52 protein-coding genes (1 of these 52 only partly in view) are annotated in these 55,677 nt (G+C 68.5%); 18 read left to right on the top strand and 34 right to left on the bottom strand.

The window, feature by feature from the left end:
* Positions 1 to 661, bottom strand: the 5' portion of a protein-coding gene (locus D3H34_RS21965; RefSeq protein ID WP_119556366.1) for a LysR family transcriptional regulator. It extends 248 nt beyond the left edge of the window; only the first 661 of its 909 coding nucleotides appear in the window; its start codon is at positions 659 to 661; its stop codon lies beyond the left edge, outside the window.
* An 89-nt stretch (positions 662 to 750) separates the two neighbouring features.
* On the opposite strand from D3H34_RS21965, the gene D3H34_RS21960 reads away from it, so the two are divergent.
* Together D3H34_RS21960 and D3H34_RS21955 are read left to right on the top strand one after the other, a co-directional pair.
* Complete coding sequence (locus D3H34_RS21960; protein WP_119556365.1) at positions 751 to 1,305, top strand: VOC family protein; 555 nt, start codon at positions 751 to 753, stop codon at positions 1,303 to 1,305.
* Positions 1,298 to 2,419: an alpha/beta hydrolase family protein gene (locus D3H34_RS21955; protein ID WP_119556364.1), complete on the top strand. Its 1,122-nt coding sequence runs from the start codon at positions 1,298 to 1,300 to the stop codon at positions 2,417 to 2,419. The genes D3H34_RS21960 and D3H34_RS21955 overlap by 8 nt, the downstream gene beginning before the upstream one ends.
* A gap of 49 nt (positions 2,420 to 2,468) precedes the next feature.
* On the opposite strand, the gene D3H34_RS21950 is transcribed toward D3H34_RS21955, so the two are convergent.
* From D3H34_RS21950 to def, 5 genes are read right to left on the bottom strand one after another with little or no spacing between them, the layout of a single operon-like run.
* Positions 2,469 to 2,807 carry an AzlD domain-containing protein gene (locus D3H34_RS21950; RefSeq protein WP_119556363.1) on the bottom strand — a complete coding sequence of 113 codons (339 nt, stop codon included), beginning with the start codon at positions 2,805 to 2,807 and terminating at the stop codon, positions 2,469 to 2,471.
* The gene (locus tag D3H34_RS21945) at positions 2,804 to 3,544 is read right to left on the bottom strand and encodes an AzlC family ABC transporter permease (RefSeq protein WP_119556362.1); all 741 of its coding nucleotides are present in this window, start codon (positions 3,542 to 3,544) and stop codon (positions 2,804 to 2,806) included. Before D3H34_RS21945 ends, D3H34_RS21950 begins: the two co-directional genes overlap by 4 nt.
* Positions 3,544 to 4,500, bottom strand: coding sequence for a methionyl-tRNA formyltransferase (gene fmt, locus D3H34_RS21940; protein WP_119556361.1), 957 nt, complete (start codon positions 4,498 to 4,500; stop codon positions 3,544 to 3,546). The genes D3H34_RS21945 and fmt overlap by 1 nt, the downstream gene beginning before the upstream one ends.
* Positions 4,497 to 4,994: a hypothetical protein gene (locus D3H34_RS21935; RefSeq protein WP_119556360.1), complete on the bottom strand. Its 498-nt coding sequence runs from the start codon at positions 4,992 to 4,994 to the stop codon at positions 4,497 to 4,499. Before D3H34_RS21935 ends, fmt begins: the two co-directional genes overlap by 4 nt.
* Entirely contained in the window at positions 4,991 to 5,512 is a 522-nt protein-coding gene (def, locus tag D3H34_RS21930; RefSeq protein ID WP_119556359.1) for a peptide deformylase, read from the bottom strand. The genes D3H34_RS21935 and def overlap by 4 nt, the downstream gene beginning before the upstream one ends.
* 160 nt (positions 5,513 to 5,672) lie before the next feature.
* On the opposite strand from def, the gene D3H34_RS21925 reads away from it, so the two are divergent.
* Genes D3H34_RS21925 through D3H34_RS21915 form a run of 3 tightly spaced genes read left to right on the top strand, consistent with a single transcriptional unit; the run spans position 5,673 to position 8,665 of the window.
* Positions 5,673 to 6,896: a LysM peptidoglycan-binding domain-containing protein gene (locus tag D3H34_RS21925; RefSeq protein WP_119556358.1), complete on the top strand. Its 1,224-nt coding sequence runs from the start codon at positions 5,673 to 5,675 to the stop codon at positions 6,894 to 6,896.
* Positions 6,897 to 6,929: 33 nt separating this feature from the next.
* Positions 6,930 to 8,072, top strand: a complete 1,143-nt coding sequence (gene dprA / locus D3H34_RS21920) for a DNA-processing protein DprA (RefSeq protein WP_119556357.1) — start codon at positions 6,930 to 6,932, stop codon at positions 8,070 to 8,072.
* A gap of 59 nt (positions 8,073 to 8,131) precedes the next feature.
* Positions 8,132 to 8,665: a Smg family protein gene (locus tag D3H34_RS21915; RefSeq protein WP_119556356.1), complete on the top strand. Its 534-nt coding sequence runs from the start codon at positions 8,132 to 8,134 to the stop codon at positions 8,663 to 8,665.
* 144 nt (positions 8,666 to 8,809) lie between these two features.
* On the opposite strand, the gene D3H34_RS21910 is transcribed toward D3H34_RS21915, so the two are convergent.
* From D3H34_RS21910 to D3H34_RS21890, 5 genes are all read right to left on the bottom strand, one after another.
* On the bottom strand, positions 8,810 to 11,215 hold the full coding sequence (locus tag D3H34_RS21910; protein ID WP_119556355.1) for a DUF1631 family protein: 2,406 nt from the start codon (positions 11,213 to 11,215) through the stop codon (positions 8,810 to 8,812).
* A 168-nt stretch (positions 11,216 to 11,383) separates the two neighbouring features.
* Positions 11,384 to 12,346 carry a protein translocase subunit SecF gene (gene secF, locus D3H34_RS21905; protein ID WP_119556354.1) on the bottom strand — a complete coding sequence of 321 codons (963 nt, stop codon included), beginning with the start codon at positions 12,344 to 12,346 and terminating at the stop codon, positions 11,384 to 11,386.
* Positions 12,347 to 12,364: 18 nt separating this feature from the next.
* A complete protein-coding gene (gene secD / locus D3H34_RS21900; RefSeq protein ID WP_119556353.1) occupies positions 12,365 to 14,248 on the bottom strand; it encodes a protein translocase subunit SecD in 1,884 nt (627 codons plus the stop codon).
* 89 nt (positions 14,249 to 14,337) lie between these two features.
* Positions 14,338 to 14,673, bottom strand: a complete 336-nt coding sequence (yajC, locus tag D3H34_RS21895; RefSeq protein ID WP_119556352.1) for a preprotein translocase subunit YajC — start codon at positions 14,671 to 14,673, stop codon at positions 14,338 to 14,340.
* Positions 14,674 to 14,931: 258 nt separating this feature from the next.
* Positions 14,932 to 18,543: an indolepyruvate ferredoxin oxidoreductase family protein gene (locus tag D3H34_RS21890; protein ID WP_119556351.1), complete on the bottom strand. Its 3,612-nt coding sequence runs from the start codon at positions 18,541 to 18,543 to the stop codon at positions 14,932 to 14,934.
* Positions 18,544 to 18,721: 178 nt separating this feature from the next.
* Between D3H34_RS21890 and D3H34_RS21885 the strand changes: the two genes are divergently transcribed.
* The gene (locus D3H34_RS21885; protein ID WP_119556350.1) at positions 18,722 to 19,222 is read left to right on the top strand and encodes an Lrp/AsnC family transcriptional regulator; all 501 of its coding nucleotides are present in this window, start codon (positions 18,722 to 18,724) and stop codon (positions 19,220 to 19,222) included.
* Positions 19,223 to 19,234: 12 nt separating this feature from the next.
* Here the strand turns inward: D3H34_RS21885 and D3H34_RS21880 are convergent, their stop codons facing one another.
* The 5 genes from D3H34_RS21880 to D3H34_RS21860 form a co-directional block, all read right to left on the bottom strand.
* A complete protein-coding gene (locus D3H34_RS21880; protein ID WP_119556349.1) occupies positions 19,235 to 20,917 on the bottom strand; it encodes a M28 family metallopeptidase in 1,683 nt (560 codons plus the stop codon).
* Positions 20,918 to 21,118: 201 nt separating this feature from the next.
* The gene (locus D3H34_RS21875) at positions 21,119 to 21,478 is read right to left on the bottom strand and encodes a hypothetical protein (protein ID WP_119556348.1); all 360 of its coding nucleotides are present in this window, start codon (positions 21,476 to 21,478) and stop codon (positions 21,119 to 21,121) included.
* 95 nt (positions 21,479 to 21,573) lie between these two features.
* On the bottom strand, positions 21,574 to 21,957 hold the full coding sequence (locus D3H34_RS21870) for a roadblock/LC7 domain-containing protein (RefSeq protein ID WP_119556347.1): 384 nt from the start codon (positions 21,955 to 21,957) through the stop codon (positions 21,574 to 21,576).
* Complete coding sequence (locus tag D3H34_RS21865; protein WP_119556346.1) at positions 21,954 to 22,496, bottom strand: GTP-binding protein; 543 nt, start codon at positions 22,494 to 22,496, stop codon at positions 21,954 to 21,956. The genes D3H34_RS21870 and D3H34_RS21865 overlap by 4 nt, the downstream gene beginning before the upstream one ends.
* A gap of 10 nt (positions 22,497 to 22,506) precedes the next feature.
* On the bottom strand, positions 22,507 to 23,163 hold the full coding sequence (locus tag D3H34_RS21860; protein WP_119556345.1) for a hypothetical protein: 657 nt from the start codon (positions 23,161 to 23,163) through the stop codon (positions 22,507 to 22,509).
* A 282-nt stretch (positions 23,164 to 23,445) separates the two neighbouring features.
* On the opposite strand from D3H34_RS21860, the gene D3H34_RS21855 reads away from it, so the two are divergent.
* The 3 genes from D3H34_RS21855 to D3H34_RS21840 all read left to right on the top strand — a co-directional run bounded on the left by D3H34_RS21855 (position 23,446) and on the right by D3H34_RS21840 (position 26,843).
* The gene (locus D3H34_RS21855) at positions 23,446 to 24,204 is read left to right on the top strand and encodes a basic amino acid ABC transporter substrate-binding protein (protein ID WP_119556344.1); all 759 of its coding nucleotides are present in this window, start codon (positions 23,446 to 23,448) and stop codon (positions 24,202 to 24,204) included.
* Positions 24,205 to 24,291: 87 nt separating this feature from the next.
* Positions 24,292 to 25,062: an amino acid ABC transporter permease gene (locus D3H34_RS21850; RefSeq protein ID WP_119556343.1), complete on the top strand. Its 771-nt coding sequence runs from the start codon at positions 24,292 to 24,294 to the stop codon at positions 25,060 to 25,062.
* Between the two features lie 155 nt (positions 25,063 to 25,217).
* Positions 25,218 to 26,843: an MFS transporter gene (locus tag D3H34_RS21840; protein ID WP_119556342.1), complete on the top strand. Its 1,626-nt coding sequence runs from the start codon at positions 25,218 to 25,220 to the stop codon at positions 26,841 to 26,843.
* A gap of 9 nt (positions 26,844 to 26,852) precedes the next feature.
* Here the strand turns inward: D3H34_RS21840 and D3H34_RS21835 are convergent, their stop codons facing one another.
* From D3H34_RS21835 to D3H34_RS21810, 6 genes are read right to left on the bottom strand one after another with little or no spacing between them, the layout of a single operon-like run.
* The gene (locus tag D3H34_RS21835) at positions 26,853 to 27,173 is read right to left on the bottom strand and encodes a cytochrome C oxidase subunit IV family protein (RefSeq protein WP_119556341.1); all 321 of its coding nucleotides are present in this window, start codon (positions 27,171 to 27,173) and stop codon (positions 26,853 to 26,855) included.
* Between the two features lie 8 nt (positions 27,174 to 27,181).
* A complete protein-coding gene (locus tag D3H34_RS21830) occupies positions 27,182 to 27,874 on the bottom strand; it encodes a heme-copper oxidase subunit III family protein (RefSeq protein WP_119556340.1) in 693 nt (230 codons plus the stop codon).
* Between the two features lie 11 nt (positions 27,875 to 27,885).
* Complete coding sequence (locus D3H34_RS21825; RefSeq protein WP_119556339.1) at positions 27,886 to 28,521, bottom strand: cytochrome c oxidase subunit 3 family protein; 636 nt, start codon at positions 28,519 to 28,521, stop codon at positions 27,886 to 27,888.
* Positions 28,518 to 30,320, bottom strand: coding sequence for a cytochrome c oxidase subunit I (gene ctaD, locus D3H34_RS21820; protein ID WP_286186047.1), 1,803 nt, complete (start codon positions 30,318 to 30,320; stop codon positions 28,518 to 28,520). Before ctaD ends, D3H34_RS21825 begins: the two co-directional genes overlap by 4 nt.
* Positions 30,317 to 31,480 carry a cytochrome c oxidase subunit II gene (locus D3H34_RS21815; protein ID WP_119556338.1) on the bottom strand — a complete coding sequence of 388 codons (1,164 nt, stop codon included), beginning with the start codon at positions 31,478 to 31,480 and terminating at the stop codon, positions 30,317 to 30,319. Before D3H34_RS21815 ends, ctaD begins: the two co-directional genes overlap by 4 nt.
* A 57-nt stretch (positions 31,481 to 31,537) precedes the next feature.
* Positions 31,538 to 32,053, bottom strand: coding sequence for a DUF1269 domain-containing protein (locus D3H34_RS21810; protein WP_119556337.1), 516 nt, complete (start codon positions 32,051 to 32,053; stop codon positions 31,538 to 31,540).
* Positions 32,054 to 32,309: 256 nt separating this feature from the next.
* Here D3H34_RS21810 and D3H34_RS21805 point away from each other — a divergent pair, with 256 nt between their 5' ends.
* The 8 genes from D3H34_RS21805 to D3H34_RS21770 all read left to right on the top strand — a co-directional run bounded on the left by D3H34_RS21805 (position 32,310) and on the right by D3H34_RS21770 (position 39,959).
* A complete protein-coding gene (locus D3H34_RS21805; RefSeq protein WP_119556336.1) occupies positions 32,310 to 33,131 on the top strand; it encodes a creatininase family protein in 822 nt (273 codons plus the stop codon).
* Between the two features lie 26 nt (positions 33,132 to 33,157).
* Entirely contained in the window at positions 33,158 to 33,982 is an 825-nt protein-coding gene (locus D3H34_RS21800) for an ABC transporter ATP-binding protein (protein ID WP_119556335.1), read from the top strand.
* Positions 33,960 to 34,847, top strand: a complete 888-nt coding sequence (locus tag D3H34_RS21795; RefSeq protein ID WP_205736790.1) for an ABC transporter permease — start codon at positions 33,960 to 33,962, stop codon at positions 34,845 to 34,847. Before D3H34_RS21800 ends, D3H34_RS21795 begins: the two co-directional genes overlap by 23 nt.
* Positions 34,837 to 36,216, top strand: coding sequence for an FAD-binding oxidoreductase (locus tag D3H34_RS21790; protein ID WP_119556334.1), 1,380 nt, complete (start codon positions 34,837 to 34,839; stop codon positions 36,214 to 36,216). Before D3H34_RS21795 ends, D3H34_RS21790 begins: the two co-directional genes overlap by 11 nt.
* Before the next feature lie 56 nt (positions 36,217 to 36,272).
* The gene (locus tag D3H34_RS21785) at positions 36,273 to 37,301 is read left to right on the top strand and encodes an ABC transporter substrate-binding protein (RefSeq protein WP_119556333.1); all 1,029 of its coding nucleotides are present in this window, start codon (positions 36,273 to 36,275) and stop codon (positions 37,299 to 37,301) included.
* 408 nt (positions 37,302 to 37,709) lie between these two features.
* Positions 37,710 to 38,300, top strand: coding sequence for an NAD(P)H-dependent oxidoreductase (locus tag D3H34_RS21780; RefSeq protein WP_119556332.1), 591 nt, complete (start codon positions 37,710 to 37,712; stop codon positions 38,298 to 38,300).
* Positions 38,301 to 38,316: 16 nt separating this feature from the next.
* A complete protein-coding gene (locus D3H34_RS21775) occupies positions 38,317 to 39,285 on the top strand; it encodes a PDR/VanB family oxidoreductase (protein ID WP_119556331.1) in 969 nt (322 codons plus the stop codon).
* A gap of 8 nt (positions 39,286 to 39,293) precedes the next feature.
* Positions 39,294 to 39,959, top strand: a complete 666-nt coding sequence (locus D3H34_RS21770) for a TetR family transcriptional regulator C-terminal domain-containing protein (protein ID WP_119556383.1) — start codon at positions 39,294 to 39,296, stop codon at positions 39,957 to 39,959.
* Here the strand turns inward: D3H34_RS21770 and D3H34_RS21765 are convergent.
* The 10 genes from D3H34_RS21765 to mdeB all read right to left on the bottom strand — a co-directional run bounded on the left by D3H34_RS21765 (position 39,952) and on the right by mdeB (position 51,396).
* Positions 39,952 to 40,419, bottom strand: a complete 468-nt coding sequence (locus D3H34_RS21765) for a RidA family protein (RefSeq protein WP_119556330.1) — start codon at positions 40,417 to 40,419, stop codon at positions 39,952 to 39,954. The genes D3H34_RS21770 and D3H34_RS21765 overlap by 8 nt on opposite strands.
* Positions 40,416 to 41,627 carry an amidohydrolase family protein gene (locus tag D3H34_RS21760; protein ID WP_119556329.1) on the bottom strand — a complete coding sequence of 404 codons (1,212 nt, stop codon included), beginning with the start codon at positions 41,625 to 41,627 and terminating at the stop codon, positions 40,416 to 40,418. The genes D3H34_RS21765 and D3H34_RS21760 overlap by 4 nt, the downstream gene beginning before the upstream one ends.
* Complete coding sequence (gene otnI / locus D3H34_RS21755; RefSeq protein WP_119556328.1) at positions 41,624 to 42,442, bottom strand: 2-oxo-tetronate isomerase; 819 nt, start codon at positions 42,440 to 42,442, stop codon at positions 41,624 to 41,626. The genes D3H34_RS21760 and otnI overlap by 4 nt, the downstream gene beginning before the upstream one ends.
* Before the next feature lie 12 nt (positions 42,443 to 42,454).
* On the bottom strand, positions 42,455 to 43,120 hold the full coding sequence (locus D3H34_RS21750; RefSeq protein WP_119556327.1) for a class II aldolase/adducin family protein: 666 nt from the start codon (positions 43,118 to 43,120) through the stop codon (positions 42,455 to 42,457).
* Positions 43,117 to 44,388: a 3-oxo-tetronate kinase gene (gene otnK, locus D3H34_RS21745; RefSeq protein ID WP_119556326.1), complete on the bottom strand. Its 1,272-nt coding sequence runs from the start codon at positions 44,386 to 44,388 to the stop codon at positions 43,117 to 43,119. Before otnK ends, D3H34_RS21750 begins: the two co-directional genes overlap by 4 nt.
* Positions 44,389 to 44,391: 3 nt before the next feature.
* Positions 44,392 to 45,405 carry a D-erythronate dehydrogenase gene (gene denD, locus D3H34_RS21740; RefSeq protein ID WP_119556325.1) on the bottom strand — a complete coding sequence of 338 codons (1,014 nt, stop codon included), beginning with the start codon at positions 45,403 to 45,405 and terminating at the stop codon, positions 44,392 to 44,394.
* A 43-nt stretch (positions 45,406 to 45,448) separates the two neighbouring features.
* Positions 45,449 to 46,384 carry an L-threonate dehydrogenase gene (gene ltnD / locus D3H34_RS21735; protein ID WP_119556324.1) on the bottom strand — a complete coding sequence of 312 codons (936 nt, stop codon included), beginning with the start codon at positions 46,382 to 46,384 and terminating at the stop codon, positions 45,449 to 45,451.
* Positions 46,385 to 46,400: 16 nt separating this feature from the next.
* The gene (locus D3H34_RS21730; protein ID WP_119556323.1) at positions 46,401 to 47,729 is read right to left on the bottom strand and encodes an MFS transporter; all 1,329 of its coding nucleotides are present in this window, start codon (positions 47,727 to 47,729) and stop codon (positions 46,401 to 46,403) included.
* 157 nt (positions 47,730 to 47,886) lie between these two features.
* Entirely contained in the window at positions 47,887 to 48,663 is a 777-nt protein-coding gene (locus D3H34_RS21725; protein ID WP_119556322.1) for a FadR/GntR family transcriptional regulator, read from the bottom strand.
* 75 nt (positions 48,664 to 48,738) lie between these two features.
* Complete coding sequence (gene mdeB / locus D3H34_RS21720) at positions 48,739 to 51,396, bottom strand: alpha-ketoglutarate dehydrogenase (protein ID WP_119556321.1); 2,658 nt, start codon at positions 51,394 to 51,396, stop codon at positions 48,739 to 48,741.
* A 105-nt stretch (positions 51,397 to 51,501) separates the two neighbouring features.
* Between mdeB and D3H34_RS21715 the strand changes: the two genes are divergently transcribed.
* Positions 51,502 to 51,975 (top strand): Lrp/AsnC family transcriptional regulator, encoded by a 474-nt coding sequence (locus D3H34_RS21715; RefSeq protein ID WP_119556320.1) that lies wholly within the window; start codon positions 51,502 to 51,504, stop codon positions 51,973 to 51,975.
* A 122-nt stretch (positions 51,976 to 52,097) separates the two neighbouring features.
* Here D3H34_RS21715 and D3H34_RS21710 read toward each other — a convergent pair whose 3' ends face one another.
* Positions 52,098 to 54,326 carry a PhoX family protein gene (locus tag D3H34_RS21710; RefSeq protein WP_119556319.1) on the bottom strand — a complete coding sequence of 743 codons (2,229 nt, stop codon included), beginning with the start codon at positions 54,324 to 54,326 and terminating at the stop codon, positions 52,098 to 52,100.
* Between the two features lie 300 nt (positions 54,327 to 54,626).
* Positions 54,627 to 55,677, bottom strand: a 1,051-nt coding sequence (mltA, locus tag D3H34_RS21700) for a murein transglycosylase A (RefSeq protein WP_119556318.1), incomplete at its 5' end; no start/stop codon positions are given.

Here is a 55,677-nt window from a genome sequence, read left to right as displayed (position 1 = left end):
CCGGCCGCAGCAGGAACGCGCGCTCCTCGGGCCCCAGCTCGGGCAGCACGCGCTGACGGAAGTCGCGCGTGGGCGCGATGAAGGTGTAGGGCGCCAGCTCGTGCCAGCGCACCTTGCGGCGCTTGGCGAAGGCGTGGCCGGGCGGACAGATCAGCCAGTGGCGGTCGCGGAACAGTGTGCGGCGCTCGATGGCGGCGGCGTCCACCGCCATGTCCTGGCCCACGGCCAGCTCGACGTCGCCGGCCGCCACGCCGACCAGCAGGTGCTCTGGCAGGGTGTCGTCCAGGCGCACGTCCACGTCGGGATAGGCCTCGCGGTAGGCGGCGATCACGCGCGGCATCAGCGTGCAGGCCATGAGCTGCGGCGCTGCGAGCCGCAACAGCCCTTTCTTCTTGTCACGCAGATCGGTCACGCCGGCTACCGCGCTGGTGAGGTCGCCGAGCAGGCGATGCACCGACGGCAGGAATTCCCGCCCCGCCTCCGACAGCTGCACGCGGCGCGTGTTGCGGTCGAGCAGCTGCACGCCCATCTCGCGCTCGAGCTCGCGCACCAGCACGCTGAGCGCCGATTGCGTGAGGTGCAGCTGCCCGGCGGCGGTGGTGAAGCTGCCGGTTTCGGCCACGGCGGCGAACGCGCGCAGCTGGCGCAGGGTGAGGTTCATATATATGGTTATTTCATCAATCGATGAATTAATTTCGATTGCATCATAAGACGCGGCATTGCCCAATCGTGGCCTCACCGGAGACACCCATGCCGACGACCACCGCCCCCACGGCGCCCCCACCCATTCGCGGGTTGCACCACTTCGCCTGGCGCTGCCGCGACAGCGAGGAGACCCGTCACTTCTACGAAGACCTGCTGGGCCTGCCGCTGGTCCACGTCATCAAGAACGACCATGTGCCGAGCACGGGCGAGTACTGCCCCTACGTGCACATCTTTTTTCAGATGCGCGACGGCGCGTACATCGCCTTCTTCGACCTGGGCGACGACACCTCCGCCCTGCCCTCGCCCAACACGCCTTCGTGGGTGAACCACATCGCGCTGCGCGTCGATTCGGTGGCCGACCTGCGGGCCGCCAAGGCTCGGCTCGAGGCCGCGGGCGTCGAGGTACTGGGCGTGACCGACCACCACATCATCGAATCGATCTATTTCTTCGACCCCAACGGCATCCGCGTGGAACTGACCACGCCGACCGTGCCGCAAACCGAGATGGACGCGCATGCGCGCCATGCCCATGCCGACCTCGACGCGTGGACCGCGCGCAAGGCCGCGCTGCGTGCAACCGGGGGCACCTTGCATGTCTGAACTGCAACTCGCCGTCATCGACGTGAAGCCTGGCGCGGCCATGGACAGCCAGTCGGGCCTGCAGCTGCTGCGCCCGCGCATCTACGGCGCCTTCCGCGCGCCACCGGGGCCGAAGAAGATCGCGGCCATCGTGATGCACCCGACCAGCAACTTCATGGGCCACTACCTGATCGGCCCGCTGGCCGAGCGCGGCATCTGCTGCATGGGCCTGAACTCGCGCTTCGTGGGCAACGACACCGTGCTGCTGATGGAGCGCGCGATACAAGACCTCGGCGCCGGCGTGCAGTACCTGCGCGCGGCCGGCTACGAGAAGGTGTTCCTCGTCGGCAACTCGGGCGGCGCGGCACTTGCGGCCTTCTACCAGGCACAGGCTGAACAACTCACCGCCTCGCAGCTGCCCGACGGCGACCCCACGCACCTGCATCAGAGCGACCTGCCACCGGTCGACGGCCTCGCGCTGTGCGCCGCGCACCTGGGCCGCACGCGGCTGATGCGCGACTGGATCGACCCCTCGGTCACCGACGAACACGACCCGCTCTCGGTCGACCCCGAGCTCGACATGTACGACCCGCGCCACCGCGTGCCCTACGAGGCTGACTTTCTGAAGCGCTTCAGTGCGGCGCAGAAGGCGCGCATGGACCGCATCGAGCAGTGGTGCCTCGACCGACTCGCGCTGCTGCGCAGCACACCCGGCGCGCCGCGTGACCAGACCTTCGTGGTCTACCGCACGCATGCCGATCCGCGTTGCGTCGATCTCTCGCTCGATGCCAACGCGCGCCTGCCCGGCAGCGTGTGGGGCGATGCGCGACAGGTGAACTACTCGGCGAATGCGATGGGCCGCACCACCTCGCTGACCGCGTTCCTGTCGCAGTGGTCGTCGCGCTCGCAGGCCGACGGGCCGACCAACCTCGCGCGCACCACGGTGCCGAAGCTGCTGCTGACCTACACCGGCGACCAATCGACCTTCCCGAGCACGCGCGACACCTGGATGGCCGCGGGCGGCGCGCGCATCCGCAACGTCGACATCGTCGGCGGCAACCACTACCTGGCAGGTCAGCCCGAGCTGATCCCGAAGGCGGCGGACGCCATCGCCGAGTTCGCTCACGCGCTGTAGAGGAATTCGACGGGGCCTGCGCCTTCGCGCCCGCCCGATCGGCGGGCGGCTACCAGCCCAGGCCGAGGTGCAGGGGCAGGTAGACCGCCATGCCGGCCAGCATCGTGCCGAGCACACCGCGTCGCCAGAAATAGTAGGCGCCGCCGACCACGGCCGCGTACAGGCGCGCGTCGTGCAGCGTGGTGATCAGGTGGCCCTGCGTCATGACGATCTCGGGGGCGATCACGCCGGCCAGCGCGGCAGCAGGCGCATAGTGCAGCGCGCGGTGCGCCCACTCGGGCAGGCCCCAGGGCCGGTCGAGAATGAAGAAGAAGCAGCGCGTGAGCACGGTGACGGCCGCGAGGCCCGCGATCACACCCAAAGACCACCAGTCGGTGCCGCCGCTCACTTGTCGTCCTCCGCGTCGGGGTCGAGCCCGAATTGCTTTTCGAGCCAGAAGCACAGCAGCACCGCCACGCCGATGGCGACCACGATGTTGAGCTTGAGCGGCAGCGCGTAGGCCGCGACCGCCGTGGCGCCCGCGATGAGCGCGGCCAGCACGCGCAGCCGCGTCGTCGCCATCGAGCAGACGATGGCCACCAGGCTCAGCACGCCGGCGAAGCCCAGGCCCCAGGTCTGCGGGATGAGGTTGGCGAGCGCGATGCCCAGCAGGCTCATGCCCATCCATGCACACCAGGTCACGAAGTAGTTGCCGGTGAGGTAGGCCTCTTGCGACAGCTGTTCGGCGGGCGTCGTCGGTGGCTCGGCGTACTGCTTCGTGAAGAGCGCGTAGCTCAGGTCGGCCGTCAGGTAGCCGTGCAGCAGGCGGCGCCAGCGCGGCATGTGCATGAGGTAGGGCCGCAGGTGCAGGCTGAACACCACGAAGCGCAGGTTGACGCAGAAACCGGTCGCCAGGATCACCCAGGCCGGCGCGCCCGCGGCCAGCAGCGGAATGGCGGCGAGCTGCGAGCTGCCGGCGTAGACGAACAAGGTCATCGCCACGGCCTCGAGCACGCTCATGTCCGACTTGACCATGGCCACGCCGGTCATCAGCCCCCAGGCGCCGATGCCGAGCGCGGCCGAGGCCATGTCGCGCATGCCGGCGCGGAATTCAGGCTGGCGGCGCAGCGTGGGCGAGAGGAACATCAGCCGAAGACCTGGCCGGCCTTCAGGTCGAAGCCGCGCAGGAAATCGGCCGCGGGCAGGCGCTTGCCGCCCGGGCGTTGCAGTTCGGTGAGCACCACGGTCGCGTCCGACGCCGCCACGGCGACGCCGGTGGCGTCGGCCGAGACGACGGTGCCGGGCGCGGCGCCTGCAGGGCCGGGCGCCACGTGCGCGGCCCAGAGCTTGACGGTCTCGCCGCCGAGCGGGCTGTTGGCGCCGGGGAACGGATCGAAGGCCAGCACGCGGCGCACGATGGCGGCGGCCGGCTGCGTCCAGTCGATCAGCGCTTCGTGCTTCTCGACCTTGTGGGCGTAGGTGATGCCTTCGGTGGGCTGGGGCGTGCGCACGAGCTGACCGATCTGCGCCAGCGCCTCGACCACCATGCGGCCGCCGAGCGCGGCCAGCCGGTCGTGCAGGCGAGCGGTGTTGTCGCCGGGCGCGATGTCGACCGCTTCGCGCAGCAGCATGTCGCCGGTGTCCAGGCCCGCGTCCATCTGCATGATGGTGATGCCGGTCTGCGTGTCGCCGGCCTCGATGGCGCGGTGGATCGGCGCCGCGCCGCGCCAGCGCGGCAGCAGGCTGGCGTGGATGTTGAGACAACCGTGCACCGGCAGGTCGAGCACCCACTGCGGCAGGATCAGCCCGTAGGCCGCGACCACCATCACGTCAGGTTGCCATGCCAGCAGCGTGTCGCGCGCGGCCGTGGCCTCGTCGGGATACTTGCCGTCGAGCCGCAGGCTGCGCGGTTGCGCCACGGGCCAGCCGTTGGCAACGGCGCATTGCTTGACGGGCGAAGCCTGCAGCTTCATGCCGCGACCGGCGGGCCGGTCGGGCTGGCTCATCACGCCGACGATGTCATGGCCGGCGGCGGCAATGGCTTCCAGGGCGACGCGCGCGAACTCGGGCGTGCCCGCAAAAACAACTTTCAACACGCTCAATCCCGCAACCGTTCGAATTCGAGGTCATCCCCCGTGTGATACCGGCGAACCACGCCGGTGGGGTCGATATAGATATAGAGCATGCGGCGCTCGTTGATGGCCTTGTAGCGCCAGGTCCAGACGGTGCCGTCGAAGGAGCTGACGCGGCTGATTTCGTAGGGCTTGCCGTAGAAGGCCAGCACCTCGTTCTGGCGCCAGCGGTCGACCTGGATGTCGTGGCCGAAGCGCGCCTCAGTCAGCACCTGCGTCACCGAGACGACCTTGCCGGAGGCGTCGAGGTCGATATCGACCACCTCGAAGCCCGCCGGCATGCGCGAGTACTGCAGCCGCTCGCCGCCGCCGTTGAGCGGATAGCGGCCGGTGGGCGCGCCCAGGCGCTGCAGGGTTTCGGCGGCGGACGTGCCGGGCTGGATGCGCATGGGTTCGCTGACGCAACCTGCCAGGAACAGGAGCCCGGCGGCGGCCAGCGAGGACCACGCGGCCCGACGGCTCATGCCCGTGCTTCTCTCATGTCCTCGCGCTGCTGCTTGAGGAGCTTGCTCTTGATGCGGTTGCGCTTCAGCGGCGACAGGTACTCGACGAACACCTTGCCCATGAGGTGATCCAGCTCGTGCTGGATGCACACGGCCAGCAGGCCGTCGGCCTCGACGGTGTGGGTGTTGCCGTCGGCGTCGAGCGCCTGGACCTTCACCGAGGTCGAGCGCATCACGCCGTCGTAGATGCCGGGCACCGAGAGGCACCCTTCTTCGTTCAGCACCTTCTCGTCGCTGGCCCAGGTGATTTCCGGGTTGATGAGCACGATCGGCTCGTTGCGCTCTTCGGACACGTCGATCACCACCACCCGCTCGTGCACGTCGATCTGGGTCGCGGCCAGACCGATGCCGCTCGCGTCGTACATGGTTTCCAGCATGTCGGCGACCAGCGTCTTGATGCGCGCGTCCACGCCCTGCACCGGCTTGGCCACCGTGTGCAGGCGCTTGTCGGGGTAACTCAGAATGATTCGTTTGGCCATGAAATCGGGGGGAAGTTGTGGCTATTTTCGCCAATTCCGCGACGCGTCGCGGCGCATTGGCGCGAAAACGTTGCCCTTGCAAGGGCTTCGGGCGCAGAATTCGTAGCAAATTGTGAGATTCGTATGCGTCACGATACTTCGTGCGCTCACCCATCCAGACATGACACAGCCCAGCTCCACCGAACGCCAGCGCCCGACCTCTTTTGCCTTCTGGACCGTCGCCCTGGCAGTGGCCGGCAGTTGCGGCGCCACGGCGGCCTGGGCGCAGACGACCTACCCGGTCACGCCCCAGCAACGCGCCACCGCCCAGCAGACCGCCCAGGCCGGCGTGCCGCTGAGCGAGCTGTCGCCCAAGGCGCCCGACGAATACACGGTCAAGCCCGGTGACACGCTCTGGGCCATCTCGCGCCTGTACCTGCTGCGCCCCTGGCGCTGGCCGGAACTCTGGGGCATGAACATCAACGAGATCCAGGACCCGCACCGCATCTACCCGGGCCAGGTGCTGTACCTGGACAAGAGCGGCGGCCGCGCGCGCCTGACCACCCGCCGCGGCGCGGCCGGCGGCGACGGCGGCACCATCAAGCTGTCGCCGCGCACGCGCTTCGACTCGCTCGCGGGCATGGCCCTGCCCACGCTCAATCCGAGCCTCATCGAGCCCTTCCTCAGCGAACCCATCGTGGTCGACGCCAACACGCTCGACGCCGCACCGCGCATCGTGGCCGGCAACGACAGCCGCGTGCTGCTGTCGCGCGGCGACCGCGCCTATGCGCGCGGCAATGCCGAATCGCCGCTGGTCGAAAAGCCCGGCCCCGTACAGCACTACCGCATCTTCCGCAGCGCCACGCCGCTGAAGGACCCCGGTACCGGCGAGATCCTCGGCTACGAAGCGCAGTACCTGGGCAAGGCCCAGCTGCAGCGCGGCGAGTCGACCACCATCGAGACGACCGACAACAAGGACATCATCACCGTCGTGCCGGCCAGCATCGACATCATTGCGTCGCGCGAGGAAATGCGCGCCGGCGACCGCCTGCTGCCCGAACCGCCGCGCCAGCTGCTGAGCTACGCGCCGCGCGCGCCCTCCACCCAGGTGGACGGCCGCATCGTGTCGGTCTACGGCAACGCGGTGCAGTACGCCGCGCAGAACCAGGTCGTGGCCATCAACAAGGGCACGCGCGACGGCATCGACAACGGCCACGTGCTGGCGATCCTGAAGAACGGCGAGACCATCCTCGACCGCACCGGGGCACGCAAGGAAACGATCAAGCTGCCGAACGAACGCATCGGCCTGCTGATGGTGTTCCGCACCTTCGAGAAAGTCTCGTACGCGCTGGTGCTCGAAATCAACGACACTCCCCGCGCCGGCGACTTCCTCGTCAATCCCTGACACGCGCCTGAGGCTTCTTTTCCGCACACTCGTTTGGAACGCGCAGAACTCGCAGGCTGGCTGCGACTTTCACTGACACCCGGCATCGGTGACGGTGCCGCGCGCCGGCTGCTCGCCGCTTTCGGGCTGCCTGACGCCGTGTTCGCACAGCCCGAGGCCACGCTGCGCGAAGTCGTCAGCCCGGCCCAGGCGGCGTCGTTGAAGCAGCTGCCGAGCGGCCTGCAGGCGCAGGTCGACCTCACCTGGCAATGGCTGCACCCCGCGGACGACACCACCGGCGGCGCTGTCACGCGCCGCCTCGTGACGCTCGGCGACGCCGGCTACCCCAGCTCGCTGCTCGAGATGGCCGACCCGCCGCTGATGCTCTACGTGCTCGGCGCCGCCGCCTTCGACCTCACCCAACTCGGCCACAGCCTCGCCGTGGTCGGCAGCCGCAACCCGACGCCGCAGGGTGCCGGCCACGCGCGCGCCTTTGCGCGGGCGCTGGGCGAAGCGAAGCTGCCCGTGGTCTCGGGCCTGGCGCTCGGCATCGACGGCGCGGCCCACCTGGGCGCGCTCGACGCGGCCGGCGACGCTCCGGTGCTCGCGACGGTGGCCGTGGTCGGCACCGGCCTGGACCGCGTGTACCCGGCGCGGCATCGCGAGCTCGCGCACCGCATCACGCTGCAGGGGCTGATCGTCAGCGAACTGCCGCTGGGTACGCCGCCGCTCACGCAGAACTTCCCCAAGCGCAACCGCCTCATCGCGGGCCTGGCGCGCGGCACGCTGGTGGTCGAAGCTGCACTGCAGTCGGGCTCGCTGATCACGGCGCGGCTCACGTCGGAGCAAGGCAAGGAAGTGTTCGCGATCCCGGGCTCGATCCACTCGCCGCAATCGCGCGGCTGCCATGCGCTGATCCGGCAAGGCGCGAAGCTGGTCGAGTCGGTGAACGACATCCTTGAAGAACTGCCGCCGCTGGCTCCACCTGCACGCACACCGTCCAGCAGCACGCCTTCGTCGGCCCCGGAACATCCGCTGCTCGATGCCCTCGGCTTCGACCCCGTGAGCCTCGACGCACTGAGCGCGCGCACCGGCTGGAGCGCGGCCATGCTGCAGGCGAAGATGCTCGAGCTCGAACTCGACGGGCATGTCTCGCGGTTGCCAGGTGGCCTGTTTCAAAGAGCGGCCATCGGCTGACTCGCGAAGTACACGAAAGCCTGAGGACGCACGACAGATTCCTGGGCTATATTGAGTCCATGTTCGAAGTGCTCGTGTTTGTGTATGAAAACTACTGGCGCGGCGATGCCTGCCCCGAACCCGAACAGCTGGGCCGCAAGCTCAGTGCACACGGTTTCGAGGCGGAGGAAATTCGCGACGCCTTGCAGTGGCTCGACGGCCTGAGCCTCGCAACGCAGGGCCTGCAGCTCGAACGCCAGGCCGGTGAAGGCGACGACAGTCCCATCACTACCGCCCGCGTCACGCTGGGTGGCGCGCCCGAGGCGGCGCTGCCGCAGTCGAGCCAGTCGATGCGTGTGTATTCACCGTCGGAGCAGGAACACCTCGGCGCCGAGTGCCTCGGCTTCATCCGGTTTCTCGAACTGTCGAACGTGCTGCCCTGCGGCCTGCGCGAGATCGTCGTGGAGCGCTCGATGGCCGCACCGGGCGATCCGGTGGCGCTGGACGAACTCAAGATCATCGTGCTGATGGTGCACTGGCGCACCGGCATCGAGCCCGATGCGCTGGTGCTCGACGAGCTCTGCGAGAGCCGCGAAGGCCGAATAGCGCATTAGCTCGCCCCCAGGCGGACCAAGTTCTCCCCCAGGCTGCGCGCACTTCGTGTCGCTTCGCCAACCCCCTACCGGGGCAACACCAACGGCCTGGCAAAGCCAGTTCCGTGGTGTTCCACGAACAGACGGGGACAGTCGCGCGGCTGATCAGTTCAGCAGCCGCTCGGGATTCGCATCGAGCTTCGCCAGCGCCTCGCGCGTGGCGCGCGCGGTGAGCGTTTCTTCCTCGGCGGGCACCAGCAGGCCGGCCTGCAGGTACATCGCCAGCCGCCCAGCCTGGATGAGGAAGCTGCGGCCGTCGGCCGAGGCGAACAGGTGCAACTGCTTGCGGTCGCTGCGCCAGACGAACTGGACCTGGGTCACGCGGTCGTTGTGGTCCAGCATGAACCAGTTGCCCACCTGCAGCTCGTGGGTCCACGCGAGCATGTCCTCGGCCACCTTGACGCCGGAGGTGTCGGGAATGACCTCGATGGCGGTAGCGTCCACGCCGAGCAGCAGTTCGATGCTCTGCGCATCGAGCGGCAGGTCGGAGGCGCCGCCGTCGTCGCTCACGAAGTCTTCCAGGTGCGCCAGCCGCTCGGCCATGGCCTCGATCTTGGCCTGGGGAATGGCCTCGGTCTTCGACATGAAGGCGTCGGTGAGCGTGGCGCCGATGGTCTTGATGTGGCCTTCCTGCGGCTCGCCGACGATGCCCAGCAGGTCCATGCCCTGGCGCAGGCGCTGCAGCAGCTGTGGCAGGTCCTGGATGACGCGGGCGCGGTCGGCGCGATTGGGCTTGGCGCTCGCGGCCCAGACCAGCTCGGAGGCCGCGCGCTTGAGCATCACGGTGTGCTCGCCCTGCGCACCGTAGCGCAGCGCGGCGATGGCCAGCACCTCGGCCCAGACCTTGAACAGGAATTCACGGATCTCGTCGCGCACCGGCATGTCGTTGAGCATCTTGCGCAACTCGATGGTGTACTGGATCGCCATCGTCTCCTTCTGCTCGACCTGCTGCGCCACGCTCATCACGCGCTGCGTGGCGTCGCTCTGCGTGAGGTAGCGGCCGAGGAAGGCGACGAACTCGTCGAACACCAGCTTGAACACGCGCTGGCCGGTTTCCGGGTACTGCTCGATGACCTGCACCACGCGCTTGATCTCGTTCTCGAGCGCACTGCCGGTGATGGCGGCGGCGTCGAAGCCCATCACGCAGGAGCCCATGCGGTCGATCAGCATGCGCGCGGGGTGCTGCAAGGTGCCGAAGAACTCGGGCTCGGCGATGGCCACGCGCAACACCGGCATTTGCAGCCGCGCGAACCACACGCGGGCGGAGAACGGAATGCGCTCTTCCGCGAGGATGGCCTGGAACATCAGCGCCACGATCTCGACCGTGGCCTTGTCGGCCGTGGTGGGGGCGCGCTTCTTGAGTTCGGCGGTGCGGCGGCGCAGGTCGACCGCGGTCTGCTGGATCAGCGTGGCCTGTTCGCCGGCGCCGTCCATGTACTGCGTGGCCGCCATGCGGTAGGCCACCTCGGCATCGGCGATGGCGCCGGCAAAGGTTCTGGAAAACACGCGGGGGCCGGCAATGCCGCCGCCGGTACCGGTCGCGCCGCCACCGGGCTGCGAGGCGCCGGCATCGCCGCCGATGCGCGCGGCCACGAAGCGCTTGAGGCTCAGCAGCGCGGTCTGCGCGCGCTGCCGCGCGAAGGCGAGCGGCGAGCTGCCCATCATCGAGCTGGAAGCAGGCGCTCCCGACGGCACCGACGGCTGGAAGCCGGAGCCCGCTCGCTGCGGCTGCGGTGACTGTTGCGATGGGTGCTGGCCGTGCGGCATCGCGCCACCGGCCGGGCCGTGCCCGCCCTGGCCCATCGGCATGTTCGACGACACCGGCATGCCCATGGACGAGGTGCTGCTGCCGCCTGCATCGCCCGTGCGGCGCACGAAGCTCTTGAGGTCGATCTCCTGCATCACGCCCTGCGCGATCAGGAAGGCGTTGGCGCTTTCGTAGGCCTTCGCGACCACGTCCGCCAGGGCCTGCTGCACCGTGCCCTGCACGCGGCTCCAGGTTTCGCGGCTCAGGCCGGCTGCCAGCCACTGCTCCACCAGCAGCTTGGCCAGCGTCTCGGGTTTCAGCACGTCCCTGGCATCGAGTTCGTGCGTGCCTTCGAGGTGCTGGATGCGCAGGCGCAGGTCGCTGAGTTCGAAGCTGGCCTTGTCGTGGATGGTCTGTGCCAGGCGCGAGGCGAGGATGTTGCTCTCGACCACCTCGTCGCCGATGAGTTCCAGCCGCAGCGCTGCGGGACCCGACGAGGTAGTGCCCGTCGGGCTTGCGCCCAGCGCCTTGCGCCAGCCGGTCTGCGCGAGCGACACCCACTGCGAGGCATGACCCTGGAACGCGACGAGGTCGTCGCGGCTTTCCTGCATGGTGCGCGCGCTGCCGACGTCGGCAGCCACCGCGGTCAGGCGGTCGCGGATGGCGTGGGCGAGCGGAGCGATCGCGCCTTCCGTGGCCGCCACGAAACGCTCACGCGCCTCGCGTGCGAGCTGCAGGGAAGAGGCGGACCGCGCAGTGCTCATTGAAAGATGGAAAAGGCCTGGAGAAACGGTTCGTCGGCGACAGCCCCGAGCTTGCATCGGGATGCGTCACCGCACAAGTGCGGGTGACGCGGGGCTGGCGCCGGAGTATCCCTCAGAAGAAGGATGTGAATTCGCCGCCGCGCTCGCACGGGGGCGGATTCAACCGGCTCAGACCACGGCGCCGGCGTTCGGGTCGTCGCTGCCGGAGTCGCCGTCGCGCTTGACCGGCGGGCCCTTGATCAGGTCTTCACGCTTCACGCCCAGCCACATCGCGATCGCGGCGGCCACGAAGCACGACGAGTAGATGCCGAAGCAGATGCCGATGGTCAGCGCCAGCGCAAAGTAGTGCAGCGTGGGGCCGCCGAAGAAGAACATCGACAGCACCACGAGCTGCGTGGAGCCGTGGGTGATGATCGTGCGGCTGATGGTCGAGGTGATCGCGTTGTCGATCACCTCGGTGGTCGTCATCTTGCGGTAACGACGGAAGTTCTCGCGCACCCGGTCGAAGATCACGACCGACTCGTTCACCGAATAGCCCAGTACTGCGAGCACCGCCGCCAGCACCGCCAGCGAGAACTCCCACTGGAAGAAGGCGAAGAAGCCCAGGATGATCACCACGTCGTGCAGGTTGGCCAGCACGGTGGACAGCGCGAACTTCCATTCGAAGCGGAACGCCAGGTAGATCATGATGCCGATCACCACCATGGCCAGCGCCTTGATGCCGTTGGTGGTCAGCTCCTCGCCGACCTGCGGCCCGACGACCTCGATGCCGCGCTGCGTGGCCGACGGGTCGACCGACTTCAGTGCCTGCATGACCTGCGCGCTCTGCTGGTCGGAGCTCATGCCCTTCTGGGTGGGCAGGCGGATCTGCACGTCGCGCGAGGTGCCGTAGTTCTGCACCTGCACTTCGGGATAGCCGAGCTTGGTGATGGCCTCGCGCACCTTGCCGATGTCGGCCGATTGCTCGTAGGCCACTTCCATCACTGTGCCGCCGGTGAATTCCACCGACAGGTGCAACCCGCGGTGGAACAGGAAGAACAGCGCCAGCGCAAAGGTCGCGAAGGAAACGATGTTCAGCACCAGGGCATGGCGCATGAACGGGATGGTCTTGTGGATGCGGAAGAATTCCATGGCGATGGTCCTCGGCCGTTACTTGGTTTCGACCACGGCGCTGCCGTCGGTCTTCGGCCGCCAGACGGTGCCGATCGACACGGTCTTGAGCTTCTTCTTCTGGCCGTACCAGAAGTTCACGAGGCCGCGCGAGAAGAACACGGCGGAGAACATCGAGGTGACGATGCCGATGCAGTGCACCACCGCGAAGCCACGCACCGGGCCCGAGCCGAAGGCCAGCAACGCGATACCGGCGATGAGCGTGGTCACGTTGGAGTCCAGGATGGTGCCCCAGGCGCGGTCGTAGCCGGCGTGGATGGCGGCCTGCGGCGAAGCCCCGTTGCGCAGTTCCTCGCGCACGCGCTCGTTGATCAGCACGTTGGAGTCGATCGCCACGCCGATGGCCAGCGCCATGGCCGCGATGCCGGGCAGCGTGAGCGTGGCCTGCAGCATCGACAGGATGGCGACCAGCAGCATCAGGTTGACGGCCAGCGCGATCGACGAGAACAGGCCGAACAGCGCGTAGTAGGCACACATGAAGACCATGATGGCCAGGAAGCCGTACATCACGCTCTTGAAGCCCTTCTCGATGTTGTCGGCACCGAGCGTCGGGCCGATCGTGCGCTCCTGGATGATTTCCATGGGCGCGGCCAGCGAGCCGGCGCGCAGCAGCAGCGCGAGGTCGCTGGCCTCGGCCACCGTCATCGAGCCCGAGACCTGGAAGCGGTTGCCCAGCTCGCCGTTGATCGACGGGGCCGTGAGCACTTCGCCCTTGCCCTTCTCGAAGATCAGCATGGCCATGCGCTTCTTGTAGTTCTCGCGGCTGACGTCGCGCATGATGCGGCCGCCCTTGGCGTCCATGGTCAGGTCGACCTTGGGCTGGTTGCTCTGCTGGTCGAAGCCGGGCTGGGCGTCGGTGAGGTTCTCGCCGGTGACGAGCACCTGCTTCTTCACGATCACCGGACGGCCGCTGCGGTCGAGGAATTTCTCGGAGCCGAAGGGCACGGGCGCGCCGCTCAGTTCGGCCGCGCGGCCTTCGGAGCTTTCGTCCACCATGCGCATTTCGAGCGTGGCGGTGCGGCCCAGGATTTCCTTGGCCTTGGCCGTGTCCTGCACGCCGGGCAGCTGCACGACGATGCGGTCCAGGCCCTGCTGCTGGATCACCGGCTCGGCCACGCCGAGTTCGTTGATCCGGTTGTGCAGGGTCGTGATGTTCTGCTTGAGGGCGGCATCCTGCAGGCGGCGGGCCGCCTCGGGCTTGATGCTGGCGGTCAGGCGCCAGTTGGCGCCGTCGGGCGCGTCGGTGGTGCTGAGGTCGGGAAACTGGTCCACGATCAGGCGCTTGGCGGCGGTGAGCGAGGCCTCGTCGCGGAACGTCACCTCGACGGTCTGGCCGTTGCGGCTGACCTGGGTGCCGCGGATGTTCTTGTCGCGGAAGGTGGTGCGCAGGTCGCTGGCGAACGACTCGGCCTTCTTGTCGATGGCGCCCTTCATGTCGACCTGCAGCAGGAAGTCGACGCCCCCGCGCAAGTCCAGGCCCAGGTACATCGGGTACGCATGCAGCGCCGTGAGCCACTTCGGCGAACGGGACAGCAGGTTCAGCGCCACCGTGTAGGGCGGGTCGCTGGCGTCCGGCACCAGGGCGCGCTGGATGACGTCGCGCGCCTTGAGCTGGTCGTCGGTGGTGGTGAAGCGGGCGCGCAGCGAGCCGGCGTCCAGCGTCACCAGGTCGGGCGTCAGGTTGGCGGTCTTCAGCGCCTCCTCGACCCGGGTCTGGGTGGCGGCATCGACCTTGATGGTCGTCTTGGCCGCGGACACCTGCACCGCAGGTGCCTCACCGAAGAAATTGGGCAGGGCGTAGATGAGCCCCACGAGCATCACGATCACGATGATCGCGTACTTCCAGACCGGGTAACGGTTCATGAGAAGGCGCTTTTCACAAGCGTTTCAGAAATGGAACACGGCGTGACTTGGGGCCCTGCGCCGCGAAGCGCAAGGTTCAGCTCACGCTTTTATTGCTTGACGGCGCCCTTGGGCAGCACCTGGACCACCGCGCTGCGCTGGATCTTGATCTCGACGCCGTTGGCGATCTCCAGGCCGAGGTACTGGTCGTTCAGCGAGGTGATCTTGCCGAGCACGCCGCCGGCCGTGGCGACTTCGTCACCCTTGGCCAGGGCTTCGATCATGGCGCGGGCTTCCTTCTGGCGCTTCATTTGCGGGCGGATCATGACGAAATACAGCACCACGAACATCAGCACCAGCGGCAGCATGCTGCCGAGCGAGGACATCATGTCGCCACCACCGGCGGCTGCGGGCGCGGTTTGTGCGAAAGCAGAGGAAATGAACAAGAGAGTCTCCAGCAGAGGGAAGAGAGAAGAAAAAGACTTCAGATGCGCGGGCCGGGCCCGCGGTTCCGCGCCCACGAGGGAGGCGGGCCGCAAGTCAAAGGCTCGGCGGGGGAGGCCGCGCGCAGTCGGGCATTGTATTCGTCGCAGATGGCCGTTTCGCGCCCTTATCCGGCGCGCCTCGCAGGGCTTTCAGCTATCGTTTAAATAGCAAAGAGCGCCGCAAGGGCGCTCTTTGTCAGGGGAAACGGACCTGGCGGATCAGGCCGCCGCGCACTGCGCCTGGGGGTTGCGCCACTTGCCCAGCAACTCGTTCCAGCGGGTGCGGGCCGCCGCCAGGTTGCGCTCCTTCACGTGGCCGTAGCCGCGGATCTGCTCGGGCAGGCCGGCGATCTCCAGCGCCAGCGCGTGGTTGTCGGCGCGCAGGCCCTTGATCACTTCCTCGATGCTGGCGCGGTACTCGCCGATGAGGGCGCGCTCGGTCTTGCGCTCCTCGGTGCGGCCGAAGACGTCCAGCGCCGTGCCGCGCAGGCCCTTGAGCTTCGCCAGGAAGCGGAAGCCCGTGAGCATCCAGGGGCCGAACTTCTGCTTCTGCAGCTGGCCCTTGGCGTTCTTCTTGGCCAGCAGCGGCGGCGCCAGGTGGTAGTTGAGCTTGTAGTCGCCTTCGAACATGCCCTCGACGCGGTCGAGGAAGGTGCGGTCGGTGTGCAGGCGGGCGACTTCGTACTCGTCCTTGTAGGCCATCAGCTTGAACAGGTAACGCGCCACCGTCTCGCTCAGGGCCGTGCTCTTGCCGGCGGCGGCCTCGGCCTGCTGCACGCGGCCGACGAACTGCTTGTATTCCTCGGCGTAGGCGGCGTTCTGGTAGCCGGTCAGGAACTCGACGCGGCGCGCCACGAGGGCCTCGACCGTCTCGCGCTTCTTGAATTCGATGACCTGGCCCGGGCGCACGCGCTTTTGCAGCTCGTCGGGACGCACGGCTGCCTGGCGGCCCCACTCGAAGGCGGTCTTGTTGTTCTCGACCGCCACGGCGTTCAGCTCGATGGCGCGCATCAGCGACTCGTGCGCCAGCGGGATCCAGCCCTTCTGCCAGGCGTAGCCCAGGATCATCGGGTTGACGTAGATGGTGTCGCCCATCAGCGCAGTGGCGGCGGCATCGGCGTCGAAGGCGCCCAGGCCGTCGATGCCCACGGCGCGCGCGATCTCGGCGGCACAGGCGTCTTCGGGGTTCTGCCAGTTGGCGTTGCGCACGAAGGCGGCGGTGGGCGAGCTGTGGCTGTTGAGCGCCACGTGCGTGCGCCCTTCGCGCATGCGCGTCATGGTCTCGGCATTGATCGTCACCAGCGGATCGCAGGCCAGGATCAGGTCGGCCGCCGCGGTGCCCACGCGGGTGGTGCGGATGTCGTCCTGCGTGTCGCCGATGAGCACATGGCTCCAGGTGGCGCCGCCCTTCTGCGCCAGGCCCGCGGCGTCCTGCGTGACGATGCCCTTGGCTTCGATGTGCGCGGCCATGCCCAGCAGCTGGCCGATGGTGATCACGCCGGTGCCGCCGACGCCTGCCACCACCACGCCCCAGACCTTGCCGCCGTCCAGCGACGGAATCGCAGGCTCGTTCAGCAGGCCGAATTCGGCCGGCGTGGCTGCCTTGTTCTTGGCCTTCTTCTTGAGCTGGCCGCCCTCGACGCTGACGAAGCTCGGGCAGAAGCCCTTCAGGCAGCTCATGTCCTTGTTGCAGCTGCTCTGGTTGATGGTGCGCTTGCGGCCGAACTCGGTCTCCAGCGGCTCCACGGAGAGGCAGTTGCTCTGCACGCTGCAATCGCCGCAGCCTTCGCAGACCAGCTCGTTGATGACCACGCGCTTGGCCGGATCGACGGCCGTGCCGCGCTTGCGGCGGCGGCGCTTCTCGGTGGCGCAGGTCTGGTCGTAGATGATGGCCGTGGTGCCCGGGAGGGCGCGGAACTCGCGCTGGATCTCGTCCAGCAGGTCGCGGTGCTTCACCTGCACGTGGTCGCCGGGGATGTTCACGCCCTCGTACTTCTCGGGCTCGTCGGTGACGATCACGACCTTCTTCGCGCCTTCGGCATGCAGGCTCTCGGCGATCTGCAGCACCGAGTGGCCCTCGGGGCGCTCACCCACGGTCTGGCCGCCGGTCATGGCGACCGCGTCGTTGTAGAGGATCTTGTAGGTGATGTTCACGCCGGCCGCGATGCTCTGGCGGATGGCGAGCAGGCCGCTGTGGAAGTAGGTGCCGTCGCCCAGGTTCGCGAAGATGTGCTGGTCGGTCGTGAAAGGCTGCTGGCCCACCCACGGCACGCCCTCGCCGCCCATCTGCGTGAAGCCGATGGTGGAGCGGTCCATCCAGGTCGCCATGAAGTGGCAGCCGATGCCGCCCATCGCGCGCGAGCCCTCGGGCACGACGGTGCTGGTGTTGTGCGGGCAGCCCGAGCAGAACCAGGGCTGGCGGGTGGCGTCGGCCACGCTGGAGGAGGCCTGCTGCACCACCATCGAGCGCTCCTTGGCCTCGAGGATGGCGAGTTGCGCGTCGATGCGCGCGGCCATGTCGGCGCCGGCGGCGGCCAGCAGGCCGGTCTTCTTCAGGCGCCCGGCGATGGCCTTGGCGATGAGTGCGGGGTTCAGGTCGGCGTTGGCGCGCAGCAGCGTGTGGGCCGTGGGGTTGGGCATCGACCATTCGCCGCCCGAGTAGCCCTCGGCCGCGTGCACTTCGCCCTCGTCGAACTTGCCGACCACGTTGGGGCGCACGTCGGAGCGCCAGTTGTAGAGCTCTTCCTTGAGCTGGTACTCGATGACCTGGCGCTTTTCCTCGACCACCAGGATTTCCTGCAGGCCGGTGGCGAATTCGCGCGTGAGCTGCGCCTCCAGCGGCCACACCACGCCCACCTTGTGCAGGCGGATGCCGAGCTGGCGGCAGGCCGCGTCGTCCAGACCCAGGTCGATGAGGGCCTGGCGGGTGTCGTTGTAGGCCTTGCCGCTGGCCATGATGCCGAAGCGGTCGTTCGGGCCTTCGATCACGTTGTGGTTCAAGCGGTTGGCGCGGATGTAGGCCAGCGCGGCGTACCACTTGTAGTGCATGAGCCGGGCTTCCTGCTCCAGCGCATGGTCGGGCCAGCGGATGTGCAGGCCGCCGGGCGGCATCTCGAAATCGGTGGGAATGACGATGTCGACGCGCTCGGGGTCGATCATGGCCGTGGCGCTGGACTCGACGATCTCCTGGATCGTCTTCATGCCCGACCACACGCCCGAGAAACGGCTCAGCGCGAAGGCGTGAATGCCCAGGTCCAGGATTTCCTGCACGTTGGCCGGGAAGAACACCGGCGTGCCGCAGGCCTTGAAGATGTGGTCGCTCTGGTGCGCGGCCGTGGAGCTCTTGGAGATGTGGTCGTCGCCGGCCACCGCGATCACGCCGCCCCAGGCGGTGGTGCCCGCCATGTTGGCGTGCTTGAAGACGTCGGAGCAGCGGTCCACGCCCGGGCCCTTGCCGTACCAGATGCCGAAGACGCCGTCGAACTTGTTGGTGCCAGCAGGCGAGAAGCCCAGCTGCTGCGTGCCCCACAGCGCGGTGGCCGCCAGCTCTTCGTTCACGCCGGGCTGGAAGACGATGTTCTGTTCCTTGAGGAACTTGCTGGCCTTCCACAGCGCCTGGTCGTAGCCGCCGAGCGGGGAACCGCGGTAGCCGCTGATGAAGCCGGCGGTGTTCTTGCCGACCTGCTTGTCGCGCAGGCGCTGCAGCATCGGCAGCTTGACCAGGGCCTGCACGCCGCTCATGAATGCGCGGCCGTAATCGAGGGAGTATTTGTCGTCGAGCGTGACGGTTTCTAGCGCGCGGCGGATGTGCTCGGGCAGCGGGGCATTCATGTTCTCTGTCTCCGTTTTGGCAGGGCTTTGTGGGCCTGGCTGAGGGGTGTGGGTCTGTGCCCGGTAGGGCGCAAGCCCATGATCACGCAAAGTGTATGCCGGGGTCCGCGACAGGTGTTTGCGTTTTTTGCCTCGAAAAAGCAGCTTGCAGAAAGAATCTTGCTTAACATCCACCTCCATGGAAAGCATAGACAAGTTCGACCTCGCTATCCTGCAAGAACTGCAGACCGATGGCCGCCTCACGAATGCCGAGCTTGCGCAGCGCGTGGGCCTGTCGGCGGCGCCCTGCTGGCGGCGCGTGCGCGCGCTGGAAGAGGCGGGCTTCATCAAGGGCTACCGCGCCGAGATCGACCGCCACAAGATCGGGCTGGGCGTGCTCGCCTTCGTGCGCGTGGACACCGAGCGCGTCACCCACGAGGCCACGCGCAAGCTCGAAGACGCGATCCGCAAGATGCCCGAGGTGGTGGCCTGCCACTACATCAGCGGCACCGGCACCTTCGAGCTGCAGGTGGTGGCGCAGGACCTGAACGGTTTCTCGGCCTTCGCGCGGCAGAACCTCATGAACCTGCCGAACGTGAAAGACCTGCACACCAGCTTCTCGCTGGGCGAGGTGAAGGCCAGCAGCGCGCTGCCGCTGGCGCACCTGGGCGACGGCTCCGGCCGGCCGCGCGGGTCCTAGCCTCGGGACAGATCAGCGCCGCTCGGCCCGGCTCGCCTCGCGGACCGCGCGGAATTCCGACGACGGGCCCCATTCGGGCCAGCGCCGGCTGTTGGCCAGCGTCTCGCCCACGCGGTACAGCAGCGGCAGGTCGTGCGCCATGCCGGTGAAAGACCAGTCCGCGCGCCACTCGTCGGCCGGCTGGTGATAGCGCTCGGCGGTGTAAGCCTTGCTGGCGGCTTCGCCGGCCGCGAGGCCGCCGTTCACGAGGTCGTTGCCGGAGGCGAAGGACAGCGCGGGCACGCCGCGCTTGGCGAAGGAGAAATGGTCGGAGCGGAAGAAATAGCCGGCCTCGGGGTGCGGGTCGGGCGCGTAGGCCAGGCCGAAACCCCGGGCCTGCGCGACCAGCAGGTCCTGCAGCTGCGAGACCGCGCTGCCCGAGGTGCTGAAGTTGCGCGCCGGGCCCTCGGGGCTGAGCGCGTCCATGTTGAGGACGGCCACCGTCTTTCCGAGCGGGTACAGCGGTTTCGCGCCGTAGAACTCCGAGCCGAGCAGGCCGCGCTCTTCCGCCGTCACCGCGAGGAAGACGACCGAGCGCTCGGGCTTGCGGCGCGCGCTCGCGAAGGCACGGCCCATTTCGACCAGCGCGGCCAGGCCGGTGCCGTTGTCGACGGCGCCGTTGTAGATGCGGTCGCCCTTGGCGTCGGGCGCGCCCACGCCCAGGTGGTCCCAGTGGGCGCTGTAGATCACCGTCTCGTCGGGGCGTTTGCGGCCTTCGACACGGCCCACCACGTTCTTCGAGACGATCACCTGCCGGTCGATCGCGTATTCGGCCGACAGGCTCGCGTCCTTGAGCAGCTGCGGCTGGAACTCGCGCGTCTGCGCGAGCTTCTTCTGCGCCTCGAAGTCCAGGCCCGCGCGGCGCAGCAGGTCGACCGCCACGTCGCGCTGGATCCAGCCCTCCAGCTTCGGATGCACCGACGCGGGCTGTTCGCGTTCGATGTCGAGCATGGTCGCGGTGTTGGAGTTCTTCACCGTCGCCCAGCCGTAGGCGGCCGGCGCGGTCTCGTGAACGATCAGCACGCCCAGCGCCCCACGGCGCGCGGCCTCCTCGAACTTGTAGGTCCAGCGGCCGTAGTAGGTCATGGCCTTGCCGCCGAAGTCACCGCTTCCGGTTTCGAAGTCGGGGTCGTTCACCAGCACCACGGCGATCTTGCCCTTGAGGTCGACGCCCTTGTAGTCGTCCCAGCGCCGCTCGGGCGCGCTGACGCCGTAGCCCACGAAGACCAGCGGCGCCTGCTGGATCGACACCGCGGTCGAGCCGTCGAGCGCCGCGCGCACCGCGATCTGCTCGCCCTGCGCCAGCGCGTCGCGCTGCGTGCCCACCTGCAGCGTGATCTGCGGCGGGCCGCGGAACTCGGTCTTCACCAGCGGCACCGACTGCGTCCAGCCGCGCCGCCCGCCCTCCAGATCGCCGCCGGGCGCGAGGCCGGCGGCCTTGAACTGGGCGATGAGGTAGTCGACCGTCTTCGCTTCCCCCGGCGTGGCCGGGGCGCGGCCTTCGAAGTCGTCGCCGGAGACCGTCTTCACGATCTGCGAGAGGCGCTGCGGGTCGAAGCGCGGCGCCGGGGGATCGGCCGCGGCCAGTGCGACGGCGGCGCCCGACGCAAGGCCGATGCCGCAAAGAAGATAGGACGCAAGCCGCTGGATCGTCATGCAAGGCTCCTGGACCGCAAAGCCCCGGATGCTAGCCAACGGCCGCGCCCTTTCGCCCATGCCCTTCGCCCGGCGTCGAGAACCTTGGTTAGCCCCTCAACGCGCGACACGCCGGATGGAATGAAAAAGGCCGGCCCCCGCGAGGGAGCCGGCCCGGCGATCCGCCCGCAGGCGGTGTTCCTCTGACGGATGTCTATCGGATCAGAAGGCCATGTCCTTCTCAACGTCCTGCAGCTTGCGGCGAGCCAGCGCGAGGTTCGACTTGGCCTTGTCCAGCACGAAGTAGATGAACACGCCTTCCTTCTGCGCCATCGGGCGCAGCAGGTGGTACTGCTTGCCGAGGGTGATGAGGATGTCCTCGATGGTGTCGTTCAGGCCGAGGGCGCGCATCGTCTTGAGCTTGGCGCGCACCACTTCGGTGTTGCCGGCGGCCGCCACTTCGAGGTCGACGCCCGTGCCGATGGCGCCCAGCATCATGCCGCTGGCGGAATCGACCACGGCGGCGCACAGGGCGCCGTCGGCGGTCAGGAGGTTTTCGAGGCTGCTTTGGATCGAGGCCATGTCAATGTTTTCCTGTAGCTCATGCGAAGGTAATGATGAGGCGGAGGCGTCGCATGCAACCCGTCCCCGCCTGTGAATTCGGTGTGGGCGGCGGATCAGGGCGCCTCGAGCGACCGCACGCAGGCGGCCGTGCGGTACAGCGCCTGCGCGAGCACCGCGTCGGCGTCGGCGATGACGTTCACCACCAGTTCGGTCTCGCCGTTGTGCACAGGGCTGACGAGCGCAAAGCCGTTGTCGGTCGCGACCGTGATGCAGGTGCAGCGGCCCAGGCCGGCCTCCTGCGACACGACGGCGCCGATGGCGGCGATCGAGCTGGCCATGGCGGCGATGCGCGCGGGCTCGACGTCGCGCCGGGCGACGCTGGCGATCTCGAAGCCGTCGGGCGTGGCCACCACCACCGAGGCGACGCCGCTCACCTCGTCGAGCACGCGGCGGGCCTCGGCCGCGGCGCGCAGCTTGAGGGCATGGGGAATCCTCATGGTGCGGCCTCCTCGTCGAGCACTTCGATCTGCATCAGCAGCGTCTCGATCAGCGCGACCACGTCGTCCTTGCGGCGCGGGTCGACCGCCAGCAGCGGCAGCACCAGCCCGCGCGCCGCCAGGGCCTGCGCGTAGTCGTCGAGCGTGGGCGCGGGATGCGACGGCAGCCGGCTGACGCCGATGGCGCAGGGCATGCGCTCGAGCGCGCCGGCGAAGCCGTCCAGGTACTGGGCCAGGTCGGCCATCGGGTCGGGCCGGCTGTTGTCCAGCAGGATCGCCAGGCCCAGCGCGTCGCGCACCAGGATCTTCCACATGAAGTCGAAGCGGCTCTGGCCCGGCGTGCCGTACAGGCGCAGGCGGTCGCCGTTGTCCAGCGTGACCTGGCCGAAGTCGAGCCCTACCGTGGTGGTGGCCTTGGCGACCGAGGTGTCGGCGTTGACGACCTCGGTGGCGATCGGCGCGGTTTCGCTGATGGCCGCGATGGCCGTGGTCTTGCCCACGCCCATGGGGCCCGTGAAGACGAGCTTGAAATCCCTCATGGCGGCGCCCTCAGGCCAGTCCGAGGCGTCGGCGGATGCGCGAGAGCAGGCCCCGCTTGTGCTGGGCGGCCTCGCCGCCAGCGCTGACGCCACCCGAAGGGCGCGACCCGCGCGCCTCCTCCGACCAGGTCAGCGCGCCCTCTTCCTCCAGCAGGCCGAGGAAGGTGCTGCACTCCTGCACGTCGATGCGGCCCAGCACGCTCAGGCTTTCGGCCGATTGCGCGCTCTTCGACAGGGCGGCGGCCAGCCGCACGTAGATCGGGTGGCGCTGCAGCGTCACCTGCGAGGGCCAGCGGATCAGCGAGGCGCGCGCGCGGATCGAGCGCACCATGGCGCGCGCCGCATCGCCCGAGGTCGTGCCCGGCACGACCTGGTTGACGTGGTTGAGCAGCTCCACCAGCTCTTCCGCATAGATGGGGCGCGCCAGCGTACGGCGCGAAGGAGCGGCCGACGCGGCATCGCCGCGCGCCACCATCGGCACCACGAAGCGCGCCGCCGGCGCCTGCCGCTCGGCGGCCGGCGCATCACCGTCCACCAGCAAGAGGTCGCACGGTTGCGATTCGCTGACGGTCCAGAGCGAGCGGAGATTGGAACTGAGGCGGACGATGATTCTCAGGAGCTCGACCTCGACCTGAGGCAGCCCCATGACGCCCAAAACCAGTGGCATGACTTCTTCCCTGAGCAATTGTTCTTAATAGTTCCTTATTGTTATATGTGTTAACTAAATGCTGCGTCATGTATCAAGTCAATGCCCAAATTTGGACGCGCAGCGAGAAGTAACGCACACGGCAGGAGCACCAGGTCGGGCATGGCCATCCCTCGAAAAGCCCTTGGGACCCCTGTCCCCATGCATCCCGCTCGCCACTGGCCGGCGCGGGGCGGCCGATAGCGACCGCCTAAAATGCTCGCCCACCGCTCCCCGCCGGGCGGCAAGACACAAGGACTCCGAATGAACTCTCTACGCCGCGCACTGGCCCTCGGCCTGGCTGCAGCCACGCTCGCCTTCGGCGCCCAGGCCCAGAACCGCGAACTCACCGTGGCCTCCAGCGCCACCTACGCGCCCTTTGCCTTCGAGAACAAGGACAAGCAGATCGTCGGCTTCGACATCGACATCATCAACGCCATCGCCAAGCAGCAGGGCCTGAAGATCAAGATCGTCAACACGCCCTTCACCGGCATCTTCGGCGCGCTGAACAACGGCGACGTCGACCTCGTGATCTCGGGCGTCACCATCAACGAGAAGCGCAAGCAGAGCTACGACTTCACGCCGCCGTACTTCGCGGCCCGCCAGCTCATCGCGCTGCCGAAGAACAGCACCGTGGCCTCGCTGAAGGACCTCACCGGCAAGAAGATCGCCGTGGTCAGCGCCTCCACCGCCGACGACATCGCCTCGCGCGAGTTCGGCAAGACCAGCCCCAACATCCGCCGCTTCGAGAGCACGCCGCTCATCATTTCCGAGCTGGCCGGCGGCGGCGTCGATGCCGCCATGGGCGACAACGGCGTGATCGCCTACCGCGTGTCGCAGCACCCCGAGCTGAAGACGCTGGACGACAAGTCCTTCCCCGAGGAAGGCTTCGGCATCGTCGTGAAGAAGGGCGACAAGGCGCTGCTCGACAAGCTCAGCGCCGGCCTGGCGGCCATCCGCGCCGACGGCAGCTACGCGACGATCTACAAGAAGTGGTTCAACAAGGACCCCAACGTGCGCTGAGCCGCACGGCTTTTCCCTGAACACGGCCGCATCCATGCGGCCGTTTCGTTATCCGTAGTCTGAGAAAAATATTGTGAGGATGTAAGCATGGAACAACCGATCCTGCTGTTTGGATGGTTCCGCTGGGACATCCTGGTCGAATACAAGGACCTGTTCTGGCAAGGCGCCTGGATGACGCTGCGCATGACCGTGGTCTGCGTGCTGCTGGGCGCGAGCTGGGGCCTGTGCCTGGCGCTCGCGCGGCTGGCGCAGGCGCGCCACGCGCCGTGGACCTGGGTCACGCGCGTGCTGCTGCGCTGGCCGGCCACGGTGTACGTGAGCTTCTTCCGGGGCACGCCGCTGTTCGTGCAGATCCTCTTGATCCACTTCGCGGTGATGCCGGTGTTCATCCACCCGAGCACGGGCCTGCTCATCGACGGCGACCTCGCGCGCACGCTCAAGCAGGAGCACGGCGCGCTGATCTCGGGCGTGGTCGCGCTCACGCTGAACTCGGCGGCCTACATCTCGGAGGTGTTCCGCGCAGGCATCCAGTCGATCTCGCGCGGCCAGTTCGACGCCGGCCGCTCGCTGGGCTTCAACCCCGCGCAGGTGATGCGCTACGTGGTGCTGCCGCAGGCTTTTCGCCGCATGCTGCCGCCGCTGGGCAACAACGCGATCGCGCTGCTCAAGGACACCTCGCTCGTGTCGGCCATCGGCCTGGCCGAGCTGGCCTACGCCGCGCGCACCGTGGCCGGCGCCTACGCGCGCTACTGGGAGCCGTACCTCGCGATCTCGGTGATCTACTGGGTGATGACGCTGGTGCTGACCACGCTGTTGCGCCGCCTCGAACACCGTCTCGCACGCAGCGATAGAAGTTAGGCACACCCCCAGGCTTCGCGCACTTCGTGTCGCTGCGCCAACCCCCTTGCAGGGGGCAACACCTGAGGCCCGGCAAAGCCGGTTCCTCGGTGTTCCTGGAAGGGACAGCGCACCGCGCCCGCACGTCGAAGTCGCGGGCGCCACAATAGCGCCACATGCCGCCCATATCCCCCGAAGAGACACCCCTCCCGCCGGCCAAGCCGCAGCCCACGAAGTTCGCCGCGCTGGAGCCGTTGAAGCTCCCCGTGTTCCGCATGCTGTGGAGCACCTGGCTCATCGCCAACATCTGCATGTGGATGAACGATGTGGCGGCGGCGTGGATGATGACCTCGCTGACCTCCTCGCCGATCTGGGTGGCGCTGGTGCAGTCGGCCTCCACCTTGCCGGTGTTCCTGCTGGGCCTTCCCAGCGGCGCGCTGGCCGACATCCTCGATCGCCGGCGCTGGCTGGTGGCCACGCAGTTCTGGCTGGCCGGCACCGCCGTGGTGCTGTGCGCCGCCATCGCGCTCGATGTGATGACCGCGCCGCTGCTGCTGGCGCTCACCTTCGCCAACGGCATCGGGCTGGCGCTGCGCTGGCCGGTGTTCTCGGCCATCGTGCCCGAGCTGGTGCCGCGTCCGCAGCTGCCGGCGGCGCTGGGGCTGAACGGCATCGCCATGAACGCCTCGCGCATCGTCGGCCCGCTCACGGCCGGCATGCTGATCGCGAGCGCGGGCAGCGTCTGGGTGTTCGCGCTCAACGCGGTGCTGTCGGTGGCCTCGGGCTTCGTGGTGCTGCGCTGGCGCCGCGAACACACGCCCAACCCGCTGGGCCGCGAGAAGCTCATCAGCGCGATGCGCGTGGGCGTGCAATTCGTGCGCCAGTCGCAGCGCATGCGCGCGGTGCTCACGCGCGTGTCGCTCTTCTTCTTCCACTCCACCGCGCTGCTGGCGCTGCTGCCGCTCCTGGCGCGCAACCTCCAGGGCGGCGGCGCGGGCACCTTCACGCTGCTGCTGGCGGCCATGGGCACGGGCGCGATCATCGCGGTGCTGTTCCTGCCGCGGCTGCGCCAGGCACTGGGACGCGACCAGCTCGTGCTGCGCGGCGCGGCGCTGCAGTCGGCCGCCACGGCGGTGATGGCCTTCGCGCCCAACGCCTGGGTCGCGGTGCCGGCGATGTTCTTCGGCGGCATGGCGTGGATCACGGTGGCCAATTCGCTGTCGGTGTCGGCGCAGCTGGCGCTGCCCGACTGGGTGCGCGCGCGCGGCATGTCGACCTACCAGATGGCGATCATGGGCGCGAGCGCGATCGGCGCGGCGCTGTGGGGCCAGGTGGCCACCGTCACGTCACTGAAGCTGAGCCTGGCCATCGCCGCCGTGAGCGGCACCCTGCTGATGCTCGCGGCCATGCGCTGGGTGACCGACGTGAGCGACGAGGACGACGTACGCCCCGCCCAGGCCGGCTGGGCCACCGGCCCGCCCGCCGAAGCGCCGCAGGAAGACGGCCGCGTGGTGATCACGGTCGAGTACCTCATCGACCCGTCGCGTGCCGCCGCCTTCCATCTCGTGATGCAGCAGACGCGCCGCGCGCGCCTGGGCCAGGGCGCCATCGGCTGGGAGTTGCTGCACGACATCGCGCAGCCCGAGCGCTATGTGGAGCAGATCGTCGACGAGTCGTGGACCGACCACCTGCGCCGCTTCAACCGCGCCACCGCCGCCGACATGGCGCTGCGCGAGCGCCGGCTGGCGTTCCACCTGGGCGAGACGGCGCCGGTGATCACGCGCTTCGTGGTGCGGCGCTGACCTCGGCCGTCAACGAAAGAACAGCAGCCGCGTGAGGAAGGTGTGGTCGGCCTCCGCCGCCATCAGCCCGACCAGCACCAGCAGGCACAGCGGTGGCAGCAGGATGGCGTAGACCAGCGCCAGCCGCTCCCAGGCCATGTGCATGAAGACCGCGACGATCAGCCCGGCCTTCAGCAGCATGAAGACGATGATCAGGCCCCAGCGCAGGTAGCCCTGCACATGGAAGTAGTCGACCATGTACGACATCGCGCTGAGCACGAACAGCAGCCCCCAGATCTTCAGGTACAGGCCGATGGGGTGTTGCTGGCCTGTGGTGGCGTTGGTTTTCATGGTCGCCCTCACCAGAGATAGAACAACGCGAAGATGAAGACCCACACCAGGTCCACGAAGTGCCAGTACAGGCCCACGATCTCGACCACCTGGTAGTTGCCGGCCTTGTCGTAGTCGCCGCGCACCAGCTTGAAGGCCACGGCGAACAGCAGCACCACGCCGGCCGACACGTGCAGCCCGTGGAAGCCCGTGATCATGAAGAAGGCCGCGCCGAACTGCGCCGCCCCCATCGGGTTGCCCCAGGGCCGCACACCCTCCTCGAGGATCAGCTTGGACCACTCGAAGGCCTGCATGCCGACGAAGAGTTCGCCGAAGGTGGCGGTCACGAGCATCAGCGTAGCGGCGTTCATGCGGTCGCCACGGTAGGCGAAGTTGACCGCCATCGCCATCGTGCCGCTGCTGCTGATGAGCACGAAGGTCATGATCGCGATCAGCAGGAGCGGCACGTCGGCCCCGCCCACGTGCAGCGCGAACACCTCGCTCGGGTTGGGCCACGCCGCGGTGGTCGAGACGCGCACCGTCATGTAGCCCGTGAGGAAACAGCTGAAGATGAAGATGTCGCTCAAGAGGAAGATCCACATCATCGCCTTGCCCCACGAGACGTGGAACGCCTGGCGATCGGACGACCAGTCGGCCACCAGCCCGCGCCAGCCGCTCACGGCGACGGTGGGGCCGGAAAGGGTTGCGGTGGAGTGGTTCATGCCAAGCCTCCTCACGGCGTGCCGCAGATGACGCGCGCCACCTCCGGCGTCACCCATCCCAGCAGCGCGAACAGCGCCAGCCACACGGCCCCCATGAAGTGCCAGTAGCGCGCGCACAGCGCCAGGCGCCATCCGGCGCGGGCGGGGTCAGCCCACGCGACACGCGTCGCCATCGCCCACCCGACCAGCCCGCCCGCCAGGTGCAGCCCGTGCATGGCGGTCAGCAGGTAGAAGAAGCTGCCCGACGGGTTGCCCGACGGCAGCACCTGCGCGTGCGCCATCGCGCTCCAGGCCCACAGCTGCACGCCGAGGAAGCCCGCCGCGCACAGGCCGCCGGCCAGCAGCAGGCGGCGCATCCGCACCGGGTCGGGGCGGTGCGATGCGCGCGATGCACCGTGCAGCGCCACGCTGCCCGCCACCAGCAGCGCCGAGCTGAGCCACAACTGCCACGGCAGCGCGAGCGCGATCGCGTCGCCGCTGCTCATGCGCATCACGTAGGCCACGGTGAAGAGCGAGAACAGCGCGGTGACCACGCCCATGAAGACCCACAGGCCGATGCTGGCGGCGCTCGCGTGGGCGTCGCGCAGCCGAACATCGCGGCCATCACGGGGCGTGCCGCGCATGCGCAGGGCGGCATCCGCGTTCATGCCGGTGCTCCCCGCGCGCCGGTCGCCGGCACGTCGTTCCTGTCGCTCATGTCGTCACTGGCCTGCGGCGGCGCGTTCTGCGCGATGAAGTCTTCCGCCGCGCCCGGCACCCCGTAGGCGTAGGCCCAGCGGTAGGCCACCGGCAGCCGCGGCCCCCAGTTGCCGTGGCCGGGCGGCGTCTCGGGCGTCTGCCATTCGAGCGAGGCGGCGCGCCACGGGTTGGCGCCGGCCGGCCGGCCGCGCCAGGCGCTCCAGGCCAGGTTGACGATGAAGAGCAGCTGGGCCGCGCCGACCACCAGCGCCACCACGGTGATGAAGGTGTTGAGGCTGAAGGCCGACGGCGGAATGAACTGGTAGCCGTCGAAGTTGTAGTAGCGCCGCGGCATGCCCAGCACGCCCAGGTAGTGCATGGGAAAGTAGATCGCGTAGGTGCCCAGGAAGGTGATCCAGAAATGCAGCCGGCCGATCCGGTCGTCCAGCATGCGGCCGGTGATCTTGGGGAACCAGTGGTAGATGCCGCCGAACACCACCAGCAGCGGCGCCACGCCCATCACCATGTGGAAGTGGGCCACCACGAAGTAGGTGCCCGACAGCGGGATGTCCACGCTCACGTTGCCCAGGAACAGCCCCGTGAGCCCGCCGATCACGAAGGTGCACATGAAGGCCAGCGCGAACAGCATCGGCACCGACAGGTGGATGTCGCCGCGCCACAGGGTCAGCAGCCAGTTGTAGACCTTGATCGCGGTGGGCACCGCGATGACCAGCGTGGTGGTCGCGAAGAAGAAGCCGAAGTACGGGTTCATGCCGCTCACGAACATGTGGTGCGCCCAGACCACCACGCTGAGTCCGCCGATGGCCACGATGGCCCACACCATCGTGCGGTAGCCGAAGATGCGCTTGCGCGCGTGCACGCTGATGAGGTCGGAGACGATGCCGAAGGCGGGCAGCGCCACGATGTAGACCTCGGGATGGCCGAAGAACCAGAACAGGTGCTGGAACAAGAGCGGGCTGCCGCCCTTGTGGCCCGACAGCTGCCCCATCGACACCAGCGCCGGCATGAAGAAGCTGGTGCCCATCGTGCGGTCCAGCAGCAGCATCACGCCGCTGACGAACAGCGCCGGAAAACCCAGCAGCGCCAGCACCGTGGCCACGAAGATGCCCCACACGGTGAGCGGCATGCGCAGCAGCGTCATGCCCCGGCAGCGCGCCTGCAACACGGTGGTCGCGTAGTTCAGGCCGCCCATGGTGGTGGCCACGATGAAGATCAGCAGCGACACCAGCATGAGCACGATGCCGCCGCCGTGGCCCGGCGTGCCGGGCAGGATCGACTGCGGCGGGTACAGCGTCCAGCCCGCGCCCGTGGGGCCGCCCTCGACGAAGAAGCTCGCCATCAGGACCACCACCGACAGCAGGTAGACCCAGAAGCTCAGCATGTTGAGGTAGGGGAACACCATGTCGCGCGCCCCCACCATGAGCGGGATCAGGTAGTTGCCGAAGCCGCCGAGGAACAGCGCCGTGAGCAGGTAGATCACCATGATCATTCCGTGCATGGTCACGAACTGGTAGTAGCGCTCGGCGTTGATGAACTCGAACTGGCCCGGAAAACCCAGCTGCAGCCGCATGAGGTTGGACAGCACCAGGCCGACCACGCCCACCGCGATGGCGGTGCAGGCGTACTGCACGGCGATCACCTTGTGGTCCTGGCTCCAGACGTAGCGGCGCAGGAAGCTCTGCGGCGCCGGGTGGCCGCCTTCGCCGTCGTGTTCGTCGTCGGGGATGAGCGCAGAAGTAGAAGTCATCGCGCGGCCTTCTGTTCGGTGGCAGCCTGCGCCGGCGGGCTGCCCAGACTCTGGATGTAGGCCACCAGCGCGGCCAGTTCCTCGTCGCTCAGGTCGATCTTCGGCATCACCGGCGGGAAGCCCTTCACGTGGCGGGCCTGCGGGTCGCGGATGAAGCTGCGCAGGTAGGCCTCGTCGACCAGCGCCGTGCTGCCGTCGGCCATCGACTCGGTCTTGCCGTACAGGCCCTTCCAGGTCGGCCCCACGCGTGCGCTGCCGTCGACGGTGTGGCAGGCCACGCAGCCCTTGGCGTCGGCCAGCGCGCGGCCCTGGTCGACGCGTGCGCCGCCGCCGGCCGGCAACGGGGCAGTCTGGGCCGCCTTCGCCGACAGCTGCGCCGCGGCGAAGGTCGGCAGCGCCGCGCGCCAGGCGCCGTAGCCCGCCGGGTCCTCCACCACCACGAAGCCTCGCATGTTCGGATGGCCCACGCCGCACAGCTGCGCGCACAGCGCCTCGTAGCGGCCGGCGACGGTCGGCGTGAACCAGAAGCGGCTCACCTGCCCCGGCACGATGTTCATGCGCGCGCGCATCGGCGGCACGAAGAAGTCGTGCAGCACGTCGTGGGAACGCATCAGCACCAGCACCGGCTGGCCCAGCGGCAAGTGCACCTCGTTGCCCGGGACCAGCAGGTCGTCCTGCCCCGCCGGGTCGGCGGGGTCGAGCCCGAAGGGGTTGGCGGCGCTGACGAAGCGCGCGTCGGTCGCGCCCAGCTTGCCGTCCGCGCCCGGCAGGCGGAAGCGCCATTGCCATTGCTGGCCCAGCACCTCGAGCACGAGTGCGTCATGCGGTGTGCGCACGTAGTTCGCGTACACCACGAGGCCCGGCGCCAGCAGCGCCATGATGCCGACGGTGGTGCCGCCGATCAGCCAGCGCTCGAGCCTCTTGTTCTCAGGCGCATGCGGCGCCACGCGGCGCCCCTCGCGGTGGCGAAAGCGCACCACGGTGTACGCAAGGAACACGTTGATGACGACGAAGAAGAGACCCGTGATGACCAGCGTGATCGTCAGCGTGTCGTCCATGCGCTGCCAGTTGGAGGCCAGCGGCGTGGTCCACCACGGGTTGACAACGTGAAACGCCACCGAGGCCCCCACGATGAGCAACAGGACGACGGCGATGGTCATGCGCTGCGCTCCCTGGGCTGGCCATCGTGGGTTCCGGGGATCGCATGCGCGGCGACATCAGCGGATCGCCGGGATGTGCGGCTCTTCGCCCTCGAAGCGGGCTTCGGGGTGCGTGGCGTCCAGCATCGCCTCGACCTCGCGCACGCGCGACGGCGGCAGGTCGACCATCAGCAGGACCTGGCCCTGCGCGATGGCGCTCTCGAAGCGTTGCAGCCGCGGGCTCGGGATGGAGATGCCGACCATGCTGGCCGACCAGGCACCCACCACGCCGCCCAGCAGCGCCAGGCCCACGGCCACGGCCCATTCGGGCTCGTCGCCGAAAACGGGGAACAGCAGCGCGGCCAGCAGCCCGGCGACGACACCGCAGGCGGTGCCGAGCACCCAGCCGGTCTTGGCGGCGTGAACGAGGTCGGAGGTCTGCCAGACGTTGGCCGCATGGAGCCCGGCCATGTCCATGCCTTCGCGTGCGGCGAAATGCAGATGCGCGATGTCGACACGCGCCTGCAGCAGATCGTGCATTGCCTGCCTGGCGCTCGCCAGGTCCGGCAACAACCAGTAGATGCGTCTTTTCATGGCGCCTCCTTTCCGTCTTGCGACGAGCAAGAGACCATGAATGATTTATAGGCTCCGGAAGGTCGGCATTCAAGTCGGCGGCGAAAGCCCACGCCGGACGATGCGGCGCGGCGCCCGCAGGTGTTTTGACCACCTGCATGATTTTGCTGGCACGCCACTTGCGAGCGAAAGGGCAAGGGTATCCACGCATGGCCTACTTTTTTTGACCACGTGGATAATTTAGACCTCCCCACCCGTTCTGACGAGGTTTGCCACGATGAATCCGCCCCCGTTGCGCAGCCGCTTCTGGTCCGACCTGACCAGTGAAGAGTTCTCCCGCCTCGACCGCGAACGGCTGATTGCCGTGCTGCCGGTGGGCGCGACCGAACAACACGGCCCCCACCTGCCGATGTCCACCGACACCGCCACCATCGACGGCATGGTGCAGGCCTGCCTGCCCTACCTGCCCGACGAGCTGCCGGTGGTGTTCCTGCCCACCGTGCCCTACGGCAAGAGCAACGAGCACTCGCGCTACCCCGGCACGCTCACGGTGTCGGCGAACACGCTGATCGCGCTGTGGAAGGACATCGGAGCCTGCGTCGCCAAGGCCGGCGTGCGCAAGCTGGTGCTCTACAACAGCCACGGCGGCCAGATGAGCGTGATGGACATCGTCGCGCGCGACCTGCGCGAGGAGCACGACATGATGGTCGTGGCCGCCAACTGGTACACGCTGGGCCTGCCGGAAGGTCTGTTCACCGCGCACGAAGGCAAGCACGGCATCCACGCCGGCGACCTCGAAAGCTCGGTGATGCTGCACCTGACGCCCGACTACGTGCGCAAGGATCAGTTCCGCAACTTCAGCTCCATGACCGAGCAGATGGCCGCGGAAAACAAGTTCCTTTCGATCACGCCCAGCGGCAAACTCGGCTGGCAGATGCACGACATCAACCCGGCCGGCGCCGCCGGCGACGCCACCCGCGCCAGCGCCGAGAAGGGCGCGGCGGTGCTGGACCATGTGGGCCGGCGCTTCGTCGAGCTGCTGCAAGAGATCGACCGCTTCCCGCTGGAGCGGCTGGCCAACGTTCCCGCCTGGCGCTGACCCCGCCCGCGCGCATTAGGAGTCCCATGGAAAGCCCCACGCCATCCACCGCCCCGCCCTCGTCGGCCCCACTGGTCCGCCTGCGCAACGTCGGCAAGCGCTTCGCCAACGGCACGCTCGCCCTGCAGGGCATGACGCTCGACATCGGCGAGCACGACTTCGTCAGCTTCCTGGGCCCCTCGGGCTGCGGCAAGAGCACCGCGCTGCGGCTGATTGCCGGGCTCACCCGCATCAGCTCGGGCGACATGCAATGGTCGGGCGCCAACACCGGCTCCGCCAAGGACAGCAAGAGCGACCGCGACCTGGGCTTCGTGTTCCAGGAACCCACGCTCATGCCCTGGACCAAGGTGTTCGACAACGTCTGGCTGCCGCTCAAGCTGGCCGGCACGAGCCGCGACGCGGCGGCGCCGGTGGTGCAGCAGGCGCTCGAAATGGTGGGGCTCTCGCGCTTTGCCGACGTCTACCCGCGCGAGCTCTCGGGCGGCATGAAGATGCGCGTGTCGATCGCGCGCGCGCTGGTCACGCACCCGCGCCTGCTGCTCATGGACGAGCCCTTTGCCGCGCTCGACGAGATGACGCGCATCAAGCTCAACAACGACCTGCTGGCCATCTGGCGCGAGCACCGCTTCTCGATCGTGTTCGTCACGCACAGCGTGTACGAGTCGGTCTACCTGTCGAACCGCATCGTCGTGATGGCGGCGCGCCCGGGCCGCGTGATCGACGAGATCCGCATCGACGAGCCCTACCCGCGCGGCGAAGACTTCCGCACCTCGAGCCGCTACAACGCGCATTGCACGGCGGTATCTCAATCCCTTCACGGAGCGCTCCATGGCCTCGACATCGACCATTGAAACCGTGATGCCCATGGACACCACCACCGAAGCCACGCCCTCCGCCGAGACGCTGCGCGCGCACGAAGACAAGCTGCGCCGGCGCGAGTCGATGCTGCGCATCGCCGTGCCCGTGGCCATCGTCGCGGCGCTGCTGCTGGTGTGGGAGTGGATGGTGCGGGCCAACAACATCCCGCACTACATCCTGCCCGCGCCCTCGCTCATCCTGACCACGCTGTTCGACAACTGGGGTTCGCTCTCGGGCGCGCTGTGGTTCACGGTGAAGCTCACGCTGCTCGCGCTGGGCGCCGCCATCGTCGGCGGCGTGCTGCTGGCCATTGCGTTCGCGCTGTTCAAGTGGGTGGAGATCGGCCTGTTCCCGATCGCCGTGATCCTGCAGGTGACGCCGATCATCGCGATCGCGCCGCTGATCCTGATCTACGTGTCGAGCACCACCGCAGCGCTGCTGCTGTGCGCCTGGATCGTGGCCTTCTTCCCGATTTTGTCGAACACCGTCATCGGCCTGAAGAGCGCCGACAGCAACCTGCGCGACCTGTTCCAGCTCTACAAGGCCTCGCCCTGGCAGACCTTCCGCTACCTGCTGGCGCCCAGCGCCCTGCCCTACTTCATGGCGGGCCTGAAGATCGCCGGCGGCCTGAGCCTGATCGGCGCGGTGGTGGCCGAGTTCACGGCCGGCACGGCCGGCAAGGAAACGGGGCTGGCCTCGCGCATCCTCGAATCGAGCTTCCGCACCGAGATCCCGATGATGTTCGCGGCGCTGCTGCTGGTGTCGCTGCTGGGCATCGTGATCTTCATCGTCTTCGCCGCCCTGTCGCGGCTGGTGCTCGGCCACTGGCACGAAAGCGAGATGCGCCGTGAACGCTAGGACCCCTGTGCCCCTGGTCGACTGGGACGCCGTGTGCGCCGACCTGCACGGCCTGAACATCGTCTCGGCGCCCAGCCAGCGCAAGCAGCTGTCGAAAGACTTCTACTGGTACAGCCCGATCCTCACCGCGCAACTCGCGGACTGTGTGGCCGACCTCGTGGTCAAGGTCACCAACGAGGACGACGTGCGCCAGGCCTGCGCCACGGCCGCGAAGTGGAAACTGCCGATCACCGTGCGTGCCGGCGGCACCGGCAACTACGGCCAGTGCGTGCCGCTCGAAGGCGGGCTCGTGCTCGACGTGACGCAGATGTGCCGCGTGCTCGACCTGGCCGACGGCCGCATCCGCGCCGAGGCCGGCGCGCGCATGCACGACATCGACCTGGCCGCGCGCGAGACCGGGCAGGCGCTGCGCATGTGGCCCTCGACCTGGCATGTGGCCAGCATCGGCGGCTTCATCGCGGGCGGCTTCGGCGGCATCGGCTCGTTCCGCCACGGCATCCTGCGCGACCCCGGCAACCTGCTGCGCGCACGCGTGATGACAGTGGAGCGCGAGCCGCGCCTCATCGAGCTGGTGGGCGACGAGATCCAGCAGGTGCACCACGCCTACGGCACCAACGGCGTGATCCTCGACGTGGAAGTGGCGCTGAGCCCGGCGGTCGACTGGGTGCACTGCACGGTGCTGTTCCCGACCTACCGCGGCGCGCTGGACTTCGGCATCGCCGCGCAGGCGCCCACGCTCGACATCTTCCTGCTGTCGACGGTCGAGGCCCGCTTCTCGGTCTATTACACCGCCATGCGCGACCGCTTCCCGGCCGACCGGCACGCGGTGTTCACCATGGTCTCGCCCGCGTCGATGGCGGAGTTCCGTGCTCTGGCCGATGCGCACGGCGGCACGATCTCCGTGGCCGGCACCGAGGCCGAGCTGCTCGCCGAAGGCCTGCCGCCCGCCTACGAGTGCGCCTTCAACCACACGACGCTGCAGGCGCTGAAGGCCGACCGCAGCTGGACCTACCTGCAGGTGGCCTACGCCCAGCCCTTCGACCCGGCCGTGGTCGAGCGCCACCTGGCCATCTTCGGCGACGACGTGCTGCAGCACCAGGACTTCGCGCGCGCCAACGGCGAGTGCGGCACCTTCGGCATCCTGCTGGTGCGCTGGAAGGGCGAGGCGCACCAGTACGAGGTGATGCGCGAGATCGAGTCGCAAGGCGGTGCGCAGATCTTCAACCCGCATGTCTTCACCATCGAGGACGGCGGCATGAAGACCATCGACACGCAGCAGATCGAGTTCAAGAAACGCAGCGATCCGATGGGCCTGATGAACCCCGGAAAAACGCGCGGCTGGACGCCCGACATGGCCGTCGAGCGCTGAAAACAATTAGGCTTCGCATCCCGCTCTCACCCCAACCTCCACAGGAGTCCGTCCCCATGCGCATCCCCGCTTTCTCTCTTCGGCCGCTGGCCTTCGGCCTGGTCCTCGCAGGCGCTGCCTTCGCCGCGCAGGCGCAGGAAAAGGTGGTGTTCGCCACCAACTGGAAGGCGCAGGCCGGCCACGGCGGCTTCTACCAGGCACTGGCCGACGGCACCTACAAGAAGTACGGCCTCGACGTGGAGATCATGCAGGGCGGCCCGATGGTCAACAACCGGCCGATGCTGCCGGCCGGCAAGATCGATTTCCTGATGACCGGCAACCTGCTGCAGTCCTTCGACAACGTGAAGAACGGCGTGCCCACGGTGGTGGTCGCGGCCATCTTCCAGAAAGACCCGCAGGCCATGTTCGCGCACCCCGGCCAGGGCTACGACACCTTCAAGGACATGACCAAGGCGCCCGTCGCCTTCATCGGCAAGGACGGCCAGTTCAGCTTCTGGCAGTGGATGAAGTCGGAGCACGGCTTCAAGGACTCGCAGCTCAAGCCCTACACCTTCAACGTCGGCCCCTTCCTGGCCGACAAGAAATCGATCCAGCAGGGCTACGCCATCTCGGAGCCGCTGTCGATCAAGGCGCAGGCCGGCTTCGACCCGGTGGTGCACCTCCTGGCCGACCACGGCTTCTCGACCTACGCCACCACCATCGAGACGCGCGCGGACCTCATCAAGACCAAGCCCGAGACGGTGCGCAAGTTCATCGAGGCCTCGATCGTGGGCTGGAACAACTACCTCTACGGCGACAACAAGGCCGCCAACGAGATGATGGCCAAGGCCAACCCCGACGCCACGCCCGCCGCGCTGCAGGGCTCGCTCGACCTCATCAAGAAGATGGGCATCATCGACAGCGGCGACGCACTCACCAAGGGCATCGGCGCGATGGACGAAGCCCGCGTGAAGGACTTCTACGACAAGATGGTCAAGGCCGGCCTGTACAAGCCGGGCGAGATCGACCTGTCGAAGGTCGCGACCACGCAGTTCGTCAACAAGGGCGTCGGCATCGACGTGCGCAAGAAGCTCACCGGCAAGTAATTCGTTTCGCTGTTTCCCGTGGGTCGCGCGGGGCTTGCGCCGGGGTCAGATGCCGGCGCCTGGGTTGCCATAAGGCACTGCGCGGTCCTTTGTTCCCTGGGCTCTGACCCCGTCTCGCCGAAAGGATCTGTTTTCACTCAAGCGCCCTCGCGAAGCCCTGTTGCGCGGTGCAGTGCAAGGCGCCCTGAGCGCCGTGTAGCACCGCTACACAAGCGAAGGGCAACGCCGCAATGCGCCGCGCAACAGGGCTTCCCTCCGGGCTGGCCCCGCCATACGGCGTCTGCTTTGTCGGCCGGCTTGCCCATGGATGACCATGGACTGCGCCGCCCTTCGCGCATCCACCGCATGGCGGGGCCAGCGCGAGGGCGCTTGAGTGAAAACAGATCCTTGTGCGAACCGGCCCGAACCATGAAAACGCTCGTCGTCCATTGCCATCCGAACCCTGACAGCTTCAACCACGCGCTCTACCGCACCGCCCTCGAGGCGCTCCAGCCCCGGCATCCCGTCCGGGCCATCGACCTGTACGCCGAGGGCTTCGACCCGACGCTGACACGCGAAGAGCGCATCGCCTACCTCGACAACCCCGAACTGATCCGCGAACGTGTCAAACCCCACGTCGAAGCGCTGCTGTGGGCCGAGCACCTGGTGTTCGTCTATCCCACCTGGTTCCATGGACCGCCGTCCATGCTCAAGGGCTGGCTCGAGCGCGTGTGGTTGCCGGGCGTGGCTTTCCTGCCGGCGGAACGCAAGGGGCAACTCGCGAAGTCGGGCATGCGGCACATCCGCCGGCTCACGGTGGTCACCACGGGCGGTTCGCCGCGCTGGTTCGTCATGGCCATCGGCGACCCCGGGCGGCGGCTTTTCACGCGCGCGCTGCGCGCGCTGTTCGCGTGGCGCTGCAAGGTGACGTGGCTGCAACTGCACGACATGAACGCCGTCACCGACCACGACCGCACCCATTTCATCGCGCGCGTTTCACGCACGCTGCACAACATCTAAGCAGGGAGACCCCATCATGAGCCTCGAACGCACGCTGACCGTCCGCGTGGAACGCATCTCCCGCCAGACGCCGGAAATCCTGGCCTTCGAGCTGGCCCACCCATGGGGCCGCGCCCTGCCCGGCTACGAGGCCGGCGCGCACATCGACGTGCACATGCCCGGCGGCTTCTCGCGCCAGTACTCGCTGGCGCGCGCGCCCGGCATGACGGACGACGGCGCCTACGTGATCGGCGTGAAGCGCGAGCACGACAGCCGCGGCGGCTCGGCCTCGATGCACGAGCGCGTGCGCGAAGGCGACCTGATCGCGATCAGCGCGCCGCGCAACACCTTCCCGCTGCGTGCCGAGGCGCGGCGCCACCTGCTGCTGGCCGGCGGCATCGGCATGACGCCGCTGCTGGCCATGGCGCAGGCGCTGGCCGCGCGCGGCGCCGACTTCACGCTGTGCGTGTTCGCGCGCAGCGAGGAGCACCTGGCCTTCGCCGACGCGCTGCACGCCCCCGCGCTGGCGCCTCACCTGAAGCTGCACCTGGACCAGGGCGAGGCCTCGCAACGCATCGACCTGCGCGCGCTGCTGGCCGAGCGCGCGCCCGACACGCACCTGTACGTCTGCGGCCCCGGCGGCTTCATGCAGGCGGTGCGCGAGGCCGCCGCGCACTGGCCCGAGGAAGCGCTGCACACCGAGTACTTCGCCGCGCCCACCGGCACGGCGGCGGCCACCACCGGCCTGCCCTTCACACTGAAGCTGGCGCGCCGCGGCATCGACGTGCCCGTGGCCGCCGACCAGACCGCCGTCGATGCGCTGCACGAAGTCGGCATCGACATCCCGGTGTCGTGCCAGCAGGGCCTGTGCGGCACCTGCGTGGTCGAGGGCCAGGGCGACGACGCCGAGCACCGCGACTTCTGCCTCACGACCGCCGAGCGGCGCGGCAAGGTGGCGCTGTGCTGCTCGCGCGCCAAGGGCCAGGAACTCGTGCTCGACCTGTGACGGCGGCCATGCGATCCGACGCAGTCCCCGAGGAGGTCGACGCCGCCGAAGCACCCGCCACGCGCGGACGCTCGCGCAAGTACACGCAGGTGCTCGGCCTCATCAACCAGGCCGCCATCGAGGTGTTCGCCAGCGAGGGGCTGGCCGGCGCCTCGACACAGGCCATCGCCGACAAGGCGGGCCTGTCGAAGGCGCAGCTGCACTACTACATCGACAGCAAGGAAGCGCTCTACCGGCAGGTGCTGCAGGACATCCTCACCGACTGGATCGTGGTGTTCGGCTTCAGCGACGAGGCCTTCGGTCCGCGCAAGGTGCTGGGCGACCTGATCCAGCGCAAGATGATGTTCTCGTTCGAGCATCCGCTGCGCTCGCGCATCTTCACCGCCGAGATGATGCGCGGCGCGCCCGTCATCAACAGCATGATGGACACGAGCAAGCAGCGCACCGACCAGGCCGCCGCCGTGATCCAGAACTGGATGAACCAGGGCCTCATGGACACCGCCGACCCGATGCTGGTGCTGTTCCACATTTGGGCCGTGACGCAGTTCTACGCCGACCACGCCACGCAGGCGGCCTACTACCGCAGCGCCGCGCAGCAGGGTGACGACAAGGACCGCCGCTATCTCATCGAGCAGGTGACGGAGTTCCTGCTCAAGGGCGCAGGCGTCAAGTAGCGCTGCGCAGGGGGAGGAACATGGTGGCTTCTACTTCCACCAGCACCTCGTCGCCCGGCAGGAAGCGCGACACCTCCACCACCGTGCTCACCGGCGGCTCGCCCGGATAGAACAGGCCGCGCACGCGGTTGTAGAAGGCGTAGTGCGGCAGGTGGCGGAAGTACTGCACCAGCTTCACCACGTCTTCCATGGTGCCGCCGTGCTCGGCGGCGATCTGGCGGATGCGCTCCAGCACGAACCAGCTCTGCGCCACGATGGGCGCTTCGAACACGTCGACCGACATCTGGCCCGTGGCATAGCCCACGCCCTGCAGCGCGGTGCGCGCGGCTTCGGGAATGGCGTCGTAGCCCGCGACCGCGCGGCGCGTGGCCGGGTCGACGGCGACCACGCCGCTCATGAAGACGAAATCGCCGACGCGCTTGGCGGCGGCGTAGTTGGCCATCGGCTTGCCCATGCTCATGATGCGGTCGGCTCCAGAAGTTGACCCGCGCGATAGATGTGGCGCAGGCGGCCGCGCGGGCCGATGAGTTCGTGTTCGTCGGTGGCGGCGAGCACCACCAGGTCGGCCGGGCAGCCCGGTGCGATGCGGCCGTCCCACGCCAGGCCCAGTGCCTTCGCGGGGTTCACGGTGATGGTGTCGAGCCAGTCGGCGGCGGGCGCCAGGTGCGCCATCTGCACGCCGAGGCCGAAGGTCTCCAGCAGGTCATAGCTGCCGTAGGGATAGAAGGCGTCCTGCACGTTGTCGGTGGCCAGGCTCGCGCGCAGGCCGTGCGACGCCGCCTCGCGGATGCGCGTGATGCCGCGCGCCACGGGCGTGCGGTCCCACGCGCCCTGCAGGTAGAGGTTGGTGGTCGGCAACGCGACCAGGTGCAGCCCCACACCGGCGCACAGTGCAAGCGTTTCCGCCGCCACCGCGTCGTCCTGCACCGAGAGCGAGCAGGCGTGGCCGCAGACCACGGGCCCCTTGAAGTCGCGCGCGCGCACCAGCTGCGCGATGCTGCGCAGGCCGCTGGCGTCGGTGTCCAGGCCCTCGTCGACATGGAAGTCGAGCCCCAGCCCGTGCTGCTGCGCGAGATCGAACACGCGGCCCAGCTTGTGGACGAGGCCTTCGTTGCGATAGACGAAGGCGCCCAGCGTGCCGCCCGCGCGCTTCACTTCGCGTGCGATGCGCTCGCCGGCCGCGAGATCGGCGAACACGTCCAGCGGCACGAGCGCGACGAACTGCAGCTCGATGTGCGCGCGCCATTCCTCGCGCAGCGCCTCGAACACGGCCAGTGCGGCCGGTGTTTCGGCCTCGACCCAGTCCAGGTGCGTGCGCAGTGCGCGCGTGCCGGCGCGCCAGGCTTCGTGCAGCGCGCGCTCCATGCGCAGGCGCAGCGACGCACCGGTCCAGCTCGCACGGTGCCGGCCCATGCGCTCGATGGCGGTGAACAGGTCGCCCTGCGCGGCGCCGACGTCCTGCACGGTGAAGTTCTTGTCGATGTGCGCGTGCGCCTCGACGAGGGCGCTCAGCAGCGTGCCGCGCGCGTGCGACTGCGAGGCACTGGGCACGATGGCCGCGATCCTGTCGCCCTCGATCGTGACGTCGAAGACCTGCGCATCGCCCGCATCGAAGCCGCGCAGCGGCGCCGGAATGCGCAGTGCCTCGAGCCGCGTGGGGGTGGTCATGCGCGCTGGCGCCAGTCGCGCAGCCAGCCCAGGCCGGCCGAGGTGCCACCGGGTTCCATGCCGCGGCGCGGACGGTACTCGCAGCCGACCCAGCCCTGCCAGCCGCACTGCGCCGAGACCTCATCGATCACCCCGAAGAGGTAGTCGTAGTTCTGCTCGCCGACATCGGGCTCGTGGCGCTCGGGCACGCCCGCGATCTGCAGGTGGCCGACGCGGCCGGTGGGCAGGTACTGGCGCAGCTTCATCGCCACGTCGCCCTCGACGATCTGGCAGTGGTACAGGTCCATCTGCACCTTGAGGTTGGGCGCGCCGACGGTCTCGGCGATCTGGTGCGCGTGGTCCTGCCGGTTGAGGAAGAAGCGCGGAATGTCGCGCGTGTTGATCGGCTCGATGAGCACGTCGCGCCCGGCCTTCGCGGCTTCGGCGGCGGCCCAGCGCAGGTTCTCGACGTAGACGGCTTCTGCCGCATCGCGTGCCAGGCCTTCGGGCACGAGGCCGGCCATGATGTGGATGCGCGGGCAGTCGAGCGCCACGGCGTAGTCGATGGCCTTGGCGATGCCTTCGCGGAACTCCGCCTCGCGCCCCGGCAGGCAGGCCAGGCCGCGTTCGCCCGCGGCCCAGTCGCCGGGCGGCGCGTTGAACAGCACCTGCTGCAGGCCGTTGGCCTTCAGCTTCGCGACGATGGCTTCTTTCGTGAAGTCGTAGGGGAAGAGGTACTCGACAGCCTGGAAGCCATCCTTGGCGGCAGCGTCGAAACGGTCGAGGAAATCGAGCTCCGGGTAGAGCATCGAGAGGTTCGCGGCGAATTGGGGCATGGGGTGTTTGTACTACCAGCGCGCACCGAATGTGCGGCGCAGTTCATCGATCTGTTCGGGGGTGAGCGGCGCAGGCCGTGTGGCCTGCGTGAGCATCTGGAGCTTGGCGGTTTCTTCCAGCTCTTCGAGCACCGACATGGCGGCGGCCGGCGTGTCGTGCCAGACGTTGGGGCCCAGGCGCGCGAGCATCGCCGCGCGGATCGGCGTGCCGGCCGCGCCGTAGCGCGCGATGGTCCGTGCCACCTGCTCGGCCGCTTCGGGCGCGCCGGGCCGGTGGTACGCGATGACCGGCACATGGCCGACCTTCATCACGAAGTAGGGCGTGAGCGCGGGCAGCAGTTCGGCTTGCGGGTTGCCCAATGTCAGGGCGACGCAGTGCGTGCTGTGCGTGTGGATCACGCAGGCCGTGCCGGCATCGAAGTCGCGCGCGGCGGCGTAGATCTTCGTGTGCAGCGCGATGGTCTTGCTGGCGCGGTCGCCGCCGGTCTGCATGCCCTGCGCATCGAGCCGCGCGAGCCGCGCGGGGTCGAGGAAGCCGAGGCAGGCATCGGTCGGCGTGATGAGAAAACCGTCGTCCAGCCGCACGCTGATGTTGCCGGCCGTGGCATGCACGTAGCCGCGCTCGAACAGGCTGCGGCCGACGCGGCAGATTTCTTCGCGGGCTTCGTTCTCGGTCATGCGAGGACTGTAAAGGCCTTGGTGAAGAAATCGTCGCTGCCGAAGTTGCCCGACTTCAACGTGATGTGCAGGCCCGCTTCAGGCGCAGCATCCGAACGCGCATGGCACCACGGCACGCCGGGGTCGATCTGCGGACCGATCTGCATCTGCGCGATGCCCAGCGCCTGCACGCACGCGCCCGAGGTCTCGCCGCCGGCCACCACGAGCTGGCGCACGCCCCGCTCGACCAGGCCGCGCGCGATGGCGGCGATGGTGCGTTCGACCATCGCGCCCGCCTCTTCCACGCCCAGCCGGCCCTGCACCGACTTCACGGCACCAGCTTCAGCGGTCGAGTAGACGAGCACCGAGCCCTGGTCGATGCGCGGTGCGGCCCAGGCCAGCACCTCGGCCGCGACGTCCACGCCTGCCGCGATGCGCAGCGGATCGATGGCCATGGCCGCGCCGCCACGCTGGATGAAGTCCAGCACCTGCCGGTTGGTGGCGAGCGAGCAGCTGCCCGAGACGATGGCGGTCTTGCCGCCGGCCTTCGGCAGCGCACTGGCCTGCGACGACGGCGCGAGGCCGAAGTTGGCCGGCAGGCCGATCGCCACGCCCGAGCCGGCCGTGAGCAGCGGCAGCTTCGCGAGCGCCGGGCCCATGCGCAGCAGGTCGTCGTTCGAGACCGCGTCGACGATGGCGATGCTCACGCCTTCGGCCTTCAGCTGCGCGATGCGCGCCTCGATGGCCTCGGCGCCGCGCGCCACGACCGCGTGATCGATCAGCCCCACCTTGCGCGTGCACTGCGCCTGCAGCACGCGCACGAGGTTGGGGTCGGTCATCGGCGTGAGCGGATGGTTCTGCATGCCGCTCTCGTTGAGCAGCACGTCGCCCGCGAACAGGTAGCCCTTGAACACGGTGCGCTTGTTGTCGGGGAAGGCCGGCGTGGCGATGGTGAAGTCGCAGCCCAGGGCCTCCATCAGCGCCTCGGTCACCGGGCCGATGTTGCCTTGCGCCGTGCTGTCGAAGGTGGAGCAGTACTTGAAGTAGATCTGCTGCGCACCCTGCGCCTGCAGCCAGCGCAGCGCATCGAGCGACTGCGCGATGGCCTCGGCCGGCGCGATGGTGCGCGACTTGAGCGCGACCACGACCGCATCCACGTCGGCATCGAGCGGGCCTTCAGGCACGCCGATGGTCTGCACCACCCGCATGCCGGCGCGCACGAGGTTGTTGGCCAGGTCGGTGGCGCCAGTGAAGTCGTCGGCGATGCAGCCGAGCACAAGCTTCGCCATCGCTCAGCCCTTCAGCGGCAGCGTGACCGCCTGCGCGTTCTCGCGCACGTAGTCGCGCAGGATCGCGTCGAAGCTCGCGTCGGCCTTCAGGCCCAGCGCTTCGGCGCGCGCGGCGTGGATGCGGCTGGGCCAGCTGGTGACGATCTTCGCGATGGCGGCGTCGGGTTCCCAGTCGATGAGGGCGGTGGCCTCGGCGCCGGCGACGCGTTCGAGCGCCTGCGCCATCTCGCGCACGGTGGTGGTCAACGCGGGCAGGTTGATCGCCGTGCGCGCGCCCCATTCGGCGGCGGTTGCGGTGGCGGCGCGCACGATGCCGGCGACGGTGTTGCCGGGCGAGGCCAGCGCGACCGGCGTCTCGGGGGCCACGGGGCAGCGCGCGCGCACGCCGGCCAGCGGCTCGCGCAGCATGCCGCTCAGGAAGCTGGAGGCCGCGCCGTTCGGGCGGCCCGGACGCACCGACACCGTCATGAGCCGCACGTTGCGGCCCTGCACGAAGCCCTTGCGCGTGTAGTCGGCCACGAGCTGTTCGCCGATGAACTTCTGGATGCCGTAGCTGTTCTGCGGCGTGGGCAGCGTGGTGTCCTCGATCACGGCCGGCAGGCGCTGCTCGGGCGAATCGCCGAACACGGCGACCGAGCTGGAGAACACGAACACGGGCGCGTGGCCAGCGGCGCGGCAGGCGTCGAGCAAGGCGCGGGTGGTGTCGAGGTTGCTGCGCATGCCGAGGTCGAAGTCGGCCTCGCATTCGCCGCTCACGGCGGCGGCGAGGTGGAACACGGCGTCGGTGTCGGCCAGCGGCAGCGCGCCATTGGCGGCCTGCTCGTACAGGTCGCCCTGCACGAACTGCACGCGCGCGTCGGCCGCCAGGTCGGCGGGCGGCGGCACGCGATCGGCGAGCGTGATGCGCGCGATGTCTTTGGCCGGGCCGCCGGCCAGTGCGAGCGGGCCGCCTGCGAGCAGGGTGCGGGCGAGGCGGGCGCCGAGGAAGCCGCAGCCGCCGGTGATGAGAACGTTCATGGTGTGTGTCTTTCCTAGTTCGGTGGAGCGCTAACGCCCGAGGCTATTTCTTCGATTCTTTCGATTCTTTCGCGGCAGGCACTTCGATGCCAGGGAAGATCTTGATCACCGCGCTGTCGTCCTCGCGCGCATAGCCCGCGGTCGAGGCCTGCATGAACATCTGGTGCGCGGTCGACGACAGCGGCAGCGGAAACTTGCTGGCGCGCGCCACGTCGAGCACCAGGCCCAGGTCCTTCACGAAGATGTCGACGGCCGACAGCGGCGTGTAGTCGCCCGCCAGCACGTGGGCCATGCGGTTCTCGAACATCCAGCTGTTGCCGGCGCTGTGGGTGATGACCTCGTACAGCGCGTCCGGGTCCACGCCCTCGCGCAGGCCCAGCGCCATCGCCTCGGCGGCGGCGGCGATGTGCACGCCGGCCAGCAGCTGGTTGATGACCTTCACCTTGCTGCCCGCGCCGGCCGAGTCGCCCAGGCGGTAGACCTTGGCGGCCATCGCGTCGAGCATCGCGCCGGCCTTCTCGTAGGCGGCCGGGGTGCCGGCGGTCATCATCGTCATCTGGCCGCTCGCGGCCTTGGCGGCGCCGCCGGAGATCGGTGCGTCGAGGTACAGGATGCCCTGCTGCGCGAGGCGCGCCTCGAGCGCCACCGACCAGTTGGGGTCGACGGTGGAGCACATCACGAACAGGCTGCCGGGCTTCATCGACGCGGCGCAGCCGGGCGTGGTGCCGTCACCGAACAGCACCGACTCGGTCTGCTGCGCATTGACGACCACGCTGACCACGATGTCGCACTGCGCGCCGAGCGCGGCGAGCGTGTCGCAGGCGGTGCCGCCCTCGCGCGCGAAGGCCTCGGCCACGCCGGGGCGCACGTCGAACACGTGCGGCGCATGGCCCGCGCGGCGCAGCGATTGCGCCATGCCGCTGCCCATGGCGCCCAGGCCCACGAGGCCGACGACGGGAGTGTTGGAAGAAGAAGTCATGTCGCGTGTCCTTCGATCAGCGGTTGACCAGTTGCTTGGGCGTGAGCCACACGCCGATCGCGCCGAGCACCAGCGCCGCGGCCAGCACGTACATGCCGATCTGCGTGCTGCCCGTGAGGTCCTTCAGGTAGCCGATGAGGTACGGGCTCACGAAGCCCGCGAGGTTGCCCACCGAGTTGATGACCGCGATGCCGGCTGCCGCCGCCGTGCCCGACAGGAAGGCGGTGGGCAGCGACCAGAACAGCGGTGCGCAGGTCAGCACGCCGGCCGCGGCGAGCGACAGGAAGGCCAGCGACACGGCGGTGTTCTGCGTGTACGAGGCCGCGACCGTGAAGCCCACGGCGCCCATCATCGCGGGGATGATCAGGTGCCAGCGGCGCTCGCGGCGCGCGTCGGCGCTGCGGCCGAACAGGTTCATCGCGACGATCGCGCACAGGAACGGAATGGCGCTGAGCAGGCCGATGTTGAAGTTGCCCTGCACGCCCGTGGCCTTGACCAGGGTAGGCAGCCAGAAGGTCAGCGCGTACTGGCCCATCACGAAGGCGAAGTAGATGAGCGCCATCCACCATACGCGCGCGTCGCGGAACATCGCGCCCACCGAGTGCGGGCCCTTGGCGCCGTGCGCCTGGTCGCGGTCGACCTCGCGCTGCAGCAGCTGCTTTTCTTCAGGCGTGAGCCAGCGTGCATGCTTGATGCCGTTGTCCAGGTAGAACAGCACGACCGCGCCGATCAGCACGGCCGGGATCGCTTCGATGATGAACATCCACTGCCAGCCGTGCATCGACGACACGCCGTGGAAGGCGTCCATGATCCAGCCCGACAGCGGGTTGCCGAAGATGCCCGCCACGGGAATCGCCGACATGAACACCGCGATGATCCGCGCGCGCCGGTGCGCCGGGTACCAGTGGGTCAGGTACAGGATCACGCCGGGGTAGAAGCCGGCCTCGGCCACGCCGAGCAGGAAGCGCAGGATGTAGAAGCTGGTCGGCGATTCCACGAACACGAAGCAGGCCGACAGCAGGCCCCAGGTGATCATGATCCGCGCGATCCACACGCGCGCGCCCACGCGGTTGAGCAACAGGTTGCTCGGCACCTCGAACAGGAAGTAGCCCAGGAAGAAGATGCCGGCGCCCAGGCCGAACACGGTTTCGCTGAAGCCGAGGTCCTGGCCCATCTGCAGCTTGGCGAAGCCGACGTTCACGCGATCGAGGTACGCGATCACATAGCAGAGCATCAGGAAGGGCACGAGGCGCCAGAACACCTTGGCGTAGGCGCGTTTTTCGAGCGCGGCGTCGGCAGGCGTGCCGGCCGCGAGAGGCTCACCGGCCTGGAGGGTGGAAGTCATTGGGAGGGAGTCCGCTGGATGGAAAAACGGGGTCGTCCCGTCACCCTGCGGCGCGGTCGCCCCTTACTTGTCAGGTCATCATACAAATTTAAGACAAGCTGCCGGATACGGGATAACCCGCACATCGCGGTCCGTCGAACGGATTGCGAGCGTGGGCTTACTTGCCCGCTGGCCAGCCTTCGACCAGGGGCCGGGCCAGCTGGGCGCCTTCCTGCTGCCAGAAGGCCGGGTCGGCCTGCTCGATGCGGCGGATGGCGTTGTCCATGTGGGCCTTGGCCGCTTCGCGCGCGGCCAGCGGGTCGCCGGCGTCGATCGCCTCGACGATCCGCAGGTGCTCCTGCGCCACTTCGCGCGCAAAGTCGGCGCGGCGCGCCTCGTTGGCGCGCGTGACACGGGTGGCGCCATGCAGGAACTGCCGCAGGTACTGCAGCGTGCCGATCAGGAACGGGTTGCGCGCGGCCTCGGCAATGGCGCGGTGAAAGCGCACGTCCTCGTCGGCCCCGTTGCCGCCCAGCACCACCGCCGCATGCAGCGCATCGATGGCGTCGCGGATGCGCAGCATGTCCTCGGGCGTGCGGCGCTCGGCCGCGAGCGCGGCCACCTCGGCCTCGAGCGCGCGGCGCAGTTCGACCATCTGCACCACCGCTTCGCGCGAAGCCACGTGCGGCATCTCGAAGCGCAGCGGCTCCACGCCGGCAGCGCGCACGTACACGCCGCTGCCCTGGCGCGAATCGACCAGCCCGAGCGACTTCAGCCGCGACATCGCCTCGCGCACCACCGTGCGACTCACGCCGAACTGCGTGGCCAATGCGGTCTCGGTGGGCAGCCGGTCGCCTTCCGACAAGCGCCCGCTGCGCACCTCGGCCACGAGCGCATCGGCCACCTGGTCGGCCAGGCGGACGGCGGGAGCGAGGGACTGGAATCGGGCGGTCATGGGCGCGGGAAGGCGGTGGGGTCTGTGACTCTACCGCAGGGCACCGCGGTGCCCTGCCCCATCGCCGGACCCGCGTCAGAGACCGAGCGCGTGCCGCGCGGCCCGCGCGATGCTCGCCGCATCCACGCCGAAGAAATCGCGCAGCGCGGCGCGCGTGTCGCTGCGCCCGAAGCCGTCGGTGCCCAGCGTGAGGTAGCGGCGGCCTTCGGGCAGGAAGGCGCGCACGCTTTCGGGCAGCGCGCGCACGTAGTCGGTGGCGGCGACGATCGGAGCCTTGCCCTTGCCGAGCTGCTGCGCGATGAAGGGTGTGCCGGCGTCCTTCTCGCCGGCCAGTGCGCGCTGCTCGCAGGCCTGGCCGTCGCGCGCCAGCTCGCTCCAGCTCGTGACGCTGAACACCTCGGCCTCGATGCCTTCGTCGGCCAGCTGCTGCGCGGCCTTGATGACCTCGGTGAGGATCGCGCCCGAGCCGAGCAGCGTGACGCTCTTCTTCGCCTTGCCCGAAGCGGGAGCGTAGGTACCGAAGCGATAGCAGCCGCGCAGCACCTCGGCCTCGACGCCGGCCGGCAGGTCGGGCTGGGCGTAGTTCTCGTTCATGAGCGTGACGTAATAGAACACGTCCTGCTGCTCGACCATCATCTCGCGGATGCCCGCGTCGACGATGACCGCCATCTCGCCCGCGAAGGCCGGGTCGTAGGCCTTGCAGTTGGGGATGGTCGCGGCCACGAGGTGGCTGCTGCCGTCCTGGTGCTGCAGGCCTTCGCCGCCGAGCGTGGTGCGCCCCGAGGTGGCGCCCAGCAGGAAGCCGCGCGCGCGCTGGTCGGCCGCCGCCCAGATGGCGTCGCCCACGCGCTGGAAGCCGAACATCGAGTAGTAGATGTAGAACGGCAGCATCGCCAGGCCGTGCACGCTGTAGCTGGTGGCCGCGGCGGTCCAGCTCGCGATGGCGCCGGCTTCGCTGATGCCTTCTTCAAGAATCTGCCCGTCGGTCGCTTCGCGATAGCTCAGCACCGAACCGATGTCTTCCGGTGCGTAGCGCTGACCCACGCTCGAATAGATGCCGACCTGCTTGAACAGGTTGGCCATGCCGAAGGTGCGCGCCTCGTCGGCCACGATGGGCACGATGCGCGGGCCGAGCGCCTTGTCCTTCATGAGGTTGCCCAGCATGCGCACGAAGGCCATGGTGGTGCTCATCTCCTTGCCGGCCGCCGCGGTGGCGAACTGCGCATAGGCCGCGAGGTCGGGCTTGGGCACGACGTCGCACGCGGTCTCGCGGCGCGGCATGGCGCCGCCGAGCGCTTCGCGGTGCTGGCGCAGGTAGCGCATCTCGGCGCTGTCTTCGGCGGGGCGGTAGAAATCCATCGCGGTGGCCTGCGCGTCGGTGAGCGGCAGGTTGAAGCGGTCGCGGAACTCCAGGAGGTCCACGTCGCCCATCTTCTTGTGCGAGTGCGTGGTCATCTTGCCCTGCGCGGCGCTGCCCATGCCGTAGCCCTTCTTGGTGTGGGCCAGGATCACGGTGGGCTGGCCCTTGTGCGCGGCGGCTGCGGCGTAGGCGGCGTGGATCTTCACGAGGTCGTGGCCGCCGCGCTTCAGACGGTCGATCTGCTCGTCGGTCATGCCTTCGGCCAGGCGCGCCAGCTCGGGGTTCTGGCCGAAGAAGTTGTCGCGGTTGAAGCGGCCGTCCTTGGCGGCGAAGGTCTGCATCTGGCCGTCGACGGTTTCGGCGAACACGCGTGCCAGCGCGCCGCTCACGTCCTGCGCGAACAGGCCGTCCCAGTCGCTGCCCCACACGAGCTTGACGACGTTCCAGCCGGCGCCGGCGAAGAGCTTCTCGAGCTCGTCGATGATGCGGCCGTTGCCGCGCACCGGACCATCGAGGCGCTGCAGGTTGCAGTTGACGACCCACACGAGGTTGTCGAGCTTCTCGCGCGCGGCGAGCGTCAGCGCGCTCATCGATTCGGGCTCGTCCATCTCGCCGTCGCCGAACACGCCCCACACCTTGCGGCCTTCGCAGTTCAGCAGGTTGCGGTGCGTGAGGTAGCGCATGAAGCGCGCGTGGTAGATCGAGCTGATCGGGCCGATGCCCATCGAGCCGGTGGGGAACTGCCAGAAGTCCGGCATCAGGTACGGATGCGGATAGCTGCACAGGCCGCGCGCGCCGCTGCCGTCCACGAAGGCAGGTGCGGTGAGTTCCTGGCGGTAATGGTTCAGGTCGTCTTCGCTCAGGCGACCTTCGAGGTACGCCCGCGCATACACGCCGGGCGCGCTGTGCGGCTGGAAGAACACCAGGTCGCCGCGATGCGCCGGGCTGCGCGCATGGAAGAAGTGGTTGAAGCCGGTCTCGAACAGGTCGGCCGCGCTCGCGTAGCTGGCGATGTGGCCACCGAGTTCGCCGTACGCCTGGTTGGCCTTGGCCACCATCGCGAGCGCGTTCCAGCGCATCAGCGAGGCGAGCTTTTCCTCGACCGCGAGGTCACCCGGGAACGGCGGCTGGTCGGCCGCGGCGATGGTGTTGACGTACGGCGTGGCCAGTTCGGGCTGCCAGCCGATGCGCTGCTGCCGCGCCAGCCGTGCCAGCTCGGCCAGCATCTGGCGCGCACGCTGCGGGCCCTGTGTCTGCGCCAGCGCCAGGAAGGCGTCGCGCCATTCGGCGGTTTCCTCGGGGTCGGGGTCGTGCGAGGGCGGCGTGTCGAGCAACAGGGCGCGCATCTGGTCGGCGGAGATCGGGGCGTTCATGCCAGCACTTTAAGCCGCCTCAGGAAAAATTAGCTACCGGCACCTTTGATTTCATGGCTATTGGGAAGCATAAAATGCCGCAACCCGAGCGCTTCACGGAATTTCATGGAACTCGACGCCATCGATCTGCGCATTCTCGACGAGCTGCAACGCGACGGCGCCCTCTCCAACGTGGAGCTGGCGCGCCGGGTGCACCTGTCGCCCTCGCCCTGCCTCGCGCGCGTGAAGGTGCTGGAGACCGGCGGCGTGATCGACCGTTATGTGGCGCTCGCGAACGCCAAGGCGCTGGGCCTGGGGCTGAACGTGTTCATCTCGATCAGCCTGACCACGCAGAGCAAGCAGTCGCTGGCCGACTTCGAGCAGCGCATCGCCGAGCACGACGAGGTGATGGAGTGCTACCTGATGACCGGCGACAGCGACTACCTGATCCGCATCGCCGTGGCCGACATGGCGGCGCTGGAGCGCTTCATCATGGAACAGCTCACGCCGATTCCGGGGATCGAGAAGATCCGCTCGAGCTTTGCATTGAAGCAGGTCAGATACAAAACGGCGCTGCCGTTGCCGACAGCGCCGCAGTAATCGGTACTTCCCCAGGCTTCGCGCACTTCGTGTCGCTGCGCCCCCCTCGCCGGGGGCAACACCGGTGGCCCGGCAAAGCCGGTTCCACGGTGTTTCCCGAAGGGGGTTGAGGACGCTGACGCTTACAGGCCGATCAGGCCGCCGTCGTTCTTCGTGATGACCACGGTGGCCGAGCGCGGGCGGGCGTTGCCACCTTGCGGCCAGTGGCTCAGGAACTTCGTCGGATCGCCGATGTCGGTCTTCTCCGTGTTCTCGCCCGGGTGCTGGATGTTCACGAACAGCGCACGGCCGTCGCCCGATTCGGCGATGCCGGTGATCTCGCAGTCCTTCGGGCCCACCAAGAAGCGGCGCAGGCCGTCGGTACCCGGGGCCTTGCCGACGAAGGTGGCCTGCTGCACGGTGGTAGCGCCGTCGAAGTTGGTGATGGTCTTTGCCCCGCCGTCGCCGACTGTGCCGGGCAACGCTGCGAGCAGCATGCAGTTGGTCACGTCGGTGTACTTGCCGTCGTCGGTCTCGAGCCACAGCAGGCCGGGGGCGGCATGGCTGAACCACATGCCGTCGGGGCTGGAGAAGTCGTTGTCGGCGCCGAGGGCCGACACGTTCACGTCCGCCGACGCGGTCGAGCGCGCGCCGAAGAGGTACACGTCCCACTTGAAGGTGACGGCCGTCGGGTCACCGCCGGTGTCGGCGAAGCGGACGATGTGGCCGTTCGGGTTGCCCCTCTGTGCGGTCGTGCCCTTGGGGTCGTTGTAGAAACGCGGGTTGGCGGCGTCGGTGCCATTGGCGCCATTGATCGTGCGAGCCGCGTTGTTGGTCAAGGTAAGGTACACCTCGCCGTTCTTCGGATTGACGGCCGTCCACTCCGGGCGGTCCATCTTCGTGGCGCCAGCCGCATCGGCTGCAAGGCGTGCATTGAGCACGACATCGGCCGCATCGGCGAACGCGTAGGGGGCGTAGCTTGCGGTGATGTTGTTGACACCAAGCTTGAGTTCAAGCCAGTCGCCCGTGCCGTCGGCCTTGAACTTGGCCACGTAGAGCTTGCCGTCGTCCATGTACTTGTCGCCGGAGGCGATGCCACCGCCGATGTCGGCCGCGTCCCAGTTCTTGGTGGACACGAACTTGTAGAGGTACTCGCCCTGCGAGTCGTCGCCCATGTACCAGACCAGCGGCTTGCCGACCACGACCGGGCCGAGGCAGGCGCCTTCGTGGCCGAAGCGGCCGAGGGCGGTGCGCTTCTTCGGCGTGCTCGTCGGGTTGAACGGATCGATCTCGACCACCCAGCCGTAGGTGTTGTGGCCGTTGCGGTAGTCGTCGGTGGCAGTGGCGCCGATGACTTCGGTGTTCCAGCGAGCATGGATGTCGGCGCCACCGGCGACGGTGGCCCAGAGTTCGCGGCCAGTGCCGGACACACCGTAGCGGGAGAAGGTTGCAAGTTCCTTCGCCGAGCGCTTGGTGTCGTCGTTGGCCTTGACGCGGCGGAAGTAGCCCGCCCAGTTCTCTTCGCAGGTCAGGTACGTGCCCCACGGCGTGGTGCCGTTGGCGCAGTTGTTGAGCGTGCCGCGGGTCTTGCTGCCGTCGGTCGAGTACTTGGTCTTCAGGTAGTCAGTCTTGGCGGCCGGACCCGAGAACTGCATTTCGGTCAGGGTATGGACGCGGCGGTTGAAGCTCGAATCCTGCTTGTAACTCCAGGCGTTGCCGTTCTTGTTCACCTCGATCACGCTCACGCCGTGCAGGTAGAACTCGCGCAGCACTTCGTCGGCGACGGTGCGTGCACCGCTCACGACGGTCTGGCCAGTCGGGTGCAGGAACAACGGCGTGATGGCTTCGTGGTTCATCACCAGCAGGCCACGCGAGGCGTTGGCCGCGTCCCACTTGTTGGAGCCGTTCATGCCGAAGAAGGTCATGCCGTCATGATGGTCACCGGCGCGGCGGTCATAGGTGGCCGGATCGTCGGTGCCGTCGTTGTTGTACGCGGCCACGCCGGCGGCGATCGGGTCGCCCAGGCGGTAGAGCACGCTGGCGGTGTAGCCGGCGGGCACCGTGACCACGTCGTCGAGGCTCTTGGCGACGGCGTTGAAGCCCAGCTTCATCGGCGAGGGGGCCGGTGCGGGGGCCGGCGCCGGCGCAGGGGCTGGTGCGGGCGGAATGATCGGGAAGGCTGCGCCCCCGCCACCGCCACCACCGCAGGCCTGCAGCAGTGCGGTGCCAGCGGTGCCGACGCCCAGACCGAACAGACGGCGACGGCTCAGCCGCGATGCGATCAGGTCGGTGAAGGAAGGGTTCGGGGAATCGTTGGTGCCGACATCGTCGAGATCGACGCCGTGGGCGTCCGTGCGGGTGTTTGCGGTCATGCGCAATATCTTTCGTGGGTTGGGAGAAAAACCAGCCCACGAAGTTAGGCACTTCGCATGACATCCCCGTGAAAGACTCAGCTCCCGGTCAGCCTTGTCGGGGCAGTGTCAAGAAAGCTTCACGTCGATGCAACACATTGGCTGTCACGCAAGCGCACGCAGCACCATGCGCATTGCACGCATCTGCCGCATTCCATCGAGAGACACCGCAGAACCGGCTTTGCCGGGCTGCAGGTGTCGCCCCCGGCAGGGGGTTGGCGAAGCGACACGAAGTGCGCGAAGCCTGGGGGCGAGCCCTATTTATGGCGCCGGCAACTGCCTCGGCCACAGCGCCCACAACCGCAGCGGCTGGTTCACGCTCGCCGCCAGCCGTCCGGCCTCGGCGCCGGTGCCCGCGAAGTAGTCGGCGCGCACGGCGCCGAGGATGGCGCTGCCGGTGTCCTGCGCCACCACCAGCTTCTGCAGCTGCGCGGCCGGGCCACTGGACGCGAGCCAGACCGGCGTGCCGTAGGGAATGCTCTCGCGGTCGACGGCAATGGAGCGCCCCGCCGTCAGCGGTACGCCCTGCGCGCCGCGCGGGCCGAAGGCGGCGTCGAGCTCGCTCATCGTCTCTTCGCGGAAGAACACGTAGCGCGGGTTGCTCCACATCAGTTGCGACACGCGCTGCGGGTTCTGCGCGGCCCAGGCCTTGGTGTCGTCGGGCCACTTGCCGACCTTGGACACGCCCTGGCTCATCAGCCATTGCTGCACGCTGCGGTAGGGCTGCTCGTTGGTGGCGGCGAAGGCCACGCGCACGGTGTGCTGGTAGCCGTTGGCCTCGGTGATGCGCAAGCGGCCCGAGCCCTGGATGTGCAGCATCAGCGCGTCGATGGGATCGGCCATCCAGGCGATCTCGCGACCGCGCAGCGCGGCCTGGGCCTCAGGCAGGGTCTCGATCTCCTGGCGCGTGAACCAGGGGCGCTTGGGCACGAGGCCGTCGGGCGTCTGGTACAGCGGCACATTGAAGCCGGCCGAGGGCACGCGCGAGGCTTCGTACACGGGCTCGTAGTAGCTGGTGAGCTTGCCCTCGCTCTGGCCCGCGAGCGACTCGACGCGGTAGGGCTGCAGCCGGTCGGTCATCCAGCGGCGCTGTTCCTCGGGCGTGGCGATGGCGAGCTGGCGCACCTCGCGGCACAGCGGCGCAAAGGCGGCGTTGGGGCGCGCGCAGTTGGCCAGCAGCGCGATCCAGCCTTCATGCAGCGGGTCTTCGCTGAAGCCCGGCAGTTCGGACCAGCCCACGGGCACCCAGCGGCTCTTGGGGTGCGCGAGCGAGCCGGTCAGCGGACCGAGGTCGCGCGGCGGGGTGACGGTG

The organism is Acidovorax cavernicola, from assembly GCF_003581445.1.
Note: the sequence above shows the minus strand (reverse complement) of the source record. Positions and strands in the feature narration are given on the sequence as shown.

Excerpts from the sequence above, each read along its gene's own strand:
- D3H34_RS21865 (WP_119556346.1), bottom strand. The coding sequence starts at position 22,496 with ATGAGGGATTTCAAGCTCGTCTTCACGGGCCCCATGGGCGTGGGCAAG.
- D3H34_RS21850 (WP_119556343.1), top strand. The coding sequence starts at position 24,292 with ATGGAACAACCGATCCTGCTGTTTGGATGGTTCCGCTGGGACATCCTG.
- D3H34_RS21810 (WP_119556337.1), bottom strand. The coding sequence starts at position 32,053 with ATGAAAAGACGCATCTACTGGTTGTTGCCGGACCTGGCGAGCGCCAGG.
- def (WP_119556359.1), bottom strand. The coding sequence starts at position 5,512 with ATGGCCAAACGAATCATTCTGAGTTACCCCGACAAGCGCCTGCACACG.
- D3H34_RS21715 (WP_119556320.1), top strand. The coding sequence starts at position 51,502 with ATGGAACTCGACGCCATCGATCTGCGCATTCTCGACGAGCTGCAACGC.
- D3H34_RS21760 (WP_119556329.1), bottom strand. The coding sequence starts at position 41,627 with ATGACCACCCCCACGCGGCTCGAGGCACTGCGCATTCCGGCGCCGCTG.
- ctaD (WP_286186047.1), bottom strand. The coding sequence starts at position 30,320 with ATGACTTCTACTTCTGCGCTCATCCCCGACGACGAACACGACGGCGAA.
- D3H34_RS21835 (WP_119556341.1), bottom strand. The coding sequence starts at position 27,173 with ATGAAAACCAACGCCACCACAGGCCAGCAACACCCCATCGGCCTGTAC.
- D3H34_RS21750 (WP_119556327.1), bottom strand. The coding sequence starts at position 43,120 with ATGACCGAGAACGAAGCCCGCGAAGAAATCTGCCGCGTCGGCCGCAGC.
- D3H34_RS21880 (WP_119556349.1), bottom strand. The coding sequence starts at position 20,917 with ATGACGATCCAGCGGCTTGCGTCCTATCTTCTTTGCGGCATCGGCCTT.
- D3H34_RS21945 (WP_119556362.1), bottom strand. The coding sequence starts at position 3,544 with ATGTTCCTCTCGCCCACGCTGCGCCGCCAGCCTGAATTCCGCGCCGGC.
- D3H34_RS21855 (WP_119556344.1), top strand. The coding sequence starts at position 23,446 with ATGAACTCTCTACGCCGCGCACTGGCCCTCGGCCTGGCTGCAGCCACG.
- otnK (WP_119556326.1), bottom strand. The coding sequence starts at position 44,388 with ATGGCGAAGCTTGTGCTCGGCTGCATCGCCGACGACTTCACTGGCGCC.
- otnI (WP_119556328.1), bottom strand. The coding sequence starts at position 42,442 with ATGCCCCAATTCGCCGCGAACCTCTCGATGCTCTACCCGGAGCTCGAT.
- D3H34_RS21780 (WP_119556332.1), top strand. The coding sequence starts at position 37,710 with ATGAAAACGCTCGTCGTCCATTGCCATCCGAACCCTGACAGCTTCAAC.
- ltnD (WP_119556324.1), bottom strand. The coding sequence starts at position 46,384 with ATGACTTCTTCTTCCAACACTCCCGTCGTCGGCCTCGTGGGCCTGGGC.
- D3H34_RS21875 (WP_119556348.1), bottom strand. The coding sequence starts at position 21,478 with ATGGCCTCGATCCAAAGCAGCCTCGAAAACCTCCTGACCGCCGACGGC.
- secD (WP_119556353.1), bottom strand. The coding sequence starts at position 14,248 with ATGAACCGTTACCCGGTCTGGAAGTACGCGATCATCGTGATCGTGATG.
- D3H34_RS21775 (WP_119556331.1), top strand. The coding sequence starts at position 38,317 with ATGAGCCTCGAACGCACGCTGACCGTCCGCGTGGAACGCATCTCCCGC.
- D3H34_RS21730 (WP_119556323.1), bottom strand. The coding sequence starts at position 47,729 with ATGACTTCCACCCTCCAGGCCGGTGAGCCTCTCGCGGCCGGCACGCCT.
- D3H34_RS21915 (WP_119556356.1), top strand. The coding sequence starts at position 8,132 with ATGTTCGAAGTGCTCGTGTTTGTGTATGAAAACTACTGGCGCGGCGAT.
- D3H34_RS21870 (WP_119556347.1), bottom strand. The coding sequence starts at position 21,957 with ATGAGGATTCCCCATGCCCTCAAGCTGCGCGCCGCGGCCGAGGCCCGC.
- D3H34_RS21795 (WP_205736790.1), top strand. The coding sequence starts at position 33,960 with ATGGCCTCGACATCGACCATTGAAACCGTGATGCCCATGGACACCACC.
- D3H34_RS21955 (WP_119556364.1), top strand. The coding sequence starts at position 1,298 with ATGTCTGAACTGCAACTCGCCGTCATCGACGTGAAGCCTGGCGCGGCC.
- mdeB (WP_119556321.1), bottom strand. The coding sequence starts at position 51,396 with ATGAACGCCCCGATCTCCGCCGACCAGATGCGCGCCCTGTTGCTCGAC.
- D3H34_RS21815 (WP_119556338.1), bottom strand. The coding sequence starts at position 31,480 with ATGACCATCGCCGTCGTCCTGTTGCTCATCGTGGGGGCCTCGGTGGCG.
- D3H34_RS21935 (WP_119556360.1), bottom strand. The coding sequence starts at position 4,994 with ATGAGCCGTCGGGCCGCGTGGTCCTCGCTGGCCGCCGCCGGGCTCCTG.
- secF (WP_119556354.1), bottom strand. The coding sequence starts at position 12,346 with ATGGAATTCTTCCGCATCCACAAGACCATCCCGTTCATGCGCCATGCC.
- D3H34_RS21860 (WP_119556345.1), bottom strand. The coding sequence starts at position 23,163 with ATGCCACTGGTTTTGGGCGTCATGGGGCTGCCTCAGGTCGAGGTCGAG.
- D3H34_RS21910 (WP_119556355.1), bottom strand. The coding sequence starts at position 11,215 with ATGAGCACTGCGCGGTCCGCCTCTTCCCTGCAGCTCGCACGCGAGGCG.
- D3H34_RS21825 (WP_119556339.1), bottom strand. The coding sequence starts at position 28,521 with ATGAACGCGGATGCCGCCCTGCGCATGCGCGGCACGCCCCGTGATGGC.
- denD (WP_119556325.1), bottom strand. The coding sequence starts at position 45,405 with ATGAACGTTCTCATCACCGGCGGCTGCGGCTTCCTCGGCGCCCGCCTC.
- D3H34_RS21960 (WP_119556365.1), top strand. The coding sequence starts at position 751 with ATGCCGACGACCACCGCCCCCACGGCGCCCCCACCCATTCGCGGGTTG.
- D3H34_RS21840 (WP_119556342.1), top strand. The coding sequence starts at position 25,218 with ATGCCGCCCATATCCCCCGAAGAGACACCCCTCCCGCCGGCCAAGCCG.
- D3H34_RS21785 (WP_119556333.1), top strand. The coding sequence starts at position 36,273 with ATGCGCATCCCCGCTTTCTCTCTTCGGCCGCTGGCCTTCGGCCTGGTC.
- D3H34_RS21830 (WP_119556340.1), bottom strand. The coding sequence starts at position 27,874 with ATGAACCACTCCACCGCAACCCTTTCCGGCCCCACCGTCGCCGTGAGC.
- D3H34_RS21890 (WP_119556351.1), bottom strand. The coding sequence starts at position 18,543 with ATGAATGCCCCGCTGCCCGAGCACATCCGCCGCGCGCTAGAAACCGTC.
- D3H34_RS21800 (WP_119556335.1), top strand. The coding sequence starts at position 33,158 with ATGGAAAGCCCCACGCCATCCACCGCCCCGCCCTCGTCGGCCCCACTG.
- D3H34_RS21885 (WP_119556350.1), top strand. The coding sequence starts at position 18,722 with ATGGAAAGCATAGACAAGTTCGACCTCGCTATCCTGCAAGAACTGCAG.
- D3H34_RS21710 (WP_119556319.1), bottom strand. The coding sequence starts at position 54,326 with ATGACCGCAAACACCCGCACGGACGCCCACGGCGTCGATCTCGACGAT.
- D3H34_RS21725 (WP_119556322.1), bottom strand. The coding sequence starts at position 48,663 with ATGACCGCCCGATTCCAGTCCCTCGCTCCCGCCGTCCGCCTGGCCGAC.
- D3H34_RS21805 (WP_119556336.1), top strand. The coding sequence starts at position 32,310 with ATGAATCCGCCCCCGTTGCGCAGCCGCTTCTGGTCCGACCTGACCAGT.
- D3H34_RS21925 (WP_119556358.1), top strand. The coding sequence starts at position 5,673 with ATGACACAGCCCAGCTCCACCGAACGCCAGCGCCCGACCTCTTTTGCC.
- D3H34_RS21765 (WP_119556330.1), bottom strand. The coding sequence starts at position 40,419 with ATGAGCATGGGCAAGCCGATGGCCAACTACGCCGCCGCCAAGCGCGTC.
- D3H34_RS21770 (WP_119556383.1), top strand. The coding sequence starts at position 39,294 with ATGCGATCCGACGCAGTCCCCGAGGAGGTCGACGCCGCCGAAGCACCC.